Annotated in this window: 43 protein-coding genes and 1 pseudogene; 16 read left to right on the top strand and 28 right to left on the bottom strand. The window is 32.7% G+C overall.

All coding sequences use genetic code 11. The features are described 5' to 3' along the window. Nucleotides 1-359 precede the first annotated feature (359 nt). The 3 genes from ABYI63_RS12870 (at nucleotide 360) to ABYI63_RS12860 (ending at nucleotide 2164) form a co-directional block, all read left to right on the top strand. Nucleotides 360-1211, top strand: a complete 852-nt coding sequence (locus ABYI63_RS12870; protein ID WP_372756757.1) for a zinc-dependent peptidase — start codon at nucleotides 360-362, stop codon at nucleotides 1209-1211. Between the two features lie 68 nt (nucleotides 1212-1279). Next, on the top strand, nucleotides 1280-1711 hold the full coding sequence (locus ABYI63_RS12865; RefSeq protein WP_372756756.1) for a CBS domain-containing protein: 432 nt from the start codon (nucleotides 1280-1282) through the stop codon (nucleotides 1709-1711). Nucleotides 1712-1747: 36 nt separating this feature from the next. Further along, nucleotides 1748-2164, top strand: coding sequence for a CBS domain-containing protein (locus tag ABYI63_RS12860; protein WP_372756755.1), 417 nt, complete (start codon nucleotides 1748-1750; stop codon nucleotides 2162-2164). On the opposite strand, the gene rpe is transcribed toward ABYI63_RS12860, so the two are convergent. The 5 genes from rpe to ABYI63_RS12835 form a co-directional block, all read right to left on the bottom strand. Then, nucleotides 2161-2823, bottom strand: coding sequence for a ribulose-phosphate 3-epimerase (gene rpe, locus ABYI63_RS12855; protein WP_372756754.1), 663 nt, complete (start codon nucleotides 2821-2823; stop codon nucleotides 2161-2163). The genes ABYI63_RS12860 and rpe overlap by 4 nt on opposite strands. Before the next feature lie 67 nt (nucleotides 2824-2890). Continuing rightward, nucleotides 2891-3292 (bottom strand): BLUF domain-containing protein, encoded by a 402-nt coding sequence (locus tag ABYI63_RS12850; protein ID WP_372756753.1) that lies wholly within the window; start codon nucleotides 3290-3292, stop codon nucleotides 2891-2893. 163 nt (nucleotides 3293-3455) lie between these two features. After that, nucleotides 3456-4319, bottom strand: coding sequence for an RNA polymerase sigma factor RpoD/SigA (locus tag ABYI63_RS12845; RefSeq protein ID WP_042497104.1), 864 nt, complete (start codon nucleotides 4317-4319; stop codon nucleotides 3456-3458). Between the two features lie 195 nt (nucleotides 4320-4514). After that, nucleotides 4515-4889 carry a hypothetical protein gene (locus tag ABYI63_RS12840; protein WP_372756752.1) on the bottom strand — a complete coding sequence of 125 codons (375 nt, stop codon included), beginning with the start codon at nucleotides 4887-4889 and terminating at the stop codon, nucleotides 4515-4517. Between the two features lie 190 nt (nucleotides 4890-5079). After that, nucleotides 5080-5457: a hypothetical protein gene (locus ABYI63_RS12835; protein WP_372756751.1), complete on the bottom strand. Its 378-nt coding sequence runs from the start codon at nucleotides 5455-5457 to the stop codon at nucleotides 5080-5082. A 263-nt stretch (nucleotides 5458-5720) separates the two neighbouring features. On the opposite strand from ABYI63_RS12835, the gene prfA reads away from it, so the two are divergent. After that, entirely contained in the window at nucleotides 5721-6797 is a 1077-nt protein-coding gene (gene prfA, locus ABYI63_RS12830) for a peptide chain release factor 1 (protein ID WP_372756750.1), read from the top strand. Between the two features lie 75 nt (nucleotides 6798-6872). Continuing rightward, complete coding sequence (gene pyrF / locus ABYI63_RS12825) at nucleotides 6873-7688, top strand: orotidine-5'-phosphate decarboxylase (RefSeq protein WP_372756749.1); 816 nt, start codon at nucleotides 6873-6875, stop codon at nucleotides 7686-7688. 87 nt (nucleotides 7689-7775) lie between these two features. Here the strand turns inward: pyrF and ABYI63_RS12820 are convergent, their stop codons facing one another. The 4 genes from ABYI63_RS12820 to purU form a co-directional block, all read right to left on the bottom strand. Continuing rightward, complete coding sequence (locus ABYI63_RS12820) at nucleotides 7776-7913, bottom strand: hypothetical protein (RefSeq protein ID WP_372756748.1); 138 nt, start codon at nucleotides 7911-7913, stop codon at nucleotides 7776-7778. 73 nt (nucleotides 7914-7986) lie between these two features. Next, nucleotides 7987-8178 carry a Lacal_2735 family protein gene (locus ABYI63_RS12815; protein WP_372756747.1) on the bottom strand — a complete coding sequence of 64 codons (192 nt, stop codon included), beginning with the start codon at nucleotides 8176-8178 and terminating at the stop codon, nucleotides 7987-7989. Between the two features lie 110 nt (nucleotides 8179-8288). Beyond that, complete coding sequence (locus tag ABYI63_RS12810) at nucleotides 8289-8996, bottom strand: DUF4197 domain-containing protein (protein ID WP_372756746.1); 708 nt, start codon at nucleotides 8994-8996, stop codon at nucleotides 8289-8291. A gap of 34 nt (nucleotides 8997-9030) precedes the next feature. Then, nucleotides 9031-9885: a formyltetrahydrofolate deformylase gene (gene purU / locus ABYI63_RS12805; RefSeq protein WP_372756745.1), complete on the bottom strand. Its 855-nt coding sequence runs from the start codon at nucleotides 9883-9885 to the stop codon at nucleotides 9031-9033. 150 nt (nucleotides 9886-10035) lie between these two features. Here purU and ABYI63_RS12800 point away from each other — a divergent pair, with 150 nt between their 5' ends. Continuing rightward, nucleotides 10036-13470 carry a methylmalonyl-CoA mutase family protein gene (locus ABYI63_RS12800; protein WP_372756744.1) on the top strand — a complete coding sequence of 1145 codons (3435 nt, stop codon included), beginning with the start codon at nucleotides 10036-10038 and terminating at the stop codon, nucleotides 13468-13470. A gap of 222 nt (nucleotides 13471-13692) precedes the next feature. Beyond that, nucleotides 13693-14292: a Crp/Fnr family transcriptional regulator gene (locus ABYI63_RS12795; protein ID WP_372756743.1), complete on the top strand. Its 600-nt coding sequence runs from the start codon at nucleotides 13693-13695 to the stop codon at nucleotides 14290-14292. A gap of 222 nt (nucleotides 14293-14514) precedes the next feature. On the opposite strand, the gene ABYI63_RS12790 is transcribed toward ABYI63_RS12795, so the two are convergent. From ABYI63_RS12790 to ABYI63_RS12780, 3 genes are all read right to left on the bottom strand, one after another. Next, entirely contained in the window at nucleotides 14515-15747 is a 1233-nt protein-coding gene (locus tag ABYI63_RS12790) for a M48 family metallopeptidase (protein ID WP_372756742.1), read from the bottom strand. Nucleotides 15748-15830: 83 nt separating this feature from the next. After that, nucleotides 15831-16631, bottom strand: a complete 801-nt coding sequence (locus ABYI63_RS12785; protein WP_372756741.1) for a TrmH family RNA methyltransferase — start codon at nucleotides 16629-16631, stop codon at nucleotides 15831-15833. 714 nt (nucleotides 16632-17345) lie between these two features. After that, entirely contained in the window at nucleotides 17346-17705 is a 360-nt protein-coding gene (locus tag ABYI63_RS12780) for a MauE/DoxX family redox-associated membrane protein (protein WP_372756740.1), read from the bottom strand. A gap of 44 nt (nucleotides 17706-17749) precedes the next feature. Here ABYI63_RS12780 and ABYI63_RS12775 point away from each other — a divergent pair, with 44 nt between their 5' ends. Beyond that, complete coding sequence (locus ABYI63_RS12775) at nucleotides 17750-18415, top strand: M15 family metallopeptidase (protein WP_372756739.1); 666 nt, start codon at nucleotides 17750-17752, stop codon at nucleotides 18413-18415. Nucleotides 18416-18427: 12 nt separating this feature from the next. Here ABYI63_RS12775 and ABYI63_RS12770 read toward each other — a convergent pair whose 3' ends face one another. The 3 genes from ABYI63_RS12770 to ABYI63_RS12760 form a co-directional block, all read right to left on the bottom strand. Beyond that, a complete protein-coding gene (locus ABYI63_RS12770; protein WP_372756738.1) occupies nucleotides 18428-19030 on the bottom strand; it encodes an alpha-ketoglutarate-dependent dioxygenase AlkB in 603 nt (200 codons plus the stop codon). A 32-nt stretch (nucleotides 19031-19062) separates the two neighbouring features. Beyond that, nucleotides 19063-19995, bottom strand: coding sequence for a sterol desaturase family protein (locus tag ABYI63_RS12765; protein WP_372756737.1), 933 nt, complete (start codon nucleotides 19993-19995; stop codon nucleotides 19063-19065). Nucleotides 19996-20090: 95 nt separating this feature from the next. Further along, nucleotides 20091-21329 carry a DEAD/DEAH box helicase gene (locus ABYI63_RS12760; RefSeq protein ID WP_372756736.1) on the bottom strand — a complete coding sequence of 413 codons (1239 nt, stop codon included), beginning with the start codon at nucleotides 21327-21329 and terminating at the stop codon, nucleotides 20091-20093. A gap of 117 nt (nucleotides 21330-21446) precedes the next feature. On the opposite strand from ABYI63_RS12760, the gene ABYI63_RS12755 reads away from it, so the two are divergent. After that, a complete protein-coding gene (locus tag ABYI63_RS12755; protein ID WP_372756735.1) occupies nucleotides 21447-22310 on the top strand; it encodes a bestrophin family protein in 864 nt (287 codons plus the stop codon). Between the two features lie 113 nt (nucleotides 22311-22423). On the opposite strand, the gene ABYI63_RS12750 is transcribed toward ABYI63_RS12755, so the two are convergent. After that, the gene (locus ABYI63_RS12750; RefSeq protein ID WP_372756734.1) at nucleotides 22424-22990 is read right to left on the bottom strand and encodes a superoxide dismutase family protein; all 567 of its coding nucleotides are present in this window, start codon (nucleotides 22988-22990) and stop codon (nucleotides 22424-22426) included. 122 nt (nucleotides 22991-23112) lie between these two features. On the opposite strand from ABYI63_RS12750, the gene hemN reads away from it, so the two are divergent. Together hemN and ABYI63_RS12740 are read left to right on the top strand one after the other, a co-directional pair. Then, the gene (gene hemN / locus ABYI63_RS12745; RefSeq protein WP_372756733.1) at nucleotides 23113-24477 is read left to right on the top strand and encodes an oxygen-independent coproporphyrinogen III oxidase; all 1365 of its coding nucleotides are present in this window, start codon (nucleotides 23113-23115) and stop codon (nucleotides 24475-24477) included. A 15-nt stretch (nucleotides 24478-24492) separates the two neighbouring features. Continuing rightward, a complete protein-coding gene (locus tag ABYI63_RS12740) occupies nucleotides 24493-25329 on the top strand; it encodes a universal stress protein (protein ID WP_372756732.1) in 837 nt (278 codons plus the stop codon). A gap of 1 nt (nucleotide 25330) precedes the next feature. On the opposite strand, the gene ABYI63_RS12735 is transcribed toward ABYI63_RS12740, so the two are convergent. The 12 genes from ABYI63_RS12735 to ABYI63_RS12680 form a co-directional block, all read right to left on the bottom strand. Further along, entirely contained in the window at nucleotides 25331-26734 is a 1404-nt protein-coding gene (locus ABYI63_RS12735; RefSeq protein ID WP_372756731.1) for a TolC family protein, read from the bottom strand. After that, entirely contained in the window at nucleotides 26731-28092 is a 1362-nt protein-coding gene (locus ABYI63_RS12730) for an HlyD family secretion protein (RefSeq protein WP_372756730.1), read from the bottom strand. The genes ABYI63_RS12735 and ABYI63_RS12730 overlap by 4 nt, the downstream gene beginning before the upstream one ends. Further along, a complete protein-coding gene (locus ABYI63_RS12725) occupies nucleotides 28085-29755 on the bottom strand; it encodes a peptidase domain-containing ABC transporter (protein WP_372756729.1) in 1671 nt (556 codons plus the stop codon). Before ABYI63_RS12725 ends, ABYI63_RS12730 begins: the two co-directional genes overlap by 8 nt. Before the next feature lie 2 nt (nucleotides 29756-29757). After that, nucleotides 29758-30432 (bottom strand): TetR/AcrR family transcriptional regulator, encoded by a 675-nt coding sequence (locus ABYI63_RS12720; RefSeq protein ID WP_372756728.1) that lies wholly within the window; start codon nucleotides 30430-30432, stop codon nucleotides 29758-29760. A gap of 136 nt (nucleotides 30433-30568) precedes the next feature. After that, on the bottom strand, nucleotides 30569-31270 hold the full coding sequence (locus ABYI63_RS12715; protein WP_372756727.1) for a sulfite exporter TauE/SafE family protein: 702 nt from the start codon (nucleotides 31268-31270) through the stop codon (nucleotides 30569-30571). Nucleotides 31271-31272: 2 nt separating this feature from the next. After that, a complete protein-coding gene (locus ABYI63_RS12710; RefSeq protein WP_372756726.1) occupies nucleotides 31273-31719 on the bottom strand; it encodes a FixH family protein in 447 nt (148 codons plus the stop codon). 186 nt (nucleotides 31720-31905) lie between these two features. Beyond that, a complete protein-coding gene (gene ccoG, locus ABYI63_RS12705; protein ID WP_372756725.1) occupies nucleotides 31906-33330 on the bottom strand; it encodes a cytochrome c oxidase accessory protein CcoG in 1425 nt (474 codons plus the stop codon). A 70-nt stretch (nucleotides 33331-33400) separates the two neighbouring features. Next, nucleotides 33401-34318 carry a cbb3-type cytochrome c oxidase N-terminal domain-containing protein gene (locus ABYI63_RS12700; RefSeq protein WP_372756724.1) on the bottom strand — a complete coding sequence of 306 codons (918 nt, stop codon included), beginning with the start codon at nucleotides 34316-34318 and terminating at the stop codon, nucleotides 33401-33403. Further along, a complete protein-coding gene (locus tag ABYI63_RS12695; RefSeq protein ID WP_372756723.1) occupies nucleotides 34315-34500 on the bottom strand; it encodes a CcoQ/FixQ family Cbb3-type cytochrome c oxidase assembly chaperone in 186 nt (61 codons plus the stop codon). The genes ABYI63_RS12700 and ABYI63_RS12695 overlap by 4 nt, the downstream gene beginning before the upstream one ends. Nucleotides 34501-34509: 9 nt before the next feature. Next, nucleotides 34510-36699 carry a cytochrome-c oxidase, cbb3-type subunit I gene (gene ccoN, locus ABYI63_RS12690; RefSeq protein ID WP_372756722.1) on the bottom strand — a complete coding sequence of 730 codons (2190 nt, stop codon included), beginning with the start codon at nucleotides 36697-36699 and terminating at the stop codon, nucleotides 34510-34512. Nucleotides 36700-36731: 32 nt separating this feature from the next. Then, on the bottom strand, nucleotides 36732-36899 hold the full coding sequence (gene ccoS / locus ABYI63_RS12685; RefSeq protein WP_372756721.1) for a cbb3-type cytochrome oxidase assembly protein CcoS: 168 nt from the start codon (nucleotides 36897-36899) through the stop codon (nucleotides 36732-36734). A gap of 159 nt (nucleotides 36900-37058) precedes the next feature. Next, on the bottom strand, nucleotides 37059-39434 hold the full coding sequence (locus ABYI63_RS12680; RefSeq protein WP_372756720.1) for a heavy metal translocating P-type ATPase metal-binding domain-containing protein: 2376 nt from the start codon (nucleotides 39432-39434) through the stop codon (nucleotides 37059-37061). 210 nt (nucleotides 39435-39644) lie between these two features. On the opposite strand from ABYI63_RS12680, the gene ABYI63_RS12675 reads away from it, so the two are divergent. From ABYI63_RS12675 to ABYI63_RS12655, 5 genes and pseudogenes are all read left to right on the top strand, one after another. Beyond that, on the top strand, nucleotides 39645-40886 hold the full coding sequence (locus ABYI63_RS12675) for an ATP-binding protein (RefSeq protein ID WP_372756719.1): 1242 nt from the start codon (nucleotides 39645-39647) through the stop codon (nucleotides 40884-40886). Then, a complete protein-coding gene (locus ABYI63_RS12670; protein WP_372756718.1) occupies nucleotides 40886-41941 on the top strand; it encodes a response regulator in 1056 nt (351 codons plus the stop codon). Before ABYI63_RS12675 ends, ABYI63_RS12670 begins: the two co-directional genes overlap by 1 nt. Before the next feature lie 90 nt (nucleotides 41942-42031). Continuing rightward, complete coding sequence (locus ABYI63_RS12665) at nucleotides 42032-42871, top strand: universal stress protein (protein ID WP_372756717.1); 840 nt, start codon at nucleotides 42032-42034, stop codon at nucleotides 42869-42871. Nucleotides 42872-42920: 49 nt separating this feature from the next. After that, a complete protein-coding gene (locus ABYI63_RS12660; RefSeq protein WP_372756716.1) occupies nucleotides 42921-43598 on the top strand; it encodes a Crp/Fnr family transcriptional regulator in 678 nt (225 codons plus the stop codon). Nucleotides 43599-43690: 92 nt separating this feature from the next. Continuing rightward, nucleotides 43691-44278 (top strand): annotated as a pseudogene (locus ABYI63_RS12655) (hypothetical protein); the annotation flags it as partial.

Below are 44278 nucleotides of genomic sequence, written 5' to 3'. Positions count from 1 at the left end.
TGTTTATATCTCGGGAGGATTTAATAAAAATGAGGTTTTTATCGAGTTTTTAAAACTATTAAAACCCAATATTGCCATCAAAATATCAGACTGTAAAAACGAAAGTGCTTTAGGCGCTGCTTTATTAATGAAGGATTATTTGGTATAAATACTTCTGGTTACAACAGGGTAGGGAATTACTCCTAAATATTTTTCTTTGTTAACTCTAGCTTATAAAAACAGGGCTTATTGGTAGTGAGGAAAATTATTTAATAATTTATTAATGCAGTGGCTTCTAAATTATCTTAGTGATTATATGCCAAGGTTTTGTAAATTAGCTGTGTTATGTAATTAAATTTAAAAACATACGTTTATACTTGATGCAAATCCTACTAATTGCTAAAGACTATAATTTAAACAGCAAAATAATTCTTGGAATTCTGTTTGTAGCATTAGCCTATATCATTTTGTATTATGCTTTTAAAATGATAGAAATGGGTTATGTTTTGAAAGTTAAAAAGCCGTTATACAATCATTTTTACTTCCGGTTGAAGCGTTTAAATCATGAGCAAATAGCCGTTTTAGAACATCAGTTTTTATTCTATAAAAAACTTAATAGTAAGGAGAAAAAATATTTTGAACATCGGGTAGCTTCGTTTATAGAAGATAAAAAATTTATTGGTAGAGACGGACTTCTTATTACTGAAGATATACGCGTTTTAATATCTGCAACCGCTGTTATGTTAACTTTCGGTTTTCGTGATTTTTATATTGGATTAATTTCTACAATTATAGTGTATCCAAGAGCTTTTTACTCCAATACAAATAAAGATTTTCATAAAGGTGAATTCAATCCTAAATTTGAGACATTGGTTTTTTCATGGGAAGATTTTGTAAATGGCTACACAGTTGGAAATGATAATATAAATTTAGGAATACACGAATTTACACACGCTATCCACATAAACAGTATCAAAGAGCGAGATGTTAGTTCTACTATTTTTAGTGATTCTTTCAAAGAGTTGTCTGAATTGTTAGCTTCGAATGAAATCCTAAGAAACAAGTTGCTAGCATCAGATTATTTTAGGAAATATGCTTTTACAAATCAATTTGAATTTTTAGCTGTAATAATTGAGAATTTTATAGAAACCCCTCAAGTGTTTCGGGCTCAATTTCCCAACGTTTACGACAAGGTTAAACAAATGCTAAACTTTAGGGTTGCAGGCTATTAATCATGATTTAAATCATAGTTTTCATAGTTTTATTTCAATAACTTTAGTAAAACTAAAACTAAAAGGTCATGATACGAAAAGCACCAATTTCGATGATAATGACTTCTCCTGTCATTACGCTAAAAAAGAACGATAGTCTAGAAGCAGCGGAGCATCTTTTTAAAAAACATCATATTAGACACATTCCTATTGTTTCTGCAGGTGCAGTTGTTGGGATGTTAAGTTATACAGATTTACTTCGACTTAGTTTTGCCGACATAACCGACAGTATCAACCCTGAAGCAGATTCAGATGCCGATGCACTAGTATATAATATGTTTACCATAAAACAAATTATGAAACGGCAAATTGTAACAGTTTCTACTTCCAATTCTATAAGAGAGGTGGCTCAAATTTTAGCAGAAAAAGAGTTTCATGCATTACCTGTTGTAGATAATAACAAGTTGGTAGGAATTGTAACTACAACCGATTTAATAAAGTATTTATTGACCCAATTCTAATTTATCTGAATACCCATATTTTTTAAATAGTTTGTCATGAAAAAAGCAGAAACAATAGAGAGTATAATGAGTAGAAATGTTATTGCACTAACTCGTGAAGATGATTTACAATACGCAGAATCGTTATTTAAAAGGTATAAAATAAGACACATACCCGTAGTTAATTCAGAGTCGGTTATTGGAATGTTAAGTTATTCAGATTTGTTGAGAATAAGTTATTCAGATGTCTCAGATGATGAACATAATGTGGATTCCATTGTTTATAATACCTTCAGCATAGAACAGGTTATGACCAAAAATATTATTAGTATAACCAGTAAAACAACTATTAAAGAAGCTGCTGAAATTTTAGCTAAAAAGGAGTTTCATGCACTTCCGGTAGTGGATGATAGTATATTGATAGGGATTGTAACAACAACCGATTTGTTAAATTATTTTATCAAACAATATTAAGAATTAACAAGCGTTTTAAGTTCCTTAATAGTTTCAATAGGGTTTTGACTTTTAAAAACAAAGCTTCCGGCAACCATAACATCTGCACCAGCATCACTAAGGGCTTTTGCATTTGCTGAAGTAACACCTCCATCAATTTCAATAAGAGTTGAGGCACCTTTACGTTTAATAAGTTCTTTCAGTTGTTTTACTTTGCTATATGTGTTTTCAATAAAACTTTGACCACCAAAACCAGGATTAACACTCATAATAAGCACGATATCAATATCGTTTATAGTATCTTCTAAAACATTTACATTGGTATGCGGGTTTAAAGATACGCCAGCTTTCATGCCTTCCGCTTTTATTGCTTGTATTGTGCGGTGTAAATGCGGACATGCTTCGTAATGAACAGTTAAAATGTCGCTTCCTAAATCGGCAAAGGTTTTAATATATCTATCCGGATCTACAATCATTAAATGTACATCAACAGTTTTAGTTGTGTGTTTAGTAATGGCTTGTAATACAGGCATTCCAAAAGAAATGTTTGGCACAAAAACACCATCCATAATATCTATATGAAACCAATCTGCTTCACTCTTGTTTACCATTTCAATATCACGTTGAAGGTTTGCAAAATCGGCTGCAAGTAATGAAGGCGCTATTAATTTAGAAGTCATTTATTATAATAATTTAATTTGATGCAAAAGTATATGAATTAATAGTGAATGCTACTAATATCAAAAATTATTTGAAAAAATTTTCGGTTGTAGATAAAAATAAAGAGGCATTATTAATGTTATTAATGGCAGGAGAACTTAAATAGGATTGCAGTCCAAATAAAGATTCAATACGTTGGATTGTATTGTATCCTGTTCCAAAATTTTCAAATGAATACTCTGAAATATAAGTATTTAATACTTCATTAATTTCATGATGTCTTGTATCTTTTTTAATTGAAAAATATAAGGCGTCCAAAATAGTCTCAGGTCCTTCTAAAATTTGAAAAAACCGATTGTTTTTAGCTACCAAAACTCCTTTAATATTAAAGTTGTTGTTATTTAATCTTGTTTTATGAAATAACATTTCTAAATTAAATGTAGAAATGTCTTCTGTGTATTTGCTTGTATAACAGATGGTTTTGAGCATCAGCAATGAAAATAGGAGATTTTTAAATATTTTATAGAGGAGTAATTTACGAATTTAAAAATGAACCCCCGGTAATCAGCCGAGGGTTCTTTCATCAATCAAAAAACGAACAGTTATGTGTAACTGTTTGTTACTTTAATTTAGTCGTAATTAACTGCAATTACTATCCTAAATAGGTTTTTAATATTTTACTTCTAGAAGTGTGTTTTAATCTTCTAATCGCTTTTTCCTTTATTTGACGAACACGCTCACGAGTTAAATCAAACGTTTCACCAATTTCCTCTAAAGTCATTGGGTGTTGGTTTCCTAAACCGAAGTATAAACGAATAACGTCAGCTTCACGAGGCGTTAATGTTTCTAAAGCACGCTCTATTTCCGTACGTAAAGATTCGTGTAGTAACTCTCTATCTGGGTTTGGAGATTCGCCACTGTTTAATACATCATATAAGTTAGAATCTTCACCTTCTACTAAAGGTGCATCCATACTTACGTGACGGCCAGAATTTTTCATAGACTCCTTAACATCGTTAATAGTCATATCTAATTCTTTCGCTATTTCTTCAGCAGAAGGCGGACGCTCGTGGCTTTGCTCTAAAAACGCAAATGTTTTATTAATTTTGTTAATAGAACCAATTTTATTTAATGGTAAACGTACAATACGAGATTGCTCAGCCAAAGCTTGAAGAATCGATTGACGAATCCACCATACAGCATATGATATAAATTTAAAACCACGTGTTTCATCAAAACGTTGTGCGGCTTTAATTAAACCTAAATTACCTTCATTAATTAAATCGGGTAACGTTAAACCTTGATTTTGGTATTGCTTAGCTACCGATACAACAAAACGTAAATTAGCTTTGGTTAATTTTTCTAAAGCTACTTGATCGCCAGCTTTGATACGCTGTGCTAATTCTACTTCTTCGTCTGCGGTAATTAAGTCAACTTTTCCAATTTCTTGAAGATATTTGTCTAACGAGGCGGTTTCTCTGTTGGTAACCTGCTTCGTAATTTTAAGTTGTCTCATCTAAAGTTCTCCTGTAAGTTTTATGGTGAATATTATTATTCAGTGGTTATACGTGCAAATAACAGATTTTGTTACAAAAATTTAAATTTATTTTTTTAATGCTAGTAAAATGTCTTAGTTTATTTTTCACTAATTATGCTAAAACACATCCAAAAGTGATTGTAAATAGCTATTACTTAATTTTCAATAAAGCGCTTATATTTTTATTAAAACCTTTTTATTCAGGTTGGTAGCATCCAGCATTTCTTGGGTAAATGCATAATGGCCACGTGATGTAATTAACCTAAATCTAGAAGCTTTTAGTTTGCTTAGTTCGTTAAGAAATAACCATTTTGATTTTAATAAATTTGGTTTTTCAGATTTTAAACTAATATCAAAATAATGTTTTCTACCTTCCTTTACGGCAACTATATCTGGTGTTATGGTAATATCACTTCCTGCTTTTGCGTACGATTTTGGGGTTTCATAACCATCTATGTCGGCTTTTATATTTTCAAAACCCCGATTTTCCAAATAAGTAATTGAGTTCTCTAAAATGTCTGAATATTTTTCTTTGTCTTCTTGAATCATCTTAGTAATATAATGAAAATGAGCAGAAAAGCAAATTTTTAACAAGGTTTAACGTTTTTTGTGGTGTTTTTTAAGTGCTAAACAGTTGCGTGGTTGTATGCGGGTATTTGTAAAATGAAGATTAGAATCTGGGAAGTAAAATAATCAACATTTGTTAAGAATGAATACAGTTATTTAAAAACTTACTATTTTAGTCTGTTATATATTGACCATCAATTTTATCTAATTTTTCAAAAGATTTTTTGAGTCTTGAAGTCAGTTTTTCTAGATTAGATCCCTTTCCTGTTATCTTCATTTTAAAGTTGTCAATTCGAACTTTTGCTTTATTTAATTCTGATTTGTTCTCAAAACTGAAAGCAAGTGCTATTTCTTCGTTTTCATCATTTTCTTGAAACATTTCCGTAATAATATTCCAGTCAAAATTTTTCAAATCTTCGAGGTTTTCTGTTGTAACTTTTAATTCTTTGGTTATGGTGTTTATTTCAATTTCCATGCTTTTATCGCGCTGGCCATAAGTAGTAAAAGTGAATATGTAGAAAATGCCAAGCAGAAAGATTTTGGTTTTCATATTCTTCGTTCTTAAATTAAAGTTAAAACAATAAACAAACGTCCTTAATTTTTTTTGCAAACATTAATTAAAGTTAGTTTTTTTTTTTTTTTTTTTAACAAAACAATCTTAAAATTAAATTTTAATTGAATGATTTTTTACTTCTTAGAAGTCATTTTTTTAATGTATAAATGTAGAATATTAACATAGTTTTCAATACTCAAACATCAACTATTATAAATTCATAAATTATCGTATTTTTGCAGCACAATTTAAAAAGGTAAATGTTAGACAAGTTACAAATAGTAAAGCAACGTTTTGACGAGGTGAGTGATTTAATTATTCAGCCGGATATCATGACAGACCAAAAACGTTACATCGCATTAAACAAGGAGTACAAAGATTTAAAGGTGCTTATGGAAAAGCGCGATGAGTATATTGAAGTTACTAATAATTTAAAAGAGGCTGAAGATATTATTTCTGAAGGTGCAGATGCCGAAATGGTGGACATGGCCAAAATGCAGTTTGAAGAGGCCAAAGAGCGTATACCTAAGTTAGAAGACGAAATAAAATTTCTGTTAATCCCTAAAGACCCTGAAGATTCCAAAAATGCCGTTGTGGAATTGCGTGCTGGAACAGGTGGTGATGAAGCGAGTATTTTTGCAGGTGATTTGTTTAGAATGTACACCAAATATTGTGAAAGTAAAGGTTGGAAAGTTGATACTGTGGATTTTAGTGAAGGTACCAATGGTGGCTTTAAAGAAATTCAGTTTGAAGTTACAGGTGAAGATGTTTATGGAACCCTAAAGTTTGAAGCTGGTGTGCATCGTGTACAACGTGTGCCACAAACAGAAACACAAGGTCGGGTACATACAAGTGCCGCAACTGTTATGGTATTTCCAGAAGCTGAAGAATTTGATGTGGAAATTAACCCAAAAGAAGTGCGAATTGATTTTTTCTGTTCGTCGGGTCCTGGTGGTCAGTCTGTAAATACCACTTATTCGGCAGTGCGATTAACACATATTCCAACAGGTTTGGTAGCGCAATGTCAAGATCAAAAATCGCAACATAAAAATAAAGAAAAGGCTTTTAAGGTATTACGTTCTCGCTTATACGAAATGGAATTAGCTAAGAAAAATGAAGCTGATGCAGCAAAACGTGGTTCTATGGTAACTTCGGGAGATAGAAGTGCTAAAATTAGAACTTACAATTACCCACAAGGGCGTGTAACCGATCATAGAATTGGTTTAACGCTTTACGATTTATCTAATATCGTAAATGGAGATATTCAAAGAATTATAGACGAACTTCAATTAGCAGAGAACACTGAAAAGTTAAAAGCTAATAATGATGTGATTTAAAAATAAATGCCACTAATTCACTAATATTTTTCAACGAATATGAAGAACATTAGCGAATTAGTGACAAATTAAAATATGACAACTACCCAACTCATTTCTGAAATCCAAAAAAAGCAATCCTTTCTATGTATTGGATTGGATGTTGATTTAACTAAAATTCCTCAACATCTTTTAAAAGAAGAAGACCCTATATTTGCATTTAATAAAGCGATAATTGATGCCACAAATCATTTGTGTGTGGCTTATAAACCTAACACAGCTTTTTATGAAGCCTATGGTTTAAAGGGGTGGCAAGCCTTGGAAAAAACGATTCATTATTTAAACGAGAACCATCCAGAAATTTTTACTATTGCCGATGCAAAACGTGGTGATATTGGTAATACGAGTACCATGTATGCTAAAGCTTTTTTTGAGGATTTAGAGTTTGATTCGGTTACGGTGGCGCCTTATATGGGGAAAGATTCTGTAGAACCTTTTTTAGCTTTTGAAAACAAACACACCATATTATTGGCTTTAACATCTAATCAAGGAGCTTTCGATTTTCAAACCAAAAGTGTGGATGGCATGGAGTTATACAAACAAGTTTTAGAAACTTCAAAAACATGGAAACATTCTGAAAATCTGATGTATGTTGTTGGGGCTACAAAAGCAGAATATTTAGCAGATATTCGAAAAATAATACCAAATAGTTTTTTATTAGTACCGGGAGTTGGTGCACAAGGAGGAAATTTACAAGATGTTTGCAAGTATGGTATGATTGATACTGTTGGATTGCTTATAAATTCGTCAAGAGGAATTCTATATGCTTCAAATAAAGAAGATTTTGCAGAAATTGCAGCTAAAAAGGCAGCAGAACTTCAGCAAGAAATGCAGGCTATTCTATCCAAATAGTATTTTATTTACTAGTTACTAAAATACATAACAAATTTTCTCGAATGTTTCCGAGAGGTTATTCGTTATTTAATTCAATAATGAATATTATGTAACGTTTTTGGGGTAATCTACAATTGAAATGTCTTCTACAAAGTTTGAAATTAATGTTTCAAATTCTTTTAAGCTAATTAACTTGGATAGGTTAGGCTTAATTTTCCCTACTTTACAAAAATGTGGACTCATAACTTGTTTTATATAAAGTACGTAAGTTTATGAGTTTTAGACGTAAAGTAAAGGTTAAAGAATTAATAAAAATTTAAAGGTTTAATTGGTTTCTTGAGAAATAGCGCAACGCATTTAACTTGTTAAGAAGTCTCATAGCGCGATATTCTGCAAGATCACTGCGCACCGAATCTGTTTGGCGGAAATTGTAAGCTTGTTCCATTAGCTCTTTGTAGCGTTCCTTAAGCTTGTTTTGTCGGTTTTTTATGATTTCATTTGCGTTCATAGTATCTGTCTGAATAACAAGTATTTAAATATACATTTTTTATTCAGAAGTGCGAAAAAAAAATTAATTTTTTTTCAACAACTAAAAAAATAACCATAAGATTCCTCTTCTTAATCTTGAAGCGCAAATACTTTTTTCAATAAATCGGTGCTTCTAGAGTTCAAATTATTACGAATTTCTTTTTCTTCTACAGCAATCATTGTATAGACTCCTTTTAGTGCTTCACTTGTAACGTAATCTGTTAAATCGGGATTTACATCGGAAGTAAAAGGTATAGCATTATATTTCGTAATTAGGTTCTTCCAAATTTCGTCGGCACCAACTTTACTAAAAGAATTTTTTATAACTGGATTAAACTTTTCATATAAAGCGCTGTTTGTTTTGGTATTTAAATATTCTGTTGCAGCATCATCATTGCCCAACAATATATTTTTGGCATCAGCAAACGTAATGTCTTTAACCGCATCAACAAAAATTGGGGTAGCTTCTTTTACTGCATCTTCAGCAGCTCTGTTAAGCGCTTTTATCCCTTCGTCAGCTAAATTTCCTAAGCCTATATTTCTTAAACCTTTATCTACTTTTTGCAATTCTTCCGGCAATAAAATTTTAACAAGGTCATTTTTGTAAAACCCATCGGTTTGTGTAAGTTTAGTTACTTGTTTTTCAATACCTAAATCCAATGCTTGTCTTAATCCAGAAGCAATATCAGTATTACTTAGCACAGTGTTAGTTTGCGGTAATTGATCTATAACTTGTTGTAATTGTGCGCAAGCTGTAAGGTTGAAAATAAGGGAAATAAATAAAATTTTACGTATCATGATATGAGATTTTAAGAGTGGTAAATATAGGTAATTAAGAAAAAATAACGGTTTTATTGTTGTAAACCATTACTTTTCGGTTAGTATGGAGCTTAACGGCGTTTGCTAAAACTATTTTTTCTAAATCACGACCTTTAGCTATTAAGTCTTCAATAGAATGTGTATGAGATACACGGGCAACACCTTGGTCAATTATTGGGCCAGCATCTAATTCTTCAGTTACATAGTGGCTAGTGGCACCTATTATTTTTACACCACGTTTAAATGCAGAATGGTATGGTTTTGCACCCACAAATGCAGGTAAGAAAGAGTGATGTATGTTTATTATTTTATTTGGGTACCGGGCAATTAATTTTCCTGAAATTATTTGCATATACCTAGCAAGTACAATGAAATCTATTTTATGAGTTTCTAGTAATTCCAATTGTTGTTGTTCAGCCCTTTCCTTAGTGTCTTTAGTAACTGGAATATGGTAAAAAGGAATTTTAAAATTATCTGCAATTGATTTTAAATCTAGGTGATTACTAACTATAAACGGAATTTCTAAATGCAGTTCGCCTGAATTATAGCGTCCTAATAAATCGTATAAACAATGGTCGTATTTAGAAATAAACAAGGCCATTTTTGGTTTTCTAGACGAAGAATAAATGCGCCATTTCATACCAAAATTGTCACCCAAGGTGTTTTTGAAAGCATCTCTAAAAGCATCTACAGAAAATGTTTCATGAACAAATTCACTTTCTAAACGCATAAAAAAGATGTTTTGTTCCCTGTCTACATGCTGATCGATATAAATAATATTACCTTGTTTTTCAGCAATAAAATTGGTAACCGTTGCAATAATATTTGGTCTGTCTTTACAGTGTATTAAAATGGTAATCTTCTGCATGCTATTTTAAAATGATTCAGTGTCAAAATTAACCTAAAAATTAAATACCGTGCAGTTGGGATTATAATTTTAGATAATCGTTTGTAAATGATTCGTTTTTTTGAATATTTCGTAAATTTGAAAGGAATAAAATTATTATATTTTATAAAGATGCACACAGAACCTTATAAACCTAAACATAACATTAGAATTGTAACGGCAGCCTCGCTTTTTGATGGGCATGATGCGTCTATAAATATCATGCGTCGCATTATTCAGGCCACGGGGGTAGAAGTTATTCATTTAGGACATGATAGAAGTGTAGAGGAGGTTGTAAATACAGCTATTCAAGAAGATGTAAATGCCATTTGTTTAACCTCCTATCAAGGAGGACATAACGAATATTTTAAGTATATGTATGATTTGTTGAAAGAACGAGGTGCAAATCATATTAAAATATTTGGAGGCGGTGGTGGAGTTATTTTACCCTCTGAAATAAAGGAATTGATGGCTTATGGAATTACCCGAATTTATTCTCCGGATGATGGAAGGGAAATGGGTTTGCAGGGCATGATTAATGATTTGGTTGAAAAAGCAGATTTTGCCATAGGAAATGAGTTGAAAATCGAGATTTCTTCACTTCAACAAAAACAAACAAATGCAATTGCTCGTGTTATTTCTTCTATAGAAAACTTTCCAGAGGTGGCACAAGACGCATTGAATAGAATAATCAACATTAATAAAAATTCCAAAACTCCTGTGTTGGGTGTTACCGGAACCGGTGGTGCCGGAAAATCGAGTTTGGTAGATGAATTAGTTCGTCGTTTTCTAATAGATTTTCCAAATAAAACGGTCGGTATTATTTCTGTAGATCCTTCTAAACGAAAAACGGGTGGTGCTCTTTTAGGCGATCGTATTCGTATGAATGCTATAAATAATCCCCGGGTTTATATGCGGAGTTTAGCAACACGGCAATCTAATTTAGCCTTGTCTAAGCACGTAAATGAAGTTATACAGGTTTTGAAAGTAGCAGAATATGATTTAATTATTTTAGAAACTTCTGGCATCGGGCAAAGTGATACCGAAATTGTTGAACATAGCGATGTTTCATTGTATGTTATGACTCCAGAATTTGGAGCTGCAACACAATTGGAAAAAATTGATATGCTCGATTTTGCTGATTTAGTTGCCATAAATAAGTTCGATAAACGAGGTGCTTTAGATGCGTTGCGAGATGTGAAAAAGCAATACTTACGTAATAATAATTTATGGGGAACGCCACAGGAAAATTTACCTGTTTTTGGCACCATAGCATCTCAGTTTAACGATCCAGGGATGAATGCTCTATACAAAGCTGCTATTGATATATTGACTGAAAAAACAAATATGCAGTTCAAATCTAAATTTGAAATTTCTGATAATATAAGTGAAAAGATTTATATTATTCCACCTTCAAGAACACGTTACTTGTCTGAGATATCTGAAAACAATCGTAGGTATAACGAAAAGTCAAAGCAACAGGTTGAAATTGCTCAAAAACTGTATGGTATTTATAAAACTATTGAATCGGTACTAAATACGGTTGCACGCGAAACAGAACTGGATTATATTACTAAGTTAGGACTAAATGAAGAAAACATTCTAAAGTTAGCAGATAACGAAAACAAGGAGCTAGTTACATTACTATTCAAAGAATTTGATCGTATTAAACGTGATTTAGAGCCTAATAATTGGCAGCTTATATTGGGTTGGCCAGAAAAAGTTAACAACTATAAAAATTCAATTTTCAGCTTTTATGTTCGAGGTAAAGAGCTTAACGTAGAAACACATACTGAATCTTTATCGCATTTGCAAATTCCTAAAGTAGCTTTGCCAAAATACAAGGCTTGGGGCGACTTATTACATTGGATATTACAAGAAAATGTTCCGGGAGAATTTCCATATACATCCGGTTTGTATCCCTTTAAAAGAACAGGAGAAGATCCAGCTCGCATGTTTGCAGGTGAGGGTAGCCCCGAACGAACAAACCGCCGCTTTCATTATGTAAGTATGGGTTTGCCGGCAAAACGTTTATCCACGGCGTTTGATAGTGTTACCTTATATGGGAATGATCCTGATTTACGTCCAGATATTTATGGTAAAATTGGAAACGCTGGTGTTTCTATTTGCTGTTTGGATGATGCTAAAAAACTATATTCCGGCTTTAATTTGGCTCATGAATTGACTTCAGTGAGTATGACCATTAATGGGCCTGCACCGATGCTTTTAGGGTTTTTTATGAATGCAGCCATCGATCAGCAATGTGAAATTTACATTAAAGAACATGGGCTGGAAGACGAAGTGGAAGCTATTATCTCAACTTTATATAATAATAGAGAACGTCCTAGGTATAACGGACAATTACCAAAGGGTCATGATGGTTTGGGTTTAATGTTGCTAGGTGTTTCTGGAGATGAAGTTCTGCCAAACGACATTTACCAAGAAATAAAAACAAAAACTATAGCACAAGTTCGTGGTACTGTACAAGCAGATATTCTAAAAGAAGATCAAGCTCAAAATACCTGTATTTTTTCAACTGAATTTGCACTTCGCTTAATGGGTGATATTCAGGAGTATTTCATTAAAAATAAGGTTCGAAATTTTTATTCCGTATCCATTTCTGGGTATCATATTGCTGAAGCTGGTGCAAACCCTATCACACAATTAGCCTTAACATTATCTAATGGTTTTACTTACGTGGAATATTACTTGAGTCGCGGAATGGATATTAATGAATTCGGACCAAATTTGTCTTTCTTTTTTTCTAATGGTATCGACCCGGAATATGCTGTAATTGGTCGTGTTGCTAGAAGAATATGGGCCAAAGCCATGAAGCATAAGTATGCAGCTAATGAGCGTGCTCAAATGCTGAAATATCATATTCAAACTTCGGGGAGAAGTTTACACGCCCAAGAAATAGATTTTAATGATATACGAACCACGCTTCAAGCCTTGTATGCCATTTATGATAATTGTAATTCACTTCATACCAATGCTTACGATGAAGCAATTACAACACCAACCGAAGAGTCTGTGCGTCGTGCGATGGCTATACAGCTTATAATAAATAAAGAATTAGGGTTGGCCAAGAACGAGAACCCAATGCAGGGGGCGTTTATCATTGAAGAATTAACCGATTTGGTAGAAGAGGCCGTATTAAAAGAATTTGATAGAATAAACGAACGCGGTGGGGTTTTAGGCGCTATGGAAACCATGTACCAGCGTAGCAAAATACAAGAAGAAAGTTTGTATTATGAAACTTTGAAACATAGTGGTGAGTTTCCCATTGTAGGTGTGAATACGTTTTTAAGTAGTAAAGGTTCTCCAACTGTTTTACCTGTTGAAGTGATTCGTGCCACGGAGGAAGAAAAAAAACTACAAATTAAAACCTTAAATAATTTACATAAAGTGAGAGATACAGGATTAATTTTGAAAGACTTACAGCAAAAGGCGGTTAACAACGAAAACATTTTTGAAACTTTAATGGAGGTGTGTAAAGTATGTTCATTAGGGCAAATAACAAATGCTTTGTTTGAAGTAGGGGGACAGTACAGAAGAAATATGTAAAAATAAGGTTTATCTAATAGGTTATTTTATCCTTTTTTTTTACAATTTAAAACAGCTCAAAGACGTATGTAAGCCCTTAAACTAATAATTCTGTTGAAATTTTTAGTTCAAAAGTTTCAGGCGTAGTTTTACAATGTTTAACAATAATATTAAATAACATTTTTTAAGTTATTACATTTAAAACCTATTTAGTAAACAGGGTTTATTAAAAATTTTGCTTTCATGCCAAATACCAAGTATAATCATTTATTCAGTATCGTTTTTTTGAATTCGATATCACCTTTATCGAAATCCTTAAATAAATACTTTTCAAAATCGCTCGTAAGTAAGCGTTATAAAAAAGGGGATTATATAGTTAAAAGCGGTGAGTTTTGCGATAGAATTCACATTATCAGAAAAGGGTTAGTAAGAGGTTATTTCGATTTTAATAATAAAGAAATTACCACCTGGGTGAGCGTAGATAATGAAATGGTTACCTCCATTTCAGGCTATTTTAAACAGGAACCAGCTATTGAGAATATTCAGTGTTTAGAGGATACTTATACGGAAAGCCTTAGCTATGCCGATATGCATTATGCCTTAGAGAACTTTAAGGAGATGTCTCGTTTAAACCGAATTTTAATGGAGCAATATTATCTTAGTGCCGAGTACCGTTCATTTATGGCAAGAATACCTGCTGCAAAAGATCGTTATGAGTATTTTATTAATTTGGTTAAACCAGAAATAGTAGAACGTTTGCCAAAAAAATACTTAGCATCACTTCTTAATATTCGTCCAGAAACTTTATCCAGACTAGAAAAGAAAATAGCCGAAAAAGTATAAATGAACTTGATAAATGTCAAGTGCTACCAATGATTTTTTGAAAAAATTATCTTTCTTAATCCTACATTAGCATAGATTTTGGTGTTGATTTTAACGAATATGTAAATTGCTAATTATCAACTTGATTATAGGTTTCTGCTTTCTATAATCCAATTAAAAAAACACACATAATTTTATGTGTGTTTTTTTTGTTTTAAAAATAATCTGAAGTGTTAAGCAAGCTTACTTTCTTAAGTTTTTTATGCGTTGTAATAAAGTTGGGTGTGAATAATGCATAAATACATAAGCAGGATGCGGGGTTAAATTACTCAAACTATTTTTTGATAGTTTTTTAAGGGATGAAATTAAAGGTTCTGCCTTAAATGTGTTTTTGGCATAATCATCTGCTTGATATTCAAATTTTCTTGAGAATAAATTCATTATAAGTCCTGTGATTTCAGAAATGGGCGAATATAGTAACCCGAAAGCAATTAAGCCTATATGAAAACTATGTACTTCAACACCTAGAGCATTTGATAACAACGGATTGGAAATAAATATAGATAAAATAAAAAGAGTTAATCCTGTTAATAAGATAGAAGTAATCAAGTTAAAAATAATATGCTTCTTTTTATAATGACCAACTTCATGTGCCAAAACAGCTACGATTTCGTCTGGTTCCAAATCGTTTATTAAAGTATCATAAAGTGTTACTCGTTTTTCTCTACCAAAACCGGAAAAATAAGCGTTAGCCTTGGTGCTTCGTTTTGAACCGTCTATAACAAATATCTTATCTATTTTAAAACCAACAGTGTTGGCGTATTCCGAAATTTTATCGCGTAAATTTCCTATCTCTAAAGGTGTTTGTTTGTTAAATAAAGGCACAATTATTTTAGAATAGAACATATTCATAACCAAGGTAAATATGGCTATTAAACTCCAAGCATATAGCCAAAAATTCTTTCCAGTAGAAAGGTAAAACCATATAATTAAGGCTAAAATGCCTCCACCAACAATGGCCATCATCAACCAACCTTTAATCTTGTCCATTACAAAGGTTTTGTGGGTTGTTTTGTTAAAACCAAATTTTTCTTCAATTACAAACGTGCTATAATAGGAGAAGGGTATTGTTAAAATATCGCTACCTATCATAATAATTCCAAAGAAAATAAGTGCAACTATAATTGGATTTTCACTGTAACTTCTAGCAATGTTGTCAATAAATTCAAAACCATCAAAAATTAAAAATCCGAGTGTTAAAATGATAGAAAAGGTGGAAGTTAAAATTCCAAATTTATAGTTGGTAGCTTTATATTTTTGCGATTTTTTATACTCAGTTTCATCGTAAACGTCTTGCAATTCCTCTGGAAGCTCGTCATTATAATGTTTTGCATTTAAAGCATCTAAAATTTTATCTATAATAAAGTTTATTGTGATTATGGCAAGGATGATGTAGAATAATGTAGTTGATGTCATGTGTTTTAATTACATTTTTTAAATATCAATATCCAAAGTTTCTTTTGGGGTGCTGATAGCTTTAATTTGATTTTTGATGAATTTTATAAAAAATTTCTTTGCCTTTTGGCTTCAAAAATAAGAATTCCTGCTGCAACGGATACATTCATAGAATCTATCTCTCCTTGCATTGGAATAATGATGTTTTGTGTAGAATTTTCTAACCATTCGTTACTTAAACCCGTAGCCTCTGTACCAACAATTATTGCAGTTGGTTTTGTGAAATTTTGTGTATGATAATTAACGGAAGCTTGTAAAGCAGCGCAATAAATGTTTATGTTTTTGACTTTTAGAAAAGATACAATTTCAGCAGTAGAAGCCATTGCTATATTGTTAGTGAAAACACAACCAACGCTAGAGCGAATTATATTAGGGTTATATAAATCGGATTTAGGATTGGCAATTATTACCGCATCAATATTTGCAGCATCGGCTGTACGTAGAATAGCACCAATATTTCCTGGTTTTTCAGGAGCTTCGGCAACTAAAATTAATGGGTTTTCTTTGTTAAAATTTAAGTTGTTTATGCTGTGCGTCTTGCTCTTGGCAACTGCCAGTAAGCCTTCAGTAGTTCCTCGATAGGCTAATTTTTCATAAACATCTTTAGTTAGCTCTATAAGGTTTAGTGGGGTATTAGTTAAGTCGCTAAGCTTTTCGGTTGGATACAACTCAGGGTAAAACAAAACTGTTTCTAATTCATAACCAGCTTTTATAGCCAAAGTAATTTCTCGAACCCCTTCAATTAAAAATAAACCTGATTTTTTTCGTTCTCTGGATTTTTCTTTTAATAGTACCAATTGTTTGATTAATGGGTTCTGTAAACTGGATATTAATTTTGTTGTCAAATTTAAATGGCATTTATTTTTGCAAATTTACTATAAATATGAAACTAAAGATGCTCATTTCGATTTAACTTCTAGTGCTTTTTTTAAGGTGATATAAAACTTTTTTATCGATGAAATGCATTGTTTTGACGATATGTGTTAAAATTAAATGTATTACATCGATTTTAATTGTATTTCATCGTTCAAAATGAAATATAATTATATCTTTGAAGGGTACTAAATAACATACTTTTAGTTCAATGGATTAATTAATTAGTATTTGCATTATGCAGTTGAAATAGAGACCCTAAATCTACTACGTAATATAAAAGCAAATTAAAGAAAAACCGAGTTTGAGGGAACTCGGTTTTTTTATTTCTATTAATTTCTAAACTTTTTATTCCCTTTTCTTTTTATGGTTTTTACCACCGAAAAAAAGCATCATTGTTTTGTTAGTTTTATCGACGAAATACATAATTTTGACGATAAATGTTAAATTTAAATGCGTTTCATCGATTTATAATGTATTTCAACGTTTAAAATGAAATATAATTATATCTTTGAAGTGTACTAAATAACATGCTTTTAGTTCAATGGATTAATTAATTAATATTTGCATTGTGATGTTGAAATAGAGACCCTAAATCTACACCGTAATAAAAAGCAAATTAGAGAAAACCGAGTTTGAGGGAACTCGGTTTTTTTGTTTTATAGACTTTATAAAATTAATTTCAACTATAGATTTAAATACGTGTGTGCCCAATACATAAGTAAAAACTGCAAAGGGATTCTTAAAGTTAATAACCATTTAGGCAAGCCAGCCGAGGCCTTCTTGTCGGTTAACATAAATACATGTACTGTTAAAAATGTAGTCAACATAGCAATTATTAAGTAAATTGAAACGTTTTTAGTAGAGGGGATACATAAACCTAAGCCTAAAATAATTTCAAAAATTCCACTTAGTAAAACTAACAGTTTATGTTTTGGTAAATACTTGGGCATGATACGTAGGTATATTTTTGGCTTAATAAAATGCATAATTCCAGCAATTACATATAGTAAACCCATTAAGTATAAATGCCAAGGATAGAACATATTTACGTTTTAATTTTTCTAAATTAGCCTAATTATAATTGTTTATGAAGTATAATTTAACATTTTTATTCCTGCTAATTAGTCTAAGTGGTTTTTCGCAACTTCCAGAAGGTTTTGTGTATGTAGAAACCATTATCCCAGATATTGAAGTAGAACTGCGCTATAACACAAAAAATAATTTTATAGGTAAACGTGTTGATGGCTATCATTCCAATAAACTTATTTTAACAAAAGAAACCGCTTTGGCTTTAAAGAAAGTTCAAGAGGAATTGTTAAGTCAAAATTTATGTTTATTAGTATATGATGGTTATCGACCCCAATCAGCGGTGAATCATTTTATTCGGTGGGCAGAAAACTTGGGAGACACAATTAATAAACAAGCCTTTTATCCGGATGTAGACAAATTGAATTTGTTTGTTGAAGAATACATTGCTGCTCGGTCAGGACATAGTAAAGGCAGTACTGTGGATGTTACAATTATTGATGGAAATACAGGGAAGCCCTTGGATATGGGAAGTAACTATGATTTTTTTGGCGAAGCTTCGTGGGTGGAATATCAGAACATTACAGAATCTCAAAAAGCTAACAGAAAACGTTTGCAAACCGTTATGTTAAAATATGGTTTTAAAAACTATCCAAAGGAATGGTGGCATTTTACACTTAAAAATGAGCCATTTTCTAGTACTTATTTTGATTTTCCGGTTAGGTAACTGATTTTTATATTAAAAATCAATTGTTCTAAACGTTAAATTAATTCTCGGGGTTTTTACTTTTTTGGTAGGAGGTAAGCGGTGAAGCCAATTGGTTTGTGTTTCACCCTTCATTACCAACAAACTCCCCTTTTCAAGTAAAATGGATATCGTTTGTTTTGTGGATTTGTGTTTAAAGGAAAATTTACGTTCAGCTCCAAAACTTAAAGATGCGATTGCTCCATTTTTTTTCAAATCTTTTTCACCATCACTGTGCCATGCCATGCCTTCTTCGCCATTATGATAAAGATTTAGCAGACACGAGTTGAATGATTCTCCAGTTTTCTGTTCAATAAGTTCCTTTAGTTCTAGAAGTGCTTTGGTCCAAGGTAATGCAGATTTAGTAGTCTTGGAATAGGTATAGCTAAACGGTTTGTCTCCATACCAGGCAACTTTTCGCTTGGTTATAATTAATTTTCCAAAAATGATGGCTTTATCGTTTTCCCAGATAATGGTATTTAATAGTTCATTGTAGTAATATTGAGCTATTTCGGAATTAAGAATTTTTCCATAATAAATTACTTCACCATCAAAGGGTAAAAGGTTAATTTGTGTATTATGGTTAAATAAATCCATAACTCTGTATGTTCTCAAATAAAAATACCAAATTAGGAATTTTGACTACTTTCCTCTTTTATTTTTCTACGCATCTGTTTGATGGTTAAAGTACTTCCATCATGACTCCATCCCGGTGCCCCAAAAGCATACATGAATTTATGATAAAGATTAGGACTCAATTTCATATCATGCCAAATATCTTTGTATTCATGAGTTAGTATTACTAATGGATTATATGAATTTGGCGGTTTTGTTACACCATATTCAATATCAATTTCTTCATCTAACTCTTTCCAAGTACCAAAAATTTTATCGAAAATATTTAAAAACCCACCGTGATTTTTATCCATATACTCTAAATTTTTAGCATGATGTACTTGGTGCATCGTATGCGTATTAAATATTTTTTCAATAATTCCCAATTTTGGAACATAGGTGGAATGTAATTGAAATTGCCAAAGCGCTTCAATTCCTAAACATACAATTACCATTTCGGGAGGAAAACCTATTGCTGGTAACCACATATAAAAAAAAGGTTTGTATAATATGGTGAACCATCCATTTCTAACAGCAGTTCCTAAATTAAAATTTTCGGAAGAGTGATGAACAATATGTGCAGCCCATAAAAAGCGTACCGAATGGTTTTGTCTGTGAAACCAATAATAACTAAAGTCGTCTAAAAATTGACAAAGAATCCAAACAGGCCAGGCGTAGCCGAATGATTCCCAACCCAAAAAATTGGTACGTACACCATCAATCAGGGGGTTACATAATTCGTAAACATAATTGAATATGATAATAGCAGAAATTGTTTTCACCAAAGGAGCTAAAATAACGGAGCCTATTCCCATGGTAAGGCTAGAGCCTAAATCTTTCCAGTTATAAAGGTTCTTTTGGTTGTGGGTTTTGCTGTAAGTTAGTTCAAGTAAAATGAGCCCTAAAAAACAAGGAATGCCATAAATAAGAGGGTTTGTAAAACTCATTTATCGGCAAATTTTAAAAATGTTGAAAGAATTCTTTGCGTGCTTTTGTTCATAAGGCGATAAGATACTTATTAAATAACGGAATAAAGAATTATTTAATACCAACGTTTCTTTTTCTTTTTAGAACCTTCACTTTTACGTCCTTTTTTATGTTTGCTTTTACCTGGTGTTCTATGAATTTCTTTTTTAGCTTTAGGATCTAAGGGGTATGGATGGTCTTCAATAACATCTAATTGTAATTGAATTAGTTGCTGAATACTTACCACATAAGCTTTTTCATCGGCAGAACAAAACGAATACGACCTTCCAGATTTTCCTGCACGGGCAGTTCTTCCAACGCGGTGTACATAGGTTTCGGGTACGTTAGGTAAATCGAAATTAATTACTGCATCTAATTCATTAATGTCTATGCCACGCGCTGCCACATCGGTAGCAATTAAAATATTTACCTTGTTAGATTTGAAATCGTTTAAAGCTTCTTCTCTTAAATTCTGACTTTTATCGCCATGTAGACCTGCTACTTTGTAACCATTTTTCAGTAGTGTTTGCTCTAGTTTATCCACTCCAAATTTGGTGCGCCTAAAAATAAGAATACTCCCTTTTATTGTATTACGCAATAAATGTAAACACAATTCAATTTTATTACGTTTGGGAACGTAATATAAAACTTGATCGATATTTTTTGAAGTTGATGAGTTTTGTGCTACTTCAACACGTTCAGGTTCGTTTAATATGGTATTTGCCAATTGCTCCACTTTAAAAGGAATGGTTGCAGAAAACAATAAAATTTGTTTTTCATTAGTACATAAACGCTCAATTTTTTTAACATCATCAATAAAACCCATGTCAAGCATTAAATCTGCCTCATCCAAAACCAAGGTTTCTATGTAATCTAGATTAACAATGTCTTGTTTATGTAAATCCAGTAAGCGGCCAGGGGTTGCAATTAAGATATCAACTCCTTTTTTAATGACATCAATTTGAGGTTCAATAGACGTGCCGCCAAAAACTACCGTGGTTCTTAAATTGGTATAGGTGCTATATTTTTTAAAGTTTTCGTTTATTTGTGTTGCTAATTCGCGAGTAGGACTAACAATTAAAGCTTTAATTTTTTTGCCTTTTTTTGTTGCGTCTTGTCTATCAAACAATTGTTGCAAAATAGGCAATGCAAAGGCCGCCGTTTTTCCAGTTCCGGTTTGCGCTGATACTATAACATCTTTTTTTGCTAATACCAGTGGAATTGTTTTTTCTTGAACCAAGGTTGGGTTGTCGTAACCTGCTTCGGCAACGGCTCTTAATATTGGTCTGTTAAGTTGTAAGTCTTTAAATGACATGAATTATAATTTGATGCAAAGATACGTAAAAGTTAATGGGCTAATTTTAGTTATTTTTTAAGATATATAGAAGCTACATTTTCTAATTTTACCGCTTATAAATTAATAATAAATTGAATGGTACAATATAATCCCAAAGACTGGATTACCTTTATTTTTAGATTTCATAAATCTGATACTTTCAGAAAACTGATTCCTCTAATGATTTTTATAGGAATTTATACTTATGCTGTTGGTTATTTAGAACTTGAATATTGGAAATTGTCGGCAAAAAATCATTTGTCAAATATTACAGTAATGCATAGTATGTTGGGTTTTGTAATTTCATTATTGTTGGTTTTTAGAACCAATACCGCCTACGATCGTTGGTGGGAAGGTCGTAAATTATGGGGTGGCTTGGTAAATAATAGTAGGAATTTTTCGCTTAAATTAAGTGTGATTTTAAAAGAAGAACACGATCGGTTGTATTTTAAAAAATTGATTCCGAGTTATGCATCTATGTTAGTGAAACACTTAACCGATAAAGAAACTGGTTTGCAGCTTTATGAGGATTTGGATTTACAAATAGATCATCATAAACACCGTCCTAATCAGGTAGCTAAAATGATTTATCAAAAAGTGTATGATTTATATGCTCAGAAAAAAATAACAGGCGATCAACTTATTGTTTTAAATGCGGAAGTACAATCGTTTACAGATATATGTGGTGCTTGCGAACGTATTAAAAACACGCCCATTCCGTATTCTTACAGTGCTTTTATTAAAAAATTCATATTCTTCTATGTAATGACACTGCCTTTTGGGTATGTGTTTAGTTTAGGGTATTATGCGATCCCAGTAGTGATTTTTGTCTTCTATGTTTTAGCAAGTTTGGAGTTAATAGCTGAAGAAATTGAGGATCCTTTTGGTTTTGATGCTAACGATTTACCGATTGATAAAATATCAGAAAATATAAAAAAACACGTTGGCGAGATATTTTAATACTTTAAAATTCCAGTTTGTATTTAGAATTTTTAGTTTGCCGAAAGTTGTTAGTGTATAAAAAAATAAAAGCTACCTAAAAAAGTAGCTTTTATAAAATGATTTTATTGTTTTTACTCAATAATTCCGCCGCAACTAACGCGTCCGCCAGCATCACCGGTAGGTTGTGTTGTAAAGTCATCAAAGCCAGCATGTACAATAATGCCTTTACCAACAATGTTTTTAGTGTCGTCATCACAATCGATACACCACTCGTCAGTTGACATACTAATGCTGCCATTGCCATTTTCATCGGCTACAAAATTACCAATATCTCCTTTGTGGAAACCAGTTTCTGCGCCCCACTTGCCATGTGGCTGGCTTGTTGGGTTCCAGTGCCCGCCTGCAGATTTTCCATCAGGTGAAGAACAATCAGACGATTCGTGGATATGAATAGCATGTTCACCAGGTTCTAATCCTGTTAAATTAGCCACCAAGCTTACGGTGCCATTTTCTTCAGTAAAAACAACGGTTCCAGATGCATTACTATCACTTTTTGGAGATAATTCTATTGAAACTTTCTTAGTTTCAATAACCTCTTTTGTTATAGTTTCTTCTACGGTTTCTACGTCTTTTTTAACATTTTTACAAGAGATGATACTCAGTGAAAAGGTAAATAATAGGATACTTAATTTTTTCATTATGTCGTTTTTTTTCGAATTTGCATTGAACCACTAATATACGAATTGCAAATGTTTTTCATGACATATATCATATTTTTAACAGAGGCATACCTTTAATTTTGAACGTACAAATGTTAGGTATGCATAATTCATTAGTCAATAAGTACAATATTGCGGGGCCACGGTACACCAGTTATCCAACGGTGCCTTATTGGGATGAAGCTTCATTTTCGTTAAATGCGTGGAAAGCTTCATTAAAAAAATCATTTGAAGAAAGTAATTTAAAAGAAGGTATTAGTTTATATATTCATTTGCCATTTTGTGAAAGTTTATGCACCTTTTGTGGTTGTAACAAGCGTATAACTAAACAGCATAATGTAGAGTCTCCTTATATAAATGCGGTTTTGAAAGAGTGGCGATTATATTTAGAATTGCTCATAGAAAAGCCCTACATTAAAGAATTGCATTTGGGTGGAGGAACGCCAACATTTTTTAGCCCAGAAAATTTAAAAAAATTAATTAATGGCATTTTAAGTACTTCAAAACTTGCTGATAATTATGAGTTTAGTTTTGAAGGTCATCCTAATAATACCACTAGAGAACACTTGCAAGCATTATATGATGTTGGTTTTAGACGAGTAAGTTATGGTGTGCAAGATTACAACGAAGTGGTGCAAAAAGCGATACACCGCATACAACCATTTGAGAATGTAAAGCGTGTTACAGAAATGGCCAGAGAAATAGGTTACACATCTGTTGGGCATGATATAATTTTCGGACTGCCTTTTCAAACTTTGGAGCATGTTGAACAAACCATTTTAAAAACTAAAAAATTACAACCCGACAGATTAGCTTTTTATAGTTATGCCCATGTGCCGTGGATAAAAGGAAATGGTCAGCGTGGTTTTAGAGATACCGATTTACCTTCGCCAGAATTAAAAAGGCAGCAGTATGAATTGGGTAAATCGTTACTTGCTGAAGTTGGTTATCATGAAATAGGGATGGATCATTTTGCTTTGCAAACAGATTCTCTTTACAAATCTATGCAAAGCGGAAGTTTGCACAGAAATTTTATGGGATACACAGCCTCAAAAACCCAGGCTATGATTGGCTTAGGTGTGTCTTCAATTAGTGATAGTTGGTATGGGTTTTCACAAAATGTGAAAAATAATGAGGAATACTACAGTTTACTTAAGGAAAACACTATTCCTGTTTATAGAGGTCATATTTTAAATCAAGAAGATTTGGTTATAAGAAAACATATTCTTAATTTAATGTGTCAGTTTAAAACATCTTGGTCATCAAAACATCTTTATTTTAAAGAATTGCCAGATGTTCTGGTTCGATTACAAGAAATGGAAACTGATGGATTGCTAAAAATAGGCTCTAATGCTCTGGAAGTAACCAAAAAGGGGCAGCCATTTGTGAGGAACATTTGTATGGCATTCGATTTATTATTACAACGTAAACAACCAGATACCAAACTGTTTTCAATGACAGTATAACTAAAAAAAGACATTATGAAAAAAATTATCGTCCCAGTAGATTTCTCTGAACATTCTGAATATGCTCTTAAAGCAGCTGCAAAATTTGCTGCAAAATTTAAAGCTGAAATTTTAGCCTTACATATGTTAGAAATGACTGATGCTATGCTAACAGCTTCCGAAGGATTTTCGAGTGAACAAGCCGTTTTCTTTGTGAAATTAGCCGAACAACGATTTGAGAAGTTTCTGAAAAAAGATTATTTGAATAATGTAAAAGTAACGCCGATTATAAAACATTTTAAAGTCTTTAGTGAAGTTAATGATGTTGCTGCAAAACATGATGCCGATTTAATAATTATGGGTTCGCAAGGTACTAGTGGTGTTGCAGAATTTTTTATAGGCTCTAACACCGAACGTGTAGTAAGGCATGCTGATATCCCAGTTTTGGTACTAAAGGATGAATTAAAAGATGTTAATTTTAAAACTGCAACTTTTGCTTGCAGTTTTACAGAGGAATCCATCCCCTCTTATTTGAAAGCAGAAAAATTGATGCAAACACTAGGCTGTAAATTACATTTAGTTCATGTAAATAGACCGAACGATTTATTTAAGAGTTCGGATGAAATGGAAAAATTAGCAGTTAATTTTTTTACTAAAGCAAAGAAAAATTTAAACGATATGAAATCGGTTCACTTTGTGGCCGATTACTCGGTAGAAGATGGTATTTTAAATTTTTCTAAAAAGATAGATACAGATTTAATTATAATCGCAACGCATGGAAGAAAAGGCTTATCTAACTTTTTTGTAGGAAGCATCGGTGAAGATGTTGCGAACCATTCCAACAGACCCGTATTAACCTTTAAAATTAGTTAATTTAGTTACTGTCAATATCAGATATTGCCAAAATATTGAACAAGTTTGCTTTTGTGTTGAAGAAATTGTTTTCTAGCTCAATAGCTTTAAGTTTCGCATCTATTAGTTTAGATTCTCTGGAGTTTACCAAAAACAGTGAACTTTCACCTAAAAAGAATTTGCGTTCTTCTGCACTTAGCATTTGCTCATAATCTCCAACAATTATATTGGTGTAATCATTTTGTAATATATAAGATTCTAGTTCTTTTGATATAGCATTAATTTTATTTGTTAGGCTTACACTTGTGGTTTGAATTTCAAATTCGGCATCCTGCATTTTTAAATGTGCCAGTTTTAAATCGGCACGTTCTTTTCTTAGAAATAACGGGATGCTTACATTCAACCCACTTTTATATGCCGATGTGCTAAATGATCTGGAAACTTCGGGTGTTTGCGAGAGGAAATTGTATTGAACATCAATTTTAGGTAGCAGATTGTTTAATGATAATCGTTTTTCAATAGTTAACGCTTGAAGCTTATAATCCAATGACTGCATTTTTGGATGGTTGCTTATATCGATGTTTTCAATATCTAGTTTCGAGGTGTTTAATATGTTATCAACGGTTTCAAAAGTATTTATATCTGGTATGATGTTGTCTTTAATTTCTACAGGAGTGTTTTCATCTAACCATAAATAATTAGATAATTCCAATGATGATTTTATAAATTTAATTTTAGATTTTTCTAGGTTTAACCGTCTGTCATTAAGTGTTATACGAGCTTCAATAGTGTCTATTGCGGGCATTTCTCCCAATTCAAAACTTTTTTTAACACCTTGAAAACGCGTTTGGGCATTCTGCAAAAACTCCTCGTAAACCCGTTTTTCGTTATAAGTTTTAAGCCATTCAAAATAGCTGCGAGTTGCACTGTATAAAATGTTGTTTATAAGTATTTGTCTATCGGCTTTGGCTTGGTTTACGTATGATTTAGCTTGTTTAAGCATGGCCATACGCTTGTTTATTAACAAGCCTTGTGCTAATGAAAGTGATACACCGGCGCTGTATAAACCATCTTCTGGTACTTTTGATTCTGGGTTTAAATAATCTCCTGTATTTTCTTCAAAATTACCTTTAAACTCTATGCCATACCATGTAGGTATTTTAAATGTTGCATTTAGTTTGTTGTAATATTCAGTGTCTTTGAATGTTTTCTGGTTATAATCAATTTCTATTTTTGGATCAAAGGCACCTCTGGCTTTCATTAGTTTGGCTTCACTTTCATTAATTACCAAATTAGCCTGTTTTACTATGGGGTGAAACGATTTTACATAGCCTAAATATTCAGATAAACTAATAACCGACGTGCTATCTTGAGCCGAAATAAAGCTGCAAAATAATAAAGTGATAATTAATAGTGTTAGCCTCATTTTTTTGAATCTTTATTTGATGAGTCCTCGTTCTTATTTGGTTGATAGTAATTAGGAGGGAAGCTGTTAATTTGTCTCCATAATTCAAACCAAATAGGTACGTCTTCTAGAAGGGCAATGGTTTTGGCACCAGAACCTACTCTAATGCCTTCGGGCCATGATTTATCGTTATCGTCGGGGGCAAGAAGTATTCTGTATTTGCCATTTGGACTAATGAAATTTTCAATAGCAATTACCTTAGCTCCAAAGGTACCGTAAGAAGCACCAGGCCATCCGCTAAAAACAATAGCAGGCCATCCATCAAATTGAACACGAACCTTTTCATCTACATGCATTAGGGGTAAATCGATAGGGTTTATGTAAGTTTCTACGGCTAAATCATATTTAGCTGGCATAATACCAACCAATTCTTGACCTTCTTTAAAAGTGATGCCAATTCCGCCAATTAGTGCTTTATTGATGTAACCGCTTATGGGTGCTGTTACATACAATAAGCTGTTTCGCATTTTATAATTGGTGTAATCGTTTTCAAGTTTGTTAACTTGTGCCTCGGTATCGAACTGACTTGATTGTGCCGTAAACATATCGCTTTGCGATTTGGAAATTTTGTCGGCATACTCTGCATTAATTCTTGATAATTCTATTTGCGTGTTTATTAGTTCGTTTTTGCTTGCAAGATATTTGTTTTCTTGCGAAACAAGTTTTGCTTGTGTTTCCTGTAGTTTTAGTCGTTTTTCTTCAACATCTTTGGTTGCTTTGAGGCCTTCATTTTGTAATGTTTGTGTTCTGTTGAATTGTGTTTCGGCAATTCGCATATTGGTTTTTGAGGCTTCAAAGTCTATACTGTCACTTTTAACTTTTAAACGAGCTTGCAACAGTTTGTTTTTTGCTTGTTCTAGTTTTAAATTTTGTTCGCTTTTAATTGCAGAAACTTGCCTGTTTAAAGCTTCTACTTTTTCCTGATAGGCATTAACCGAGGATGATTTGGCTTGAATTTGTTGATTTGTTCTTTCTACCAATTTTTCATCAAAATACTCGCTTTTTACTTCAGAAATCCTTAAAATAGTATCACCTTGGTTAACATAATCACCTTCCTGTACATACCATTCTTCAATTCTACCAGGTATTTGTGATTGTATGGTTTGTGGACGTTGGTTTGGCTTTAATGTGGTTACAATGCCCTGTCCCGAAATGTTTTGAGTCCATGGGAGGAACAATACAATAAAACCAATAACAGCAACGATAATTAAAATTTTATTAAACTGTTTATAATAGGCTTTATTGAAAATAACTTTGGTGGATTTATAAATCGATAAATCTACTTTGTCATTTAATTTATTATGAGATATATTAAGCATAGGTTATTTTTTTAATTTTACCTCTATCCAATTCTATAGTTTGTGTGCATTTTGGTTTCCAACTGTCACTGCCACTTACAACGATTAGTATCCAAGGTCGGTCTGGGTGCGTTAAATAGTTTATTATCGAATTTGTTTCTAAAGGGTTGAATCTATCTAATGCATCTTCCAAAATCAATAACTTTGGTTTTTTTAAAATGGCTCTTGCAAGAATTAGCTTTTTTGAAACTGTATGCGACATTTGCTTGCCATCTGGGTATAAATAGGTTTCCAATCCTTTGGGTTGTTTTTTTATATATTCTAGTAGACCAATATTTTCGAGGGTTTCAAAAATCTCTTCTTCAGTAATTTCAAGATTTCCGAAAGTTAAATTAGTTCTTATGGTGCCTTCAAAAGGGGTTTCTTCTGTTAATGACAACCCTAATTGGGCACGATAATGGTTTAGATTGATACTAGATAAGGAAAGGTTATTTACGTAAATGTTTCCAGATGTCGGTTCCACAACTCCAGATATTAGTCTTAAAAGGGTGGATTTTCCAGCACCGCTTTCACCTAAAATTAATATTCTGCTGCTTGGTGCTATTTTTAAAGTTATACTTTTTAAAATAGATTCCTTAAAATTTGGAACTTTATAGTATACATCGTCTAACTCAATATTTAGTTGGTCTTTAAACATTGGTTTTTTCCCTTCCTGATCTTCTAAATCTTTGTCTATAATCTGACCTAATTTTTCAATAGAAGTTAATACATCATAAAACGATTCTAATCCTAAAATTAATTTTTCTACAGAGGCAATTATCAATAATATAATAATCTCAGCAGCAACAAATTGGCCAATATTCATTTCCTGATTTAAAACCAATGCTCCACCTATAAGTAATAAACCTGCAGTTATTATTACCTTAAAGGTTATCATTTGAATAAATTGAGTTACTAAAATCGTGAAATGATTTTCTCTTGCTTTCAAATAATCGTCTACTAAGCTGTCATTTTTAGTTAATGCTAAACTCGTTTTTCCGGATAGTTTAAAGCTTATTAAAGTTCTGGCAATTTCTTGAATCCAATGTACTACGCGATATTTGTTTTTTGATTCTTTCAGACTTGTTTCCAGCCCTTTTTTTGCAGTAAACATGAATACTACAATGATAAGTGCTAACAAAATAATTCCAAAAATTATAAAAAACGGATGATAAAAAGATAGTAATACAAGTGAAAAAAGAATTTGGAGTATGGCAGATGGAACATCAATTAATATTTTCGATAAGCCTTTTTGAATAGTTAAAGTGTCAAAAAAGCGATTAGCCAATTCCGGTGGATAATAATTACGCAATTCCGACATCTTTATTTTTGGAAACCTATACGCCAATTCAAAAGATGACCTTAAAAAAATACGTTGTTGTATGGTTTCAATAATACGAAGTTGCATAAGTTGTAAAATTCCAGACAAGGTAACGCCAGCCGTTACTAGAATTACTAAAACAATCCAAGAGGTAGATATTTGTGCGCCCTGAATGAGATTAATAATAGCTTGAATTCCTAGAGGAAGCGTAAGGGCAACAATTCCTGCAAAAATGGCATAATAAAATATTTGTAAAATATCTTTTTTCTCAAGTTCAATGAGGCCTATTAAACGTTGCCAGGGAGTCATGCTTGGTTGAGCCATAATTAGAGTTTTAAAGTGCTAAAGGTAAGGTTTATAAAAAAATCTGAAGGTGTTACACCAGGTTTACAATTTGTAATAGTTAAAAAATGGTCTTTTAGGAAATGTTGGTGCAAACTACCTTCCATAATTGTACTCGCTAAACAAGACGCAAATTCATAATCGGGACTGGTATCTTTTATCATATCACTTAAACGGCGTACAATGCGTTTGTAAATTACGAAATAGCCTTCCTTGTTTTCTTGATCTACTTCTTTGGTTAGGAATGATTTAGAGTTTTCGTTGATAATTATTTTATTAAGAATAACTTTGCTTATATAGGTATAGTTGGAATCTTCTTTGGTTGTTCGAGTAACAATTTCTATGGCTTTCTTTAATTTTTCTTTTTTGTCAGAAATACTGTGTGTTTCAAATACCAATTGGTATTCAATCCAGGCCCAATACCATGAAGATAAATATAAAAGGAGTTTATGTTTGCTTTCAAAATAACGATAAATGGAACTTTCATTCGATCCTATGGAGGCGCCTAGCTTTTTAAAGGTAAAAGAATCAAACCCGATTTCGTCAATCAAAATTATGCTTTGTTCAATAATACGTTTGCCTAAGGAAGAAGATTCAGGATCTTTTACATATATCTTTTCAGGTACTGAAACTTTTAAGTTCGATAGTAAGTTGTCCATAGATAATATTATTACAAACAAATATAATAGTATTACTATTAATCAAGAATGTAAAACTATTAATTTTTGTAAAACATTAACATTTTGCCCAATGATTATAAGGGGGCTAGGTTTTATAGAAAAGAATGTAAACTAATTAATGGCAATCAATGCCGCTTGTAACGGTTTCGGAAACCGGAGCAGGAGAGACGTAGGGAATACCAAGACCCATACCACGAAGTATAAATAACAAACCTATAATTACAATAAAAACCGGAATGGCTTTTTGAATTCGTTGTCTTGCGCTGCCTTTTAAAAAATTAGATAAATAAATAGCGGTAGTCATTAACGGGATGGTTCCCATACCAAAAATAACCATATACATAGCTCCACTTAAAGCAGCTCCGCTGGCAATGGCGGCAAAAACTGCTATATAAACTAAACCGCAAGGTAAAAAGCCATTTAAAAAACCAATAGTTAAAAAGGTTTCAGGTGTTTTCTTTTTTAAGGCAGCTCCTAAAGCCGATTTTACTTTCGAAATTAGTTTGTAAATAGGTTTTGAAACTCTGTATTTGTTAAATGTTTTTTGCGGAATTAAAACGACCAAAATCATTAAAGCACCTATAAAAATACTTAGTTGTTGCTGAAAACCAAATAGATTTAAACTTTTTCCAATCAACCCGAAAACCAAACCAATAATACTATAGGCCAATAAGCGCCCTAAATGATAAACACTAATTTGGATTAGTTTTTTAAGGGTATTTGTTCTGTCAACAGGCAGCATAAAAGCAATGGGGCCGCACATCCCTACGCAGTGAAAACTTCCTAATATGCCTAAAACAAATGCCGAAATGAGCATACCTAATAATTAATAGATTCGTTAAATAAATATGAAGTACCATTATATTGCCAATCAACTTTAATGTTCCAACGACCACCCACCAAACGGTTGTTAGGTATGAGCAATTGAGAGTTCGATAATGAAAGTGGAGTTTCAAAATCTAAATGTTTGTTAGATGGTCTGTATAGGAACACTTTTCCAGTTATTTCAGTAAAATCAAAATCTTCAGGAAATTGAATTAGAATCCCTTCTTTGGAAATAGCATAGTTTATATTTTCTCTTAATGATTTGGCATTGTTTAGTTTGTCAATATTGTTTTGGTGGGCAAGTTCGTCCTTATAGTAGTCTTCAGTAACTAAATCATGATTATATTTTTCATTTACATTCATAGAAATAATAAAGTACATTATAAAGGAAATAAACCCTATAAAAGCCAAAACAATACCAGTTCCCCAATTAATTTTCATCTCTTTATGTTTTTATAATTCCCTGTGTTTAAGGAATTTTATTTTTAATTATTATGGCATTTCCCTATCGGGCCGGGCTTTCCGTTACAAGTCCTCGCTCGTTCCTCGCTGTGGGCTTTTCACTTCAATCCCTAATGCATCCTTTAACTAACTTTGTACCTCCATTTTGTGGCTTAAAAACGTTTGCTATCTAAAACTTCTTGGCCCTAAAAAGTTAGCCGTGGCGGTTTCAATAAGCGTATCATCTTTATAAATACCAATTTTTATTTTATTTCTATCACCAGTTAGCGCCGCGTTATTAATTTCAACAAACAAAGTCCCTTTGGATATGCCCTGACCAGGAACGTCTAAACTGCTACTTGTGGCAACCAATTTTAAAGTGCCTTTGTGCGACAATAATTTAAAACTAACATTTTCAATGTCTTTGGTTGTTTTATTTACAAGTTTAAAGGTGTAAACATTACTAATAATATTGTTTTCCTTGTGTTCATACAATTGTCCTGGCAATCTTAAAACCGTAGCTTCAACCTCATTTCTTAAAAAAAGCATACCTGTAAGCAAGCCAATTAAAATGGTTAAAACAGCAATGTAGCCTTTCATCCTAGCTGTTAGCTTAAAAGGTGTTTTGTTTATAATATTTTCTTCGCTAGCGTATCTTATTAAACCTTTTGGTAAGTTAATACTTTCCATAATATGGTCGCATTCATCAATGCAAGCTGTACAGTTTACACATTCTAGTTGCGTACCGTTTCTAATATCGATACCTGTAGGGCAAACGTGTACACATTGCGAGCAATCAATACAATCGCCAAAGCCTAAAGCGGTTCTATCTTCGTTTTTTCTATATTTCTTTCTGCCATTTTCGCCTTCACCACGTTTATGGTCGTAAGCCACCACAATAGACTTAGTATCCAATAAAGCGCCTTGCAGCCTTCCATATGGGCAGGCTATTATGCAAACTTGTTCCCTAAACCAAGCAAACACAAAATAGAATACTGCTGTAAAAATGAATAAGGATAAAAGCGTGTTTAAATGACTAAAAGGTCCGTCAATTATGTACTGAATTAGTTTGTCGCTGCCAATTAAATAGGCCAAAAAGACATTTGCAATAAGGAATGAAATAAGCAAAAAGATAAATAGTTTTATTCCTTTCTTTCTTATTTTTTCTGCATTCCAAGGTTGTTTGGATAATCGAATTTGCTTGGACCTATCTCCTTCAATCCAATATTCAATACGTCTGAAAACCATTTCCATAAAAATGGTTTGCGGACAAATCCATCCACAAAAGATACGTCCAAAAGCAACTGTAAAAAGTGCAATAAAAACAACTCCAATTAACATGGAAATAACAAACAAATAAAAATCTTGAGGCCAAAAAGGAAAACCGAAAATATTAAACCGACGTTCTAATACATTGAACATTAAAAATTGGTTTCCATTTATTTTAATAAATGGCGAAGCCAATAGAAATGCTAATAAACCGTAGCTAACCCATTTGCGGTATTTATAAAATTTACCATTTGGTTTTTTTGGAAAAACCCAAGCTCGTTTACCCTCTTTGGTAACAGTGCTAATGGAGTCTCTAAATATTTCGTTGTCTTCGCTATTCAAGGCCTTAATGATTTAACCTTTCATTAAAAATGGCTTCGTAATGAAAGGCTTGGTTGCTATTAATTAGTCATTATTGTATGGAATCGGTAGGAGTTTCTACGGGTGTTTCAGCTATGTTATCACCCCAAACATCACCTTCAGGAGCTTTTGGGTTTGCAGGTGTTGTGCCTTGTAAACTCAATACATAACTAGCTACTTGTGCTATTTGTGCAGGCTTAAGTTGAGCTTTCCATGCAATCATACCTTTTCCAGATCGACCTCCTTCAGAAATCGTATGAAACACATTTTTTATACCACCCCCTAAAATCCAATGGTTGTCGGTTAAATTTGGTCCAATACCACCGCCACCATCAGCCATATGGCAAGCCACACAGTTGGTTTCGAAAGTTGCTTTACCTGCACTGATATCCGATGCATCGGTTAGTAATTCTACGGTATTTGCATCAACCAAATCTTTAGCAGTTTTTTTGTATGCTTCAATAGCAATTTTGGCATCGGCTAATTCTGTTTCTAATTCGTCAATTTGCGTGTAACCATTAAATACATGGAATCTTAATAAATAAACGGCTGCAAATACTATGGAAATGTAGAACCCCCAAATCCACCAAGGAGGTAGGTTATTATCTAATTCTTTTATGCCATCGTAATTGTGGTCTAAGATAATTTCGTGTTCCACTTCCATTGGTTTTTGTCCTAACATTTTGATGTAGGCATTTTTTAACCATGTAAATTCATAACCACTTTCTTTTTTAGCTATAAAACGAGCTTTAGCTTCTTCATCTAACTTGTGAAGCATCACATTCTCTAGAGCACCAACAATTGCTTCAATTGCAATTAATATAAGAAGTACTAATAAAAGAAATAATAATACAGCAGGATATTCTACAAATGCTGGTTTTTCTCCCGAATCAATAACGTATTCTACAACTCCGAAAATAATAAAGAATACAAGGGGTACTCTTACCCAAGATGGAATAAATTTTCTCATAATATTTGGTCGTTTTGGTTGTCTAATGGCATGTTACTTAAAGATTTTATGTACTCCTTTTTTGCGGTGAATACCCAATAAAAAAGACCTACAAAAAATGTGAAAAATATAAGTAATGAGATGATGGGGAATACTTCGATGCCATCAATACTATCCATATAGCCTTTTACAAATTTTAACATGTTTTTAAATTATTGGTTAGTTTTAGCTGTTTCTACCTTAATATCGGTTCCTAATCGTTGCAAATAAGCAATTACAGCTACGATTTCGCGATTTTTCATTTCAATAAAAGCTTCGCCATTATCGGCCGAATATTTTTTGTCTGCTTCATAAGCTTTTACAAAATCAGGGTCAGCATACAAGTTTTTCTCTATTTGCGCTCCTTGTTCCAGCATGCTTTCCTGCGCTTTTTCTATTTCTTGGTCAGAATAAGGAACTCCTAATGCAACCATTGCTCTCATTTTAGCTTCAGTATCCGATTTATCGAGTTCATCTGAAATTAACCAAGGATAGCGAGGCATTATAGAGCCCGATGAGGTGCTTTGCGGATCATACATATGATTAAAGTGCCAGTTGTCGGAATATTTACCGCCAACTCTATGTAAATCTGGTCCTGTACGTTTACTTCCCCATAAAAATGGATGGTCGTACACGTATTCCCCTGCTTTTGAATATTCCCCGTAACGTTCAACTTCACTTCTAAACGGACGGATCATTTGTGAGTGACAACCCACACATCCTTCACGTATATAAATATCGCGTCCTTCTAATTCTAAAGGTGTATATGGTTTAACACTAGCTATCGTAGGAATGTTTGATTTTACCATAATAGTTGGAACTATTTGAACAATTCCTCCTATTAAAATGGCAATGGTTGCACCTATGGTTAATTGAATAGGTCTTCTTTCCAACCATGAATGCCAGCCTTCTCCAGCGGTTCGTTTGTTGGTAACACGTTCTAAGGCAGGAGCTTCAGCCAATTCATCTTCAACTTTACTTCCGTTTTTAACGGTGATGATTACATTGTAAACCAGTATGAACATCCCCAGAATGTATAACGAACCACCAATAGCTCGCATCCAATACATTGGCATGATTTCGGTAACAGTTTCCAAAAAGTTTCCGTAAACAAGCGTTCCATCAGGGTTAAATTGTTTCCACATACTAGCTTGGGTAAATCCAGCAACGTAAAGTGGCAGGGCGTACATAATGATACCCAAGGTGCCTAACCAGAAATGTAAATTCGCTAAACCAATAGAATGTAATTTGGTTTTAAACAAGCGAGGAATTAAATAATAAATAATACCAAATGCCATAAATCCGTTCCAAGCTAATGCGCCAACGTGTACGTGTGCAATAATCCAATCGGTAAAATGGGCAATAGCATTTACGTTTTTAAGTGATAAGGTGGGGCCTTCAAAGGTTGCCATACCGTAACCTGTAATGGCTACTACCATAAATTTTAATACAGGATCAATACGCACCTTGTCCCAAGCACCACGAAGTGTTAAAAGTCCGTTTATCATACCACCCCAAGAAGGCATTAATAACATTACGGAAAAAGCAACACCTAAATTTTGAGCCCATTCTGGTAAAGCAGTATATAGAAGGTGGTGAGGTCCAGCCCAGATATAAATGAATATTAACGACCAAAAATGAACAATAGATAATCTATAAGAATAAACCGGACGGTTGGCTGCTTTAGGAACAAAATAATACATCAAACCTAAAAAGGGTGTAGTTAAAAAGAATGCCACGGCATTGTGTCCATACCACCATTGTACTAGGGCATCTTGTACACCAGCGTAAACAGAGTAGCTTTTTAAAGCGCTAACCGGAAGTTCCAGACTATTAAAAATATGAAGTACAGCTACGGTAATAAATGTGGCAAGGTAGAACCAAATGGCAACATATAAATGGCGTTGTCTTCTTTTTAAAATGGTCCAAATCATGTTTACTCCAAAAACAACCCATATTAGAGCAATGGCAATATCAATTGGCCATTCTAATTCGGCATATTCTTTTGAAGAAGTGTAACCTAGGGGAAGCGAAATGGCAGCAGCAACAATAATTAATTGCCAACCCCAAAAGTTAATGTTACTTAAAAGGTCGCTGGCCATACGTGCTTTAAGCAAACGCTGAAGCGAATAGTAAATACCAGCAAACATGGCATTTCCCACAAATGCAAATATAACGGCATTGGTATGTAGGGGTCTTAAACGCCCAAAACTTAACCATGAGATACCGTCGGTTAGGTTTGGAAATAAAAACATAAATGCCAGTAGTAAGCCTACTGCCATTCCTACAACACCAAAGACTATTGTAGCATAGATGAATTTTTTAACGATTTTATTATCGTAATGAAATTGTTGCATCTCCATAATTGAATAATTAATCTTTTAATTGGTTAGTATTAGTTCTTTTTAGGTTTTTCTTTAACAAGTTCGTCTTCAAATAGGATTCGAATAGATGGTGTGTAGCTATCATCATATTGTCCGCTTCTTACCGCAAGTATAAAAGCGATAAAAAACACGATGGCAACAAAAATACTTACAGCTAATAAAATGTATATAACGCTCATACCTAATTGAAGTTAAGGCCAAAAGTAACTTCATGCCTGTTTTTAAAATATGACTTTTGTCATGTTTTGGTTTATTAACACCCCATGCTGTTTATTTACAAATGCTTAGGGTTATTGTTTGTTTTGTTCATTGGGAAACTATTATTTAAATAACAGTTTCTATTCTAATTTCCTGCCAATAATATTGGTAGCAACGGTTGTAAAAGCTACAATTGTAATGGAGCTTAAAGGCATCAAAATGGCTGCTACTACGGGTTCCAGTTGTCCGGTAACCGCAAAGGATAATCCGATGCAATTATAGGTGAATGATAATATGAAACTCCATTTAATAATTTTAATCGACGATTTAGCTGCCTTAATAAATCGATATAAGTGATTGAATTTTGAAGCATCTAGAATAGCATCGCAAGCAGGTGAAAACACATTAACATTTTCCGAAATTGCAATACCAACATTACTTTGTGCCAAAGCGCCTGCGTCGTTCAATCCATCACCAACCATTAGAACATTAGCGCCTTCTGTTTGATGATATTTTATGTACTCTAACTTATCTTCTGGTTTTTGATTGAACAATAACTTGGTTTTTGTTGGTAGTAATTTGGTTAGGTTTTCTTTTTCGCCCTCGTTATCACCAGAAAGAATGACCAAATCGTAGTCCTTTTTTAGTTTATTGAATAATTTAGAAAGCCCCTTTCGGTAAGCGTTATAAAAGGTGAATTTTCCTTTATAGATATTATTAGTACTAACATGAACACTGGTGTTTAAAGAAGCGGTGTTAGAAGCAAAACCTACAAACGGCGCCGAACCTATTTTTATGGAAGCTTGTTTGTAATTTGCTTCAATTCCTTTGCCTAAATGCTCATCATAAGTATCTAAAGTAACAATGTTGTGTGGTTTTAAAAGTTGGTAAAGAGATCTGCTTAGTGGGTGGTTAGAACCTCGTAAAGTGTTTTTTAATAGCGCTTCTTCCTCTTCAGAGAGTGTGATGCCTTCATATTGAATTGAAGTTTCTTTGTTGGCTGTAATGGTGCCTGTTTTATCAAATATAATGGTGTTTATTTTTGATAGCTGTTCAATAACAGTAGCGTTTTTAAGATAGAACTTTTTCTTACCCAAAATGCGAAGCATATTTCCAAAAGTGAAAGGTGCTGCTAATGCCAAAGCACATGGGCATGCAATAATTAAGACAGATGTAAAAACATTGAGGGCTTTGCTAGAATCTGCATATAACCAGTAGGAGGTTGAAACAAAAGCAATTAATAGTACATAAGCTGTAAAACGCTTGCTTATACGATTTGTGATGTTTGTGAATAACAGTTCTTTATCTTTTTTAAATACATCGTTACTCCAAAGTTGAGTAAGGTAACTTTGTTCCACAGATTTTAGAACATCTACTTCAATAATACCATTAAGTTGTTTCCCTCCTGCAAATAATTTATCACCCGATTGTTTTGAGATTGGTTCAGACTCACCGGTTACAAAACTATAGTCAATAAGTGCTTTTCCTTTTATTAGAATGCAATCAACTGGGATGAGTTCTTCATTTCTAATAAGTAAGCGGTCTCCTTTTTGAATGTCGTAAACCTGAATGGATTCTTCATTCCCTTCAGCGGTTATTTTAGTAATTCCAATTGGGAAATACGATTTGTAATCCCGTTCAAATGATAAAAAATTATATGTTTTTTGCTGAAAAAATTTCCCTAGCAATAAAAAGAAAATTAGGCCTGTTAAACTATCAAAAAAACCAGAGCCAATGTTTAGAATAATTTCAATTGTGCTTCTTCCAAAAAGAGCGATTATACCCAAAGCGATGGGCACATCAATATTTAGAATTTTGGCACGAAGTCCTTTGTAGGCCGAAATAAAATATTCGTTGCCGGAATAAAAAACCACCGGTAGAGAAAAAGCAAACATCAGCCACCTGAAAAGATGTTTGTATTGGTCTAACCAAAATTCTTGTTGTTCAAAATATTCAGGAAATGATAAAAACATAACATTTCCAAATGCAAACCCAGCTATTCCTAATTTGTAAATAAGCGATCTGTCTACATGTTTTTTGCCAATACTATAATCGTCTAGACTTATAAAAGGTTCGTAACCAATATTACTTAAAAGAGTAACTAAATTTTTTAACGAAATTAATTCAATATTAAAAGATATACGAACTGTTTTTTTACCAAAATTTACTGTTGATGCACTTATGGCAGGGTTTAATTTGTGTAAATTTTCTAAAATCCAAATGCAGGAACTACAATGAATATGCGGAATAAATAAGGTAACGATTTGCGTGTTATCGTTATTAAATTCTAATAATTGATCAACTATTTTAGTGTTGTCTAAAAAATTAAACTTCCCATCAATCTCTTTGGGGGTTGCTCCGGGGGCATTTTGTAAATCGTAATAACAGGTTAAATCGTTTTCAGAAAAAATCTGATATACGGTTTTGCAACCTTGGCAACAGAAGGTTTTGTCGTCGTAAATAATATTAGAAGATGTAGCATCTAAACCACAGTGAAAACACGTGCTTTTGCTCATAATTTTGTGCTCATTTATACCTGTTACAAAAGTTTAAATTTGATGTATTAAAATATATGATATATGTCATATTTTGCCTAATTTTACGGCTCTACAAACTCGAGGTATGACTTTATATTATAAACAAAATTCCAAGGTGCATTTCTTTAATGAAATAAAATTATTGGTAGTTTTGGTGTTATTAAGTAATTCTAAAAATCTATTTGTGTAATGCTTCAAAACGAAAGAGATATTTTTAATGTGCTTTTTGAAGCAGTGTCTGAGGGAGTTATTGTTGTGGACACCCGCCAGAAAATCATATTAACCAATGCTTCTGCAGAACGAATGTTTGGTTACGATAAGAGTGAGTTGGTTGATAAGGATTTGATTGTTTTAATTCCTCAAGAACATCATGCTACACACGGTGCGCATGTAGAAGGTTTTTTGAAGCAGAAGGAAAGTAGGCAAATGGGGCGTGGTCGCGATTTGTATGGAGCGCATAAAAACGGAACTGTTTTTCCAGTAGAGGCCGGTTTAAATCCTTTACAGATTAATGGAGAGACTTTTGTAATGGCTTTGGTTATTGATATTTCTATACGTAAGCAACAAGAACTTCAATTGCAAGAATTAAACACGAAGTTAGAGAAGAAGGTTTTTGAACGCACTTTAGAGTTAAGCAATACGGTGGAAGCCTTAAAAGCTGTAAATCTAGACAGAGACGCCGAAATTAAAAAACGTATAGAAGCCCAAAATAAAACTAAAGATGCCCTTAAAAAGGAAAAGGAGCTGAATGAGTTGAAAACTAAGTTTTTGTCATTAGTTTCTCATGAATTTAAAACCCCCTTAAGTGGGATCTTAACTTCTGCTATGTTATTAGGTAAATACAAATTATCCGAACAGCAAGACAAACGGGATAAGCACATAAAAACAATTTCAGATAAAGTACATTACCTTAATAACATTCTGAACGATTTTTTATCTATTGAAAAATTAGAAACAGGAAAAATTAATTACAAGTTCAATACTTTTAAAATAAGTAAAGTAGTGAATGAAGTAGTGTATAATGCTAATATGCTTTTAAAAGAAGGACAAATAATTAATTACCCTGAAAGTATCGACGATTATTCTTTGTATCAAGACGAAAAAATTGTTGAATTGGCTTTATCGAACCTCGTGCACAATGCTATAAAATATTCTTCAGAAAACACCATTGTAGATATCGAAATTGAACAGGATGATAAATTTACTTCTTTCGTTATAAAAGATAATGGGATTGGAATTCCTATTAATGATCAAAAAAGAATATTTAACCGTTATTTTAGAGCCGAAAACGCACTACTTACCCAGGGAACTGGTATCGGACTTAACATAGTAAAAAGTCACCTAGAAAATTTAGGCGGCTCTATAAGCTTTAAAAGTGAAGAAAACAAAGGAAGTGTGTTTACAATTATAATACCAAATAAAGCAAAGTAATGAAAAAGATCTTACTAATTGAAGACGACATTATATTAAGAGAAAACACAGCAGAATTATTAGAGTTGTCTGATTATGAAGTTTTAACGGCACCAAACGGTAGAGCGGGTTTGGAAATAGCAAAAAACAGCTTGCCTGATATTATAGTTTGCGATATTATGATGCCAGAGTTAGACGGCTATGGGGTTTTAGAAGGGCTATCTAAAAGCGAAAACACAAAACATATTCCTTTTATTTTTTTATCGGCTAAAACAGAACGAAAAGATGTTAGAAAAGGTATGGATTTGGGAGCAGATGATTATATTACCAAACCATTTGAAGAAGAGGAGCTTATAAGTGCCATAGAAAGTAGATTGGCAAAAGCCTCTATTTTAAAAGAAAGGAGTGAGCTAACAGAGAATTTAGAGGCTAATAGTACTGAAGATGAAATTAGAACGCTTAATGATTTAAAAAATTTCTTCGATGATAACGGTAAGGAAGTATTCTTTAATTCGGGAGAAACAATTTATGAAGAAGGACAAAATTCTAATAACATCTACTTAATTACAACCGGTTTAGTTAAATGCCATAAATTAGATGAGCAAGGTAAAGATCTTACCACAGCTCTTTTTAAAGAAGATGATTTATTTGGCTATACATCCTTTACACAAAACATGCCTTATCAAGAAACTGCTACAGCTATTAAAGATTCAACACTAGTAGCTCTTTCTAAAAATGAATTAAAAAATATACTTTCTAGTAACCACGGTGTAACTTTGGAACTTATCCAATTGTTAACAGACGATCTTCTGGTGGTAAAAGACCAATTACTGCAAATGGCTTATAGTTCGGTAAAAAAGAGAACGGCAACAACCATCTTAAAATTTGCAGAAAAACTGAATCGTAGAACAGATGATGCTATTCGAATATCAAGAAATGATTTGGCCAGTGTGGCCGGAATTGCTTTAGAAAGTTTAATTAGAACCCTATCAAGTTTTAAAGAAATGGGTATAATTGAAATTGAAGGAAGGAATATTAGGATAATAGACATCCATAAATTGCAGCAAATCACTTAGTTTTTGGGGAATAATTCCCAATTATGATATTGGTCATATTAGGTTTTACCTCATGCCATTACTTTTGTTTACAGAAAGTAGTAAATTGGCATGAAGAATATTTTAATACCCACAGATTTTTCTGAAAACGCATGGAATGCAATTGAATATGCATTGCAATTTTTCAGTAAGACAGCATGTAGCTTTTATTTGTTACATGTTGATAAACCTGTTGTATTACCAGACTCAGAGAATTACCGTTTTGCAAATAAAAATAGCCACAATGAGACAATACTTATTCCTTCAAAACAACGTTTACAAGAAGTTATAAGTCGGATTAAAAAAGATTTTCCAGAAAACCAAAAACATAGGTTCTTTGCAATTTCAGATTCTAGTTATATTATAGATTCTATTAGGAAACAGGTTCTAGATAGAAAAATTCACCTTATAGTTATGGGAACTAAAGGAGATTCGGGTTTAAAAAAACTTCCAATAGGGAGTAATGCAGGTAATGTAATAACAAAGGTAAAATGCACCACCATGGTTGTGCCAGAAAACGCAAGGTACGCACCTACAAAACAGATTGCATTTCCTACCGATTTTTCAATTTTTTATCAAGCAGAAACCTTACAACCTTTAGCAGATATTGTGGAAATGAATGATGCAAGTGTGAAGGTGTTACATGTAAATAAAAACGGCATGGAACTTAATGAGGATCAGCAGCGAAATAAGGAATATCTGGATGACTATTTTGCCAACTATAAACATAGTTTCGAATTTTTAACCAATAATTATATTGAAGAGGCCATACAAGAATTTGTAGATAGCAGAGAGATTAATTTAATTACGATGTTAGCTAAAAATCTGAATTATTTTCAGAAAATTTTGTATCAGCCCTCAATAAAAGAAATTAACTATTATAAAAATATTCCTTTTTTAATGTTACATTAAAAGGTTAATATGAAAATGTTTTTTTATAGTCAACACTCAATCCAGTATTATGAGTAAATGTGAACAATGTATAATAAAACAATTTAATGCACTAAAATCTTTATCAAAAGATGAGTTGGTCCGTATTTCTAACTGTAGAACATCAATTACAATTAAAAAGGGCGAAGTTATTTTTGAGGAAGGAGAGATTCTCAATGGAATTTATTGCGTCAGAGAAGGAATTTGTAAATTGTCTAAGTTAAGTTCCAACGGAAAAGATCAAATCGTTAAAATCGTTGTTAAAGGTGATTTACTGGGCCAACGTTCTATGGTTTCTGATGAGGTTTCAAATCTACAAGCTACTGCTTTAAATGATATGGAGGTTTGTTTTATTCCTAAGAGCGAAATTATTTTTGATTTACAAAAAAATCCAAAATTCTCCTTTGATGTACTAAAAGAAATGGCCAAAGATTTAAGAGAAGCCGATAACATAATTGTGAATATGGCTCAAAAATCGGTAAGACAGCGTTTAGCAGAAACTTTAATCTATATTCACAATAGCTTTGGTACAAATCCAGATGGGACTTTAAGCGTATTATTGTCTCGTGAAGATTTAGCCAATATTGTTGGTACTGCTATAGAATCTGCTATTCGAGTAATTTCTCAATTTAAAAAAGAAAACCTTATTTCTACTAAAGGGAAGCACATAAAAATTGATGATTTGATAGGCTTAAGTAGGGTAGTATAGCTTAAACCTATAAGTATATTGGTTCTTGTCATAGAAAAAATTAATAATTCCTTAGCATTTTTTGACAAAAAATAAAGTATTTTTAGCTTGCTATGAAAGACAAGAATACTTTAAGAAAGGGTTTTGTATTTAAAAAATACGAAGCGCCAAACCAGTCGCCGTTCGATAAATTATTCGATATTTTCAAGGAACTAATCACACACACTTCGGGTGATTTTGATGAAGCCATAAGTTGGTTGCGCGAATTAGATAAAGAATACAAGCTTACCACACCAGAGTATACCATCGACGATTTTATTGAAGATCTTAAAGCGAAAGGCTACATAAGAGAAGAAATTGATCCGGATGGGAAAGGAGCAATGGCTATTACTTCAAAAACCGAACGCGCGATTAGGCAACAAGCTCTAGATCAAATATTTGGTAAGATTAAACGTAGCGGACAAGGAAATCATAAAAGCAAAAGCCCAGGTCTTGGTGATGAACATACCGGCGATTTTCGAGCGTATCAATTTGGTGATAGTTTAGATAAAGTTTCGGTTACTGAAAGTTTAAAAAACGCACAGATTAATCACGGAATCGGTGATTTTAAATTGTCTGAAGACGATTTGGTCGTTGAAGAAACTTTGCATAAATCACAAATGAGTACTGTTTTGATGATTGATATAAGTCACAGTATGATT

It is taken from the genome of Mariniflexile sp. (assembly GCF_041583155.1).
Taxonomy (GTDB): Bacteria; Bacteroidota; Bacteroidia; order Flavobacteriales; family Flavobacteriaceae; genus Mariniflexile.
Note: the sequence above shows the minus strand (reverse complement) of the source record. Positions and strands in the feature narration are given on the sequence as shown.

What these genes read in the sequence shown, in the direction of transcription:
- ABYI63_RS12870 (WP_372756757.1), top strand. Translation starts at nt 360, where the DNA reads ATGCAAATCCTACTAATTGCTAAAGACTATAATTTAAACAGCAAAATA.
- ABYI63_RS12865 (WP_372756756.1), top strand. Translation starts at nt 1,280, where the DNA reads ATGATACGAAAAGCACCAATTTCGATGATAATGACTTCTCCTGTCATT.
- ABYI63_RS12860 (WP_372756755.1), top strand. Translation starts at nt 1,748, where the DNA reads ATGAAAAAAGCAGAAACAATAGAGAGTATAATGAGTAGAAATGTTATT.
- rpe (WP_372756754.1), bottom strand. Translation starts at nt 2,823, where the DNA reads ATGACTTCTAAATTAATAGCGCCTTCATTACTTGCAGCCGATTTTGCA.
- ABYI63_RS12850 (WP_372756753.1), bottom strand. Translation starts at nt 3,292, where the DNA reads ATGCTCAAAACCATCTGTTATACAAGCAAATACACAGAAGACATTTCT.
- ABYI63_RS12845 (WP_042497104.1), bottom strand. Translation starts at nt 4,319, where the DNA reads ATGAGACAACTTAAAATTACGAAGCAGGTTACCAACAGAGAAACCGCC.
- ABYI63_RS12840 (WP_372756752.1), bottom strand. Translation starts at nt 4,889, where the DNA reads ATGATTCAAGAAGACAAAGAAAAATATTCAGACATTTTAGAGAACTCA.
- ABYI63_RS12835 (WP_372756751.1), bottom strand. Translation starts at nt 5,457, where the DNA reads ATGAAAACCAAAATCTTTCTGCTTGGCATTTTCTACATATTCACTTTT.
- prfA (WP_372756750.1), top strand. Translation starts at nt 5,721, where the DNA reads ATGTTAGACAAGTTACAAATAGTAAAGCAACGTTTTGACGAGGTGAGT.
- pyrF (WP_372756749.1), top strand. Translation starts at nt 6,873, where the DNA reads ATGACAACTACCCAACTCATTTCTGAAATCCAAAAAAAGCAATCCTTT.
- ABYI63_RS12820 (WP_372756748.1), bottom strand. Translation starts at nt 7,913, where the DNA reads ATGAGTCCACATTTTTGTAAAGTAGGGAAAATTAAGCCTAACCTATCC.
- ABYI63_RS12815 (WP_372756747.1), bottom strand. Translation starts at nt 8,178, where the DNA reads ATGAACGCAAATGAAATCATAAAAAACCGACAAAACAAGCTTAAGGAA.
- ABYI63_RS12810 (WP_372756746.1), bottom strand. Translation starts at nt 8,996, where the DNA reads ATGATACGTAAAATTTTATTTATTTCCCTTATTTTCAACCTTACAGCT.
- purU (WP_372756745.1), bottom strand. Translation starts at nt 9,885, where the DNA reads ATGCAGAAGATTACCATTTTAATACACTGTAAAGACAGACCAAATATT.
- ABYI63_RS12800 (WP_372756744.1), top strand. Translation starts at nt 10,036, where the DNA reads ATGCACACAGAACCTTATAAACCTAAACATAACATTAGAATTGTAACG.
- ABYI63_RS12795 (WP_372756743.1), top strand. Translation starts at nt 13,693, where the DNA reads ATGCCAAATACCAAGTATAATCATTTATTCAGTATCGTTTTTTTGAAT.
- ABYI63_RS12790 (WP_372756742.1), bottom strand. Translation starts at nt 15,747, where the DNA reads ATGACATCAACTACATTATTCTACATCATCCTTGCCATAATCACAATA.
- ABYI63_RS12780 (WP_372756740.1), bottom strand. Translation starts at nt 17,705, where the DNA reads ATGTTCTATCCTTGGCATTTATACTTAATGGGTTTACTATATGTAATT.
- ABYI63_RS12775 (WP_372756739.1), top strand. Translation starts at nt 17,750, where the DNA reads ATGAAGTATAATTTAACATTTTTATTCCTGCTAATTAGTCTAAGTGGT.
- ABYI63_RS12770 (WP_372756738.1), bottom strand. Translation starts at nt 19,030, where the DNA reads ATGGATTTATTTAACCATAATACACAAATTAACCTTTTACCCTTTGAT.
- ABYI63_RS12765 (WP_372756737.1), bottom strand. Translation starts at nt 19,995, where the DNA reads ATGAGTTTTACAAACCCTCTTATTTATGGCATTCCTTGTTTTTTAGGG.
- ABYI63_RS12760 (WP_372756736.1), bottom strand. Translation starts at nt 21,329, where the DNA reads ATGTCATTTAAAGACTTACAACTTAACAGACCAATATTAAGAGCCGTT.
- ABYI63_RS12755 (WP_372756735.1), top strand. Translation starts at nt 21,447, where the DNA reads ATGGTACAATATAATCCCAAAGACTGGATTACCTTTATTTTTAGATTT.
- ABYI63_RS12750 (WP_372756734.1), bottom strand. Translation starts at nt 22,990, where the DNA reads ATGAAAAAATTAAGTATCCTATTATTTACCTTTTCACTGAGTATCATC.
- hemN (WP_372756733.1), top strand. Translation starts at nt 23,113, where the DNA reads ATGCATAATTCATTAGTCAATAAGTACAATATTGCGGGGCCACGGTAC.
- ABYI63_RS12740 (WP_372756732.1), top strand. Translation starts at nt 24,493, where the DNA reads ATGAAAAAAATTATCGTCCCAGTAGATTTCTCTGAACATTCTGAATAT.
- ABYI63_RS12735 (WP_372756731.1), bottom strand. Translation starts at nt 26,734, where the DNA reads ATGAGGCTAACACTATTAATTATCACTTTATTATTTTGCAGCTTTATT.
- ABYI63_RS12730 (WP_372756730.1), bottom strand. Translation starts at nt 28,092, where the DNA reads ATGCTTAATATATCTCATAATAAATTAAATGACAAAGTAGATTTATCG.
- ABYI63_RS12725 (WP_372756729.1), bottom strand. Translation starts at nt 29,755, where the DNA reads ATGGCTCAACCAAGCATGACTCCCTGGCAACGTTTAATAGGCCTCATT.
- ABYI63_RS12720 (WP_372756728.1), bottom strand. Translation starts at nt 30,432, where the DNA reads ATGGACAACTTACTATCGAACTTAAAAGTTTCAGTACCTGAAAAGATA.
- ABYI63_RS12715 (WP_372756727.1), bottom strand. Translation starts at nt 31,270, where the DNA reads ATGCTCATTTCGGCATTTGTTTTAGGCATATTAGGAAGTTTTCACTGC.
- ABYI63_RS12710 (WP_372756726.1), bottom strand. Translation starts at nt 31,719, where the DNA reads ATGAAAATTAATTGGGGAACTGGTATTGTTTTGGCTTTTATAGGGTTT.
- ABYI63_RS12700 (WP_372756724.1), bottom strand. Translation starts at nt 34,318, where the DNA reads ATGAGAAAATTTATTCCATCTTGGGTAAGAGTACCCCTTGTATTCTTT.
- ABYI63_RS12695 (WP_372756723.1), bottom strand. Translation starts at nt 34,500, where the DNA reads ATGTTAAAATTTGTAAAAGGCTATATGGATAGTATTGATGGCATCGAA.
- ccoN (WP_372756722.1), bottom strand. Translation starts at nt 36,699, where the DNA reads ATGGAGATGCAACAATTTCATTACGATAATAAAATCGTTAAAAAATTC.
- ccoS (WP_372756721.1), bottom strand. Translation starts at nt 36,899, where the DNA reads ATGAGCGTTATATACATTTTATTAGCTGTAAGTATTTTTGTTGCCATC.
- ABYI63_RS12680 (WP_372756720.1), bottom strand. Translation starts at nt 39,434, where the DNA reads ATGAGCAAAAGCACGTGTTTTCACTGTGGTTTAGATGCTACATCTTCT.
- ABYI63_RS12675 (WP_372756719.1), top strand. Translation starts at nt 39,645, where the DNA reads ATGCTTCAAAACGAAAGAGATATTTTTAATGTGCTTTTTGAAGCAGTG.
- ABYI63_RS12670 (WP_372756718.1), top strand. Translation starts at nt 40,886, where the DNA reads ATGAAAAAGATCTTACTAATTGAAGACGACATTATATTAAGAGAAAAC.
- ABYI63_RS12665 (WP_372756717.1), top strand. Translation starts at nt 42,032, where the DNA reads ATGAAGAATATTTTAATACCCACAGATTTTTCTGAAAACGCATGGAAT.
- ABYI63_RS12660 (WP_372756716.1), top strand. Translation starts at nt 42,921, where the DNA reads ATGAGTAAATGTGAACAATGTATAATAAAACAATTTAATGCACTAAAA.